Annotated in this window: 53 protein-coding genes and 4 pseudogenes; 23 read left to right on the forward strand and 34 right to left on the reverse strand. The window is 69.6% G+C overall.

Annotation, left to right across the window (positions count from 1 at the left end; genetic code table 11):
* Window positions 1-317 precede the first annotated feature (317 nt).
* Together ACFV9W_RS33995 and ACFV9W_RS34000 are read right to left on the reverse strand one after the other, a co-directional pair.
* Entirely contained in the window at window positions 318-1,277 is a 960-nt protein-coding gene (locus ACFV9W_RS33995) for a threonine/serine dehydratase (RefSeq protein WP_385769058.1), read from the reverse strand.
* 139 nt (window positions 1,278-1,416) lie between these two features.
* Entirely contained in the window at window positions 1,417-2,742 is a 1,326-nt protein-coding gene (locus tag ACFV9W_RS34000; RefSeq protein ID WP_385768965.1) for a deoxyguanosinetriphosphate triphosphohydrolase family protein, read from the reverse strand.
* 369 nt (window positions 2,743-3,111) lie between these two features.
* Between ACFV9W_RS34000 and ACFV9W_RS34005 the strand changes: the two genes are divergently transcribed.
* Both ACFV9W_RS34005 and ACFV9W_RS34010 read left to right on the forward strand, forming a co-directional pair.
* Window positions 3,112-4,257 carry a metallophosphoesterase gene (locus ACFV9W_RS34005; RefSeq protein ID WP_385768967.1) on the forward strand — a complete coding sequence of 382 codons (1,146 nt, stop codon included), beginning with the start codon at window positions 3,112-3,114 and terminating at the stop codon, window positions 4,255-4,257.
* A 326-nt stretch (window positions 4,258-4,583) separates the two neighbouring features.
* The gene (locus tag ACFV9W_RS34010) at window positions 4,584-6,227 is read left to right on the forward strand and encodes an AMP-binding protein (protein WP_385768969.1); all 1,644 of its coding nucleotides are present in this window, start codon (window positions 4,584-4,586) and stop codon (window positions 6,225-6,227) included.
* Window positions 6,228-6,334: 107 nt separating this feature from the next.
* Here the strand turns inward: ACFV9W_RS34010 and ACFV9W_RS34015 are convergent, their stop codons facing one another.
* The 11 genes from ACFV9W_RS34015 to ACFV9W_RS34065 all read right to left on the reverse strand — a co-directional run bounded on the left by ACFV9W_RS34015 (window position 6,335) and on the right by ACFV9W_RS34065 (window position 16,609).
* Window positions 6,335-6,787 carry a hypothetical protein gene (locus ACFV9W_RS34015; protein ID WP_385768971.1) on the reverse strand — a complete coding sequence of 151 codons (453 nt, stop codon included), beginning with the start codon at window positions 6,785-6,787 and terminating at the stop codon, window positions 6,335-6,337.
* A 75-nt stretch (window positions 6,788-6,862) separates the two neighbouring features.
* Window positions 6,863-7,789 (reverse strand): LLM class F420-dependent oxidoreductase, encoded by a 927-nt coding sequence (locus tag ACFV9W_RS34020; protein ID WP_385768973.1) that lies wholly within the window; start codon window positions 7,787-7,789, stop codon window positions 6,863-6,865.
* 444 nt (window positions 7,790-8,233) lie between these two features.
* Window positions 8,234-8,626: a carboxymuconolactone decarboxylase family protein gene (locus ACFV9W_RS34025; RefSeq protein ID WP_385768975.1), complete on the reverse strand. Its 393-nt coding sequence runs from the start codon at window positions 8,624-8,626 to the stop codon at window positions 8,234-8,236.
* Window positions 8,623-10,152 carry a long-chain fatty acid--CoA ligase gene (locus ACFV9W_RS34030; protein ID WP_385768977.1) on the reverse strand — a complete coding sequence of 510 codons (1,530 nt, stop codon included), beginning with the start codon at window positions 10,150-10,152 and terminating at the stop codon, window positions 8,623-8,625. Before ACFV9W_RS34030 ends, ACFV9W_RS34025 begins: the two co-directional genes overlap by 4 nt.
* On the reverse strand, window positions 10,152-10,844 hold the full coding sequence (locus ACFV9W_RS34035; protein WP_385768979.1) for a 3-oxoacid CoA-transferase subunit B: 693 nt from the start codon (window positions 10,842-10,844) through the stop codon (window positions 10,152-10,154). Before ACFV9W_RS34035 ends, ACFV9W_RS34030 begins: the two co-directional genes overlap by 1 nt.
* The gene (locus ACFV9W_RS34040) at window positions 10,841-11,605 is read right to left on the reverse strand and encodes a CoA transferase subunit A (protein ID WP_385768980.1); all 765 of its coding nucleotides are present in this window, start codon (window positions 11,603-11,605) and stop codon (window positions 10,841-10,843) included. The genes ACFV9W_RS34035 and ACFV9W_RS34040 overlap by 4 nt, the downstream gene beginning before the upstream one ends.
* Window positions 11,602-12,192, reverse strand: coding sequence for an RBBP9/YdeN family alpha/beta hydrolase (locus ACFV9W_RS34045; RefSeq protein ID WP_385768982.1), 591 nt, complete (start codon window positions 12,190-12,192; stop codon window positions 11,602-11,604). The genes ACFV9W_RS34040 and ACFV9W_RS34045 overlap by 4 nt, the downstream gene beginning before the upstream one ends.
* Before the next feature lie 51 nt (window positions 12,193-12,243).
* Window positions 12,244-13,551 carry an MFS transporter gene (locus ACFV9W_RS34050; RefSeq protein ID WP_385768984.1) on the reverse strand — a complete coding sequence of 436 codons (1,308 nt, stop codon included), beginning with the start codon at window positions 13,549-13,551 and terminating at the stop codon, window positions 12,244-12,246.
* A 46-nt stretch (window positions 13,552-13,597) separates the two neighbouring features.
* The gene (locus ACFV9W_RS34055) at window positions 13,598-14,650 is read right to left on the reverse strand and encodes a 3-keto-5-aminohexanoate cleavage protein (protein WP_385768986.1); all 1,053 of its coding nucleotides are present in this window, start codon (window positions 14,648-14,650) and stop codon (window positions 13,598-13,600) included.
* A gap of 65 nt (window positions 14,651-14,715) precedes the next feature.
* Window positions 14,716-15,594 carry a TauD/TfdA dioxygenase family protein gene (locus tag ACFV9W_RS34060; protein WP_385768988.1) on the reverse strand — a complete coding sequence of 293 codons (879 nt, stop codon included), beginning with the start codon at window positions 15,592-15,594 and terminating at the stop codon, window positions 14,716-14,718.
* 40 nt (window positions 15,595-15,634) lie between these two features.
* Window positions 15,635-16,609 carry a quinone oxidoreductase family protein gene (locus tag ACFV9W_RS34065; protein WP_385768990.1) on the reverse strand — a complete coding sequence of 325 codons (975 nt, stop codon included), beginning with the start codon at window positions 16,607-16,609 and terminating at the stop codon, window positions 15,635-15,637.
* A gap of 126 nt (window positions 16,610-16,735) precedes the next feature.
* On the opposite strand from ACFV9W_RS34065, the gene ACFV9W_RS34070 reads away from it, so the two are divergent.
* Window positions 16,736-17,728, forward strand: coding sequence for an AraC family transcriptional regulator (locus ACFV9W_RS34070; RefSeq protein ID WP_385768992.1), 993 nt, complete (start codon window positions 16,736-16,738; stop codon window positions 17,726-17,728).
* Window positions 17,729-17,762: 34 nt separating this feature from the next.
* Here ACFV9W_RS34070 and ACFV9W_RS34075 read toward each other — a convergent pair whose 3' ends face one another.
* Window positions 17,763-19,172 carry an aminopeptidase P family protein gene (locus ACFV9W_RS34075; RefSeq protein ID WP_385768994.1) on the reverse strand — a complete coding sequence of 470 codons (1,410 nt, stop codon included), beginning with the start codon at window positions 19,170-19,172 and terminating at the stop codon, window positions 17,763-17,765.
* 157 nt (window positions 19,173-19,329) lie between these two features.
* Here ACFV9W_RS34075 and ACFV9W_RS34080 point away from each other — a divergent pair, with 157 nt between their 5' ends.
* Both ACFV9W_RS34080 and ACFV9W_RS34085 read left to right on the forward strand, forming a co-directional pair.
* Window positions 19,330-20,316: a LuxR family transcriptional regulator gene (locus ACFV9W_RS34080; RefSeq protein ID WP_385768996.1), complete on the forward strand. Its 987-nt coding sequence runs from the start codon at window positions 19,330-19,332 to the stop codon at window positions 20,314-20,316.
* Window positions 20,317-20,539: 223 nt separating this feature from the next.
* Window positions 20,540-20,914: pseudogene (locus ACFV9W_RS34085) on the forward strand (mobilization protein); the annotation flags it as partial.
* 302 nt (window positions 20,915-21,216) lie between these two features.
* Here the strand turns inward: ACFV9W_RS34085 and ACFV9W_RS34090 are convergent.
* From ACFV9W_RS34090 to ACFV9W_RS34100, 3 genes and pseudogenes are all read right to left on the reverse strand, one after another.
* Window positions 21,217-21,825, reverse strand: coding sequence for a hypothetical protein (locus ACFV9W_RS34090; protein ID WP_385768998.1), 609 nt, complete (start codon window positions 21,823-21,825; stop codon window positions 21,217-21,219).
* 179 nt (window positions 21,826-22,004) lie between these two features.
* Window positions 22,005-22,661, reverse strand: coding sequence for a hypothetical protein (locus ACFV9W_RS34095; protein WP_385769000.1), 657 nt, complete (start codon window positions 22,659-22,661; stop codon window positions 22,005-22,007).
* Between the two features lie 174 nt (window positions 22,662-22,835).
* Window positions 22,836-23,066 (reverse strand): annotated as a pseudogene (locus tag ACFV9W_RS34100) (transposase); the annotation flags it as partial.
* 169 nt (window positions 23,067-23,235) lie between these two features.
* Here ACFV9W_RS34100 and ACFV9W_RS34105 point away from each other — a divergent pair.
* Window positions 23,236-23,646 (forward strand): LysE family translocator, encoded by a 411-nt coding sequence (locus ACFV9W_RS34105; protein WP_385769060.1) that lies wholly within the window; start codon window positions 23,236-23,238, stop codon window positions 23,644-23,646.
* Window positions 23,609-23,794, forward strand: a pseudogene (locus tag ACFV9W_RS34110) (DNA mismatch repair protein MutT); the annotation flags it as partial. The gene ACFV9W_RS34105 and the pseudogene ACFV9W_RS34110, both read left to right, overlap by 38 nt.
* Here ACFV9W_RS34110 and ACFV9W_RS34115 read toward each other — a convergent pair.
* Window positions 23,749-25,044, reverse strand: coding sequence for an MFS transporter (locus tag ACFV9W_RS34115; protein ID WP_385769002.1), 1,296 nt, complete (start codon window positions 25,042-25,044; stop codon window positions 23,749-23,751). The pseudogene ACFV9W_RS34110 and the gene ACFV9W_RS34115 sit on opposite strands and share 46 nt — an antisense overlap.
* Window positions 25,045-25,052: 8 nt before the next feature.
* On the reverse strand, window positions 25,053-26,441 hold the full coding sequence (locus tag ACFV9W_RS34120) for an FAD-dependent oxidoreductase (protein WP_385769004.1): 1,389 nt from the start codon (window positions 26,439-26,441) through the stop codon (window positions 25,053-25,055).
* 84 nt (window positions 26,442-26,525) lie between these two features.
* On the opposite strand from ACFV9W_RS34120, the gene ACFV9W_RS34125 reads away from it, so the two are divergent.
* A complete protein-coding gene (locus ACFV9W_RS34125; RefSeq protein ID WP_385769006.1) occupies window positions 26,526-26,972 on the forward strand; it encodes an ArsR/SmtB family transcription factor in 447 nt (148 codons plus the stop codon).
* Here the strand turns inward: ACFV9W_RS34125 and ACFV9W_RS34130 are convergent.
* On the reverse strand, window positions 26,931-27,254 hold the full coding sequence (locus ACFV9W_RS34130) for an ArsR/SmtB family transcription factor (protein WP_385769007.1): 324 nt from the start codon (window positions 27,252-27,254) through the stop codon (window positions 26,931-26,933). The genes ACFV9W_RS34125 and ACFV9W_RS34130 overlap by 42 nt on opposite strands.
* Before the next feature lie 70 nt (window positions 27,255-27,324).
* On the opposite strand from ACFV9W_RS34130, the gene ACFV9W_RS34135 reads away from it, so the two are divergent.
* On the forward strand, window positions 27,325-28,365 hold the full coding sequence (locus tag ACFV9W_RS34135; RefSeq protein ID WP_385769009.1) for a flavin-containing monooxygenase: 1,041 nt from the start codon (window positions 27,325-27,327) through the stop codon (window positions 28,363-28,365).
* A gap of 144 nt (window positions 28,366-28,509) precedes the next feature.
* Window positions 28,510-29,163 (forward strand): TIGR02391 family protein, encoded by a 654-nt coding sequence (locus tag ACFV9W_RS34140; protein ID WP_385769011.1) that lies wholly within the window; start codon window positions 28,510-28,512, stop codon window positions 29,161-29,163.
* Between the two features lie 13 nt (window positions 29,164-29,176).
* Here the strand turns inward: ACFV9W_RS34140 and ACFV9W_RS34145 are convergent, their stop codons facing one another.
* From ACFV9W_RS34145 to ACFV9W_RS34160, 4 genes are read right to left on the reverse strand one after another with little or no spacing between them, the layout of a single operon-like run.
* The gene (locus ACFV9W_RS34145; RefSeq protein WP_385769013.1) at window positions 29,177-30,235 is read right to left on the reverse strand and encodes an ArsO family NAD(P)H-dependent flavin-containing monooxygenase; all 1,059 of its coding nucleotides are present in this window, start codon (window positions 30,233-30,235) and stop codon (window positions 29,177-29,179) included.
* Window positions 30,232-30,435 (reverse strand): DUF2180 family protein, encoded by a 204-nt coding sequence (locus ACFV9W_RS34150; RefSeq protein ID WP_385769015.1) that lies wholly within the window; start codon window positions 30,433-30,435, stop codon window positions 30,232-30,234. Before ACFV9W_RS34150 ends, ACFV9W_RS34145 begins: the two co-directional genes overlap by 4 nt.
* A complete protein-coding gene (arsB, locus tag ACFV9W_RS34155) occupies window positions 30,435-31,556 on the reverse strand; it encodes an ACR3 family arsenite efflux transporter (RefSeq protein WP_385769017.1) in 1,122 nt (373 codons plus the stop codon). Before arsB ends, ACFV9W_RS34150 begins: the two co-directional genes overlap by 1 nt.
* Window positions 31,556-31,867 carry an ArsR/SmtB family transcription factor gene (locus ACFV9W_RS34160; RefSeq protein ID WP_385769019.1) on the reverse strand — a complete coding sequence of 104 codons (312 nt, stop codon included), beginning with the start codon at window positions 31,865-31,867 and terminating at the stop codon, window positions 31,556-31,558. Before ACFV9W_RS34160 ends, arsB begins: the two co-directional genes overlap by 1 nt.
* A 112-nt stretch (window positions 31,868-31,979) precedes the next feature.
* Here ACFV9W_RS34160 and ACFV9W_RS34165 point away from each other — a divergent pair, with 112 nt between their 5' ends.
* Window positions 31,980-32,393 carry an arsenate reductase ArsC gene (locus ACFV9W_RS34165; RefSeq protein ID WP_385769021.1) on the forward strand — a complete coding sequence of 138 codons (414 nt, stop codon included), beginning with the start codon at window positions 31,980-31,982 and terminating at the stop codon, window positions 32,391-32,393.
* 62 nt (window positions 32,394-32,455) lie between these two features.
* Window positions 32,456-33,241 (forward strand): TSUP family transporter, encoded by a 786-nt coding sequence (locus ACFV9W_RS34170; protein WP_385769023.1) that lies wholly within the window; start codon window positions 32,456-32,458, stop codon window positions 33,239-33,241.
* A gap of 18 nt (window positions 33,242-33,259) precedes the next feature.
* Here the strand turns inward: ACFV9W_RS34170 and ACFV9W_RS34175 are convergent, their stop codons facing one another.
* On the reverse strand, window positions 33,260-33,631 hold the full coding sequence (locus ACFV9W_RS34175; protein ID WP_385769025.1) for an ArsR/SmtB family transcription factor: 372 nt from the start codon (window positions 33,629-33,631) through the stop codon (window positions 33,260-33,262).
* Window positions 33,632-33,801: 170 nt separating this feature from the next.
* Here ACFV9W_RS34175 and ACFV9W_RS34180 point away from each other — a divergent pair, with 170 nt between their 5' ends.
* A complete protein-coding gene (locus tag ACFV9W_RS34180) occupies window positions 33,802-34,482 on the forward strand; it encodes a three-helix bundle dimerization domain-containing protein (protein WP_385769027.1) in 681 nt (226 codons plus the stop codon).
* A 1-nt stretch (window position 34,483) separates the two neighbouring features.
* Here ACFV9W_RS34180 and ACFV9W_RS34185 read toward each other — a convergent pair whose 3' ends face one another.
* The 5 genes from ACFV9W_RS34185 to ACFV9W_RS34205 are packed head-to-tail and all read right to left on the reverse strand — an operon-like array spanning window position 34,484 to window position 38,976.
* On the reverse strand, window positions 34,484-35,185 hold the full coding sequence (locus ACFV9W_RS34185) for a winged-helix domain-containing protein (protein ID WP_385769029.1): 702 nt from the start codon (window positions 35,183-35,185) through the stop codon (window positions 34,484-34,486).
* Window positions 35,186-35,229: 44 nt separating this feature from the next.
* On the reverse strand, window positions 35,230-36,093 hold the full coding sequence (gene pstB / locus ACFV9W_RS34190) for a phosphate ABC transporter ATP-binding protein PstB (protein ID WP_385769062.1): 864 nt from the start codon (window positions 36,091-36,093) through the stop codon (window positions 35,230-35,232).
* Window positions 36,094-36,137: 44 nt separating this feature from the next.
* Entirely contained in the window at window positions 36,138-37,049 is a 912-nt protein-coding gene (gene pstA / locus ACFV9W_RS34195; RefSeq protein WP_385769031.1) for a phosphate ABC transporter permease PstA, read from the reverse strand.
* Complete coding sequence (gene pstC / locus ACFV9W_RS34200; protein WP_385769033.1) at window positions 37,049-38,005, reverse strand: phosphate ABC transporter permease subunit PstC; 957 nt, start codon at window positions 38,003-38,005, stop codon at window positions 37,049-37,051. Before pstC ends, pstA begins: the two co-directional genes overlap by 1 nt.
* Entirely contained in the window at window positions 38,002-38,976 is a 975-nt protein-coding gene (locus tag ACFV9W_RS34205; protein ID WP_385769035.1) for a PstS family phosphate ABC transporter substrate-binding protein, read from the reverse strand. Before ACFV9W_RS34205 ends, pstC begins: the two co-directional genes overlap by 4 nt.
* Before the next feature lie 277 nt (window positions 38,977-39,253).
* Between ACFV9W_RS34205 and ACFV9W_RS34210 the strand changes: the two genes are divergently transcribed.
* Entirely contained in the window at window positions 39,254-39,940 is a 687-nt protein-coding gene (locus ACFV9W_RS34210) for a DUF488 family protein (RefSeq protein ID WP_385769037.1), read from the forward strand.
* A 120-nt stretch (window positions 39,941-40,060) separates the two neighbouring features.
* Window positions 40,061-40,846: a hypothetical protein gene (locus tag ACFV9W_RS34215; protein ID WP_385769039.1), complete on the forward strand. Its 786-nt coding sequence runs from the start codon at window positions 40,061-40,063 to the stop codon at window positions 40,844-40,846.
* 134 nt (window positions 40,847-40,980) lie between these two features.
* Here ACFV9W_RS34215 and ACFV9W_RS34220 read toward each other — a convergent pair whose 3' ends face one another.
* Both ACFV9W_RS34220 and ACFV9W_RS34225 read right to left on the reverse strand, forming a co-directional pair.
* A complete protein-coding gene (locus ACFV9W_RS34220) occupies window positions 40,981-41,520 on the reverse strand; it encodes a DinB family protein (protein ID WP_385769041.1) in 540 nt (179 codons plus the stop codon).
* A 653-nt stretch (window positions 41,521-42,173) separates the two neighbouring features.
* The gene (locus ACFV9W_RS34225) at window positions 42,174-42,599 is read right to left on the reverse strand and encodes a secondary thiamine-phosphate synthase enzyme YjbQ (protein ID WP_385769043.1); all 426 of its coding nucleotides are present in this window, start codon (window positions 42,597-42,599) and stop codon (window positions 42,174-42,176) included.
* 137 nt (window positions 42,600-42,736) lie between these two features.
* Here ACFV9W_RS34225 and ACFV9W_RS34230 point away from each other — a divergent pair, with 137 nt between their 5' ends.
* The 5 genes and pseudogenes from ACFV9W_RS34230 to ACFV9W_RS34250 all read left to right on the forward strand — a co-directional run bounded on the left by ACFV9W_RS34230 (window position 42,737) and on the right by ACFV9W_RS34250 (window position 46,968).
* Window positions 42,737-42,805, forward strand: a complete 69-nt coding sequence (locus ACFV9W_RS34230; protein WP_372341211.1) for a putative leader peptide — start codon at window positions 42,737-42,739, stop codon at window positions 42,803-42,805.
* 150 nt (window positions 42,806-42,955) lie between these two features.
* A pseudogene (locus tag ACFV9W_RS34235) lies at window positions 42,956-43,851 on the forward strand (ABC transporter permease).
* Window positions 43,824-44,582: an ABC transporter ATP-binding protein gene (locus ACFV9W_RS34240; RefSeq protein ID WP_385769045.1), complete on the forward strand. Its 759-nt coding sequence runs from the start codon at window positions 43,824-43,826 to the stop codon at window positions 44,580-44,582. The pseudogene ACFV9W_RS34235 and the gene ACFV9W_RS34240 overlap by 28 nt, the downstream one beginning before the upstream one ends.
* Before the next feature lie 96 nt (window positions 44,583-44,678).
* Entirely contained in the window at window positions 44,679-45,737 is a 1,059-nt protein-coding gene (locus ACFV9W_RS34245; RefSeq protein WP_385769047.1) for an ABC transporter substrate-binding protein, read from the forward strand.
* A gap of 178 nt (window positions 45,738-45,915) precedes the next feature.
* Window positions 45,916-46,968 carry an NAD(P)-binding domain-containing protein gene (locus ACFV9W_RS34250; RefSeq protein WP_385769064.1) on the forward strand — a complete coding sequence of 351 codons (1,053 nt, stop codon included), beginning with the start codon at window positions 45,916-45,918 and terminating at the stop codon, window positions 46,966-46,968.
* A 95-nt stretch (window positions 46,969-47,063) separates the two neighbouring features.
* Here the strand turns inward: ACFV9W_RS34250 and mltG are convergent, their stop codons facing one another.
* Together mltG and ACFV9W_RS34260 are read right to left on the reverse strand one after the other, a co-directional pair.
* Entirely contained in the window at window positions 47,064-47,897 is an 834-nt protein-coding gene (mltG, locus tag ACFV9W_RS34255) for an endolytic transglycosylase MltG (RefSeq protein WP_385769048.1), read from the reverse strand.
* 192 nt (window positions 47,898-48,089) lie between these two features.
* A complete protein-coding gene (locus ACFV9W_RS34260) occupies window positions 48,090-49,913 on the reverse strand; it encodes an ABC transporter ATP-binding protein (RefSeq protein ID WP_385769050.1) in 1,824 nt (607 codons plus the stop codon).
* A gap of 94 nt (window positions 49,914-50,007) precedes the next feature.
* Here ACFV9W_RS34260 and ACFV9W_RS34265 point away from each other — a divergent pair, with 94 nt between their 5' ends.
* From ACFV9W_RS34265 to ACFV9W_RS34275, 3 genes are all read left to right on the forward strand, one after another.
* Window positions 50,008-50,451 (forward strand): MarR family winged helix-turn-helix transcriptional regulator, encoded by a 444-nt coding sequence (locus tag ACFV9W_RS34265; RefSeq protein ID WP_385769052.1) that lies wholly within the window; start codon window positions 50,008-50,010, stop codon window positions 50,449-50,451.
* Window positions 50,452-50,464: 13 nt separating this feature from the next.
* Window positions 50,465-53,401, forward strand: a complete 2,937-nt coding sequence (locus ACFV9W_RS34270) for an FAD-binding and (Fe-S)-binding domain-containing protein (RefSeq protein WP_385769054.1) — start codon at window positions 50,465-50,467, stop codon at window positions 53,399-53,401.
* 151 nt (window positions 53,402-53,552) lie between these two features.
* Window positions 53,553-55,007 carry a Gfo/Idh/MocA family protein gene (locus tag ACFV9W_RS34275; protein ID WP_385769056.1) on the forward strand — a complete coding sequence of 485 codons (1,455 nt, stop codon included), beginning with the start codon at window positions 53,553-53,555 and terminating at the stop codon, window positions 55,005-55,007.
* Window positions 55,008-55,044: the final 37 nt, after the last annotated feature.

Consider the following 55,044-nt stretch of genomic DNA (forward strand, 5'->3'; position numbering starts at 1 on the left):
GGGCGACGACTCTGTCGCCGGGCCGCCGTCCCGCGTTTCGGGGGCGGGGGCGAGCCGATGTCGGGGGGAGAACCGGCCCGCCCCCGCAGGTCGGCGTCCGCACCTCCGACCTGAGGGCCGACGCCAGGACCCGCTCGGGGGTCACTCCTGTCTGCGCGGCGCGCGCCGGAACTGTCACGGGGGAACGGGCATGGTCACGAACTCGACACCACCGTGAAGACACGTCCTCAGCAGGCCCTCAACCGGTCCTCAGATCGTGCCCCCAGCGCGGCCCGCCGGCGGCGCACACCTCCGCCGCCGGCCCTTTCGTTCCGCTGTCAGGACAGCCCGAAGCGCCGGGCCCAGCCCGCCACGTCCGAGGTCGTCGTGTTGCCTCCGCAGATCACCAGGCCGAGCCGGGCGCCCTCGCCGCCCCGTTCCAGCACCTGGCGGGCGGCGGGCAGCAAACAGCCGGCGGCCGGTTCGGCCCAGACCTTCGCGCGGTTGGCCAGGTCGAGAGTGCCCTGGACGGCCTCGGCGTCGGTCACCGTGAGGACGCCGGCCAGCAGCTGTGAGGCGTGCTCGTAGGTGAGTCGAGAGGCGCTGGGCGCGCTGAGCGTCGAGACGATCGAGGAGAGCTCGACCGGCGTCGGCCGTCCGGCTTCCAGGGCCGCCGACATGGCCTGGGCGCCTTCGGTCTCGACGCCCCAGACCCGGATCCCGGGCCGACGTGCGCGAAGCGCGGTGGCGACGCCGGAGATCAGCCCGCCACCGCCGATGCTGACGAGTACGTCGGTGAGCTCCCCGGCGTCCTGCGCGAACTCCAGGCCGACCGTGCCCTGGGCGGCGATGACGGTGGGGTCGTCGAAGGGGTGGACCAGCGTGAGCCCCGCGGCCTTGAATTCGTCGACCGAGGCGAACGCGGCGTCCATGGTGTCGGCGATGTGGACACGCGCCCCGGCCGCCTCCGCGATGCCCCTGGCACTGGCGGGCGCGCTACGGGGCATCACGATGGTCGCCTTGACGTCCAGCATCCCGGCCATGACCGCCAGGGCGATGCCGTGGTTGCCCCCGCTGACGGTGACGACTCCCGCGGCGCGCTCGGCCGCGCTGAGCGTGAGCAGCCGCGCGGTGGCGCCCCGGGCCTTGAACGACCCGGTGCGCTGCAGCAGTTCCAGCTTCGCGGTGGTCGGCACGCCCAGCAGTTCGGAAAGACCCGGGCTCGGCACCGTCGGCGTCCTGACGACATACCCGGCGATCCGCTCGGCTTCGGCTTCCACGTCTGCGACGGTGATCAGCACGTACCTCTCCCACACGATTCCCGCGGCGCGCCCCTCGCGGCCGCACCGCACAACATTGCTCGGTCCACGCAAGGGCGTCCAGCGCACGACACCCCGGCGCCGCGCCCGTGCCGACGCGCGGCCACGGGCGGCCCCGTCAGAGCCAATCCCCGTCCGTCACCGACCCGAGGCCGACACCGGACAGGCGGCGGTGGAGGGCGACGGCCTGCCCCTCGGTGAGCGAGGCGACATGATCGGCGGCGGCACGCAGTACATCGCCATGCAGGTCGAGTTCCTCGGCCCGGTCGGTGGGCAGCAGGTGCGGCGATTCGTAGGTCCAGCGCAGCAGTTGGGAGACGATGCGGCGCTTGCCGTGCTGCTGGGTGGCCAGGGCGGGGCGGTCGATGACGTAGCACCAGACCAGTTCCTTCAACAGCTCGCAGGCCGCGCGGCGTTCGGCGGGCACGACGAGTCGGGCGCCGTAGCGAATCGCGGCCGTGCCACCGATGTCGAGGTCGATGTCGCGGGTGAAGTGGTCGATCAGCTTGGCGGTACGGGCGTTGAGGGCGACGTCGTCCGCGTGGCGGCCCCCGTACGGCTTGGCGATCGACAGCGCCTTCGCGATGTCGGCCAGGATGTGCACCGCCTCGTCGCGGTCGAAGCCCGCGCCCGCGCGGCGGCGCTTGGCCGCGACGTAGTCGAGGAAGCGCTGCGTCTCGCGCTCGGTGTCACCACCGGCGGTCCCGGGCTGCGGAAACAGCGCGGCCAGCGGGATCAGCCCGGCGCGGTAGAAGTCCTCCACGTCATGGCAGGCGTACGTGACGTCGTCCGCCCAGTCCATCACCTGCTCCTCGACCGGCACCGCGTCGTCGGCGCGCCCGGCTCGCACCCACCTGAACGCCTCCCGGTCGACCGCGTAGACACCCCACTTCGCGTGCCGCCCGGGGTCGGCGTCGCGCGGGGCGCGTTCCCACGGGTACTTCGTGGCCGCGTCCAGACAGGCCCGGGACAGGTGCAGGCCGCGGTGGCCCGGGTACTTGTGGGCGGCCAGGAAGGTGAGGATGTGCAGGGTCTGGGCGTTGCCCTCGAAGCTGTCGAGGACGCCGTGCCCGGCGTGCAGCTCGTCCATCGTCGCGCGCAGCGCCATCTCTCCGGCGTGGCCGAACGGCGGGTGCCCGATGTCGTGCGCCATGCAGGCCGCCTCGACGAGGGCCGGGTTCGGACCGCCGTAGCGCCGCTCCAGACGCTCGGCCATGCGCCGGCCGAGCTGCGCGACCTTCATCGAGTGGGTGAGCCGCGTGTGGTACGCGCCGAGTTCGCTGCTCGCGACGACCTGGCTCTTGCCCGCGAGGGCCCGCCACTGCGTCGAGTACAGAATCCGGTCCACATCGTGCTCGAACCCGGACCGCTGCCCGTCGTCCGCTACTCGTCGGCGCAGCGAGTGCTGCTCCAGGTCCTCATCGGTGTAGTGAGCAGGCCGCATGGCGCGATGCTACTGGAGCCGCCCGCGGCGGGGCGCCCGGGGCGGTCACGGACACCTTCGCGACGCGGGGCCGGGCCCCGGGCGCCGCCCCCTCCCCCGGCGGCGCACAATGAGCTCTCCGAGAAGCTCCGGAGCAGGAGGGGAAGCGTGACCGATACCAGCGACACCCGATCCGCCGCCAGTGAGGCGCGATCCGGCGCCAGTGAAGCGCGGTCCATCGCCGACGACACCCGACCCGGCGCCGGTGAAGCGCGATCCGCCACCGACGAGACCCGACCCGCCGCCGGTGAAGCGCGATCCGCCACCGACGACACCCGGTCCGGCGCTGGTGAAGCGCGTCAGGCGCCACAGAGCCGGCTTCAGCGCGTGATGCGCTTCGTCCCCCTGATCGCGCCCGTCCTGCTGTGGGCCGTGCCGTGCTGGGTCCTTCTGTACGGCGGTCAGCACTGGCCGCTTCCCACCACCCTGACCTGCACCGCCCTCTTCGGCCTCGGCCTGGTCGGCATGCCGTTCGCGATGGTGCGCGGGCACGGGCGGCGTCAGCGGGACCGGGCGGCGATCGTCGGTGACGCGCTGCTGGGCGGTGTCTGGGTCCTGTTCACGTGGTCCGTCCTGCTCGGCGTCGCGCTGCGGCTCGCGCTGGTCGCGGCCGGCGTCGGCGACGGGGAGGACCGGGCGCGCATCGTGACCTGGGCCGTCCTCGGTGTCTCCGCCGTGCTGCTCGTCTGGGGGTACGCGGAGGCCCGGCGCGTGCCCCGGGTGCGCCGCCTCGACGTACAACTCCCGCGCCTGGGCGCCGGGTTGGACGGCACCCGGGTCGCCCTCATCACGGACACCCACTACGGCCCCCTCGACCGCGTCCGCTGGTCGGAACGGCTCTGCGAGACGGTGAACACCCTGGACGCCGACCTGGTGTGCCACACCGGCGACATCGCGGACGGCACGGCCGAACGCCGTCGGGCCCAGGCCACCCCCTTGGGTACGGTCCGGGCGACGCGGGCGCGTGTCTACGTCACCGGCAACCACGAGTACTACAGCGAGGCCCAGGGCTGGGTCGACCTGATGGGCGAGCTGGGCTGGGAGCCGCTGCGCAACCGCCATCTGCTGCTCGAACGCGGCGGTGACACCCTGGTGGTCGCTGGCGTCGACGATGTCACCGCCGAGTCCTCCGGCCTCGCGGGCCACCGCGCACACCTCGACGGCGCCCTGAACGGCGCCGACCCCGAACTCCCGGTGCTTCTCCTCGCCCATCAGCCCAAGTTCGTCGACCGCGCGGCGGCCCAGGGCGTCGACCTCCAGCTCTCCGGTCACACCCACGGCGGCCAGATCTGGCCCTTCCACCACTTGGTCCGCATCGACCAGCCGGCCCTCGCAGGCCTGACCCACCACGGCGCCCGCACACTCCTCTACACCAGCCGCGGCGCCGGCTTCTGGGGCCCGCCCTTCCGGGTCTTCGCCCCGAGCGAGATCACCCTGCTGGTACTGCGCTCGCCGCAGGGACCGACGTCCTCGTAACTAACACCGGGGTGTCGCCACACCGAGGCTTACAGAGGCGTACCGAGCCATACAGAGGCATACAGAGGTCAAATCCAGGAAGAACAAAGGAAAAGAAGGAGTCAAGGGTTCCGGTGCGGGCCAACCCGAGGCGCGTGCGGACGACGCCGGGGGTTAGCCTTGATCTTGGTTGTCTGGGGCAACCAAAGTACCCGGGGCGGGCGCCACTTGTGCCGGGCGCGGCGTCCTGCGCCGACGGCTCCGGGCGGCCACCCCCACACCCGTACAAAGCACTACCACCGGCGCGCCCGAACACCGGCGGGCCGGTGGCCCCAGGAGGACCACCCATGCCTGCAGAGGCATCCGCAGCCACCCCCACCCCCGCAACACCCCAGGCGCCCGAAGGCACTTCGCACGACGCGGCGATATCTGACGCGGCGTCCGACACACCGGGCCCCTTCCGCACCTTCGTCGAGGACAACCTCGACGCACTGACCGCCCACCCGGACCGCGAGCTCCTGGTGTACGAGGACCGCCGCCTGACGGCCGGTCAATTCCGTTCCCTGGTGCACCGCATGGCCCACGCCATCGCCGCCCAGGGCGTGCCGCGCGGCGCGACCGTCACCCTGCTCAGTGGCAATCTGCCCGAGACCGTCGCGGTCCGTTACGCCGCCAACCTCGCGGGCTGCAAGGTCAATCACCTCTACAACAAGCTGTCGGCCGACGTGCAGGCGGCGATCGTCCAGGACGTCGAGACCCAGGTCCTCGTCGTCGACCCGCACTACGCGGACCGTGCCGCTGAGCTGGTCGAGAGCGCGCCCGTACGCCACGTCCTCGTCCTGGGCGAGTCCAAGCGCGAGCTCGGCCAGGACCTGCTGGCGCTCGCCGCCGAACAGCCCGACGAGCCGTTCGTGTCCCGCGCGCACCCCGACGACATCTGCACCATCCGGCACACCGGCGGCACGACGGGCCACCCCAAGGGCATCGTCACGACCTTCGAGCAGGTCAACCGGATGCGCCGGATGGTGGCTCAAGCACGTCCCGCGGAAGCGGAGTTGCCCCGGCAGCTCGCGTGCACCACCCTCGCGCACGCCGCGGGCATGCTGGCGGACAACGTCATCCAGACCGGTGGCTGTGTCGTGCTGCACGAGGACTTCGACGCGGGCGAGGTGCTCGCCACCATCGAGCGCGAGCGCATCACGCACCTCTTCCTGCTGCCGCCGCTGGTGTACCAGCTCCTCGACCACCCGGACTCCGAGGGCCGCGACCTGAGCAGCCTGCGCGGCCTGACGTACGGCGGCTGCCAGGCGTCCCCCGCGCGGATCGCGGACGCGGTACGCCGCTTCGGTCCCGTACTCCTGCAGTTCTACGGGCAGAACGAGGCCGGCGGCATCAGCGTGCTCACCCCCGAGGACCACGACCTGGACCGGCCCGAGCGGATGCGCTCCGCGGGCAAGGTGCTGCCGGGCGTGGAGGTCGCCATCCGCGACACCGACGGCAAGGACCTGCCGGTCGGCGAGCTGGGCGAGATCTGCGTGCGGTCCGAGGGCACGATGACGGGCTACTGGAAGCAGCCGGAGCTGACCGCGGACGTGCTGCGGGACGGCTGGCTGCACACCGGTGACATCGGCTTCCTCGACGAGGACAACTACATCACCGTCGTCGACCGGCTCAAGGACATGATCGTGGTCGTCGGCGGCCATGTGTACACCACCGAGCTGGAGGACCTGCTCAACTCGCACCCGAAGGTGCTGCAGAGCGCGGTCTTCGGCGTCCGGGACGCCGACCGCATGGAGCAGGTGCACGCCGCGATCGTCGCAGCACCGGACGTCGCGGTGGAGGCCGAGGAACTGCGGGCCGCGGTACGCGCACAGCGCGGCCCGATGTACGAGCCGGCCCACATCACCTTCGTGGACGCGCTGCCCCTGACGGACGCGGGCAAGCCGGACAAGAAGCTGCTGCGCAAGCACGCGGAGGAGCGGACCGCGTAGGCCACACCCCACTACCGAACGCGACCTGCCCTCCGAGGGCGGGTCGCGCTCTTCTGCGCGATGGTCCCAGCCCCCGCCGCACCCGCCACTCAGGCCGGTCTGACCGGTCAGACCGGCGGGTCCTTCCGCCAGGTCCACCGCGCGTCGGGCGGCGCCTCACCCAGTACGCGGAGCGCGTCGGTGGAGATCTGAGCCAGCCGGTCGACCTCGTCGAGCCCGAACCACATCTCGTGATTCTCCGAGCGCCCGCCGCGCCGCGGGTGGGTGTCCGGGTCGGACCAGCCGAGCACCAGGAGCCGCTGCTTCTGCGCGTCGGTCATCTTCCGGTACGCCGACGAAACGCATTCGGCGCCGATACCGTCGTCCCACCGGATGAACTGCACGTAACGCCCGGTCTCCTGCCGGGGTTTGGGCCGCCGCTGCCACCAACGCCGCCCCGGGGCATCGGGCACCGGCGCCGGCTCCGGGTCGGGCTCGGAGACCACCAGGGTGTCCCTCTCCCGCATCCCGGCCACTTCCGCCCGCAGCCGCTCACGGAACTCACTCCACGCCTCGTCCATCGGGCCAACGTACCGGCAGGGGACGGGGAGACACGCCATCAAGGCCCGCCCGCCCCGCCCCTGCCCGGCGGCCAGTCAGCGCAAGGTCTCGCCCTTGAGGTCGAGGAGCTCCGCCGCCGCGATCTCCAGCTGGGCCGGGTCGTGGCGGGGCACCTCGTCCGCGGAGACGGCGCCGAGGTAGAAGGTGAGGAAGGTGTCGAGGACGATCCAGTCGGGCTCGAGCTCGGCCAGCTCCTCCAGGTCGCGCCGGATCTGGGCGACCGTGCCGTGACCGGCGAGGCGCCCCTCCTCCGGAACCGGCTTCTCGGTGATGTGCAGCGGGATGCGCGGCGCGAGAGCGGGCGTGGGACGCCCGGCCTCCTCGGCGGCGGCCTTCAGCTTGGGCAACCGCTCCCGCAGCTCGGCCGGGCCGAGACCGAACGGGTGCCAGGCGTCGCCGAAGCGCGCGGCCCGCCGCATGGCGGGGCCGTTGAGCCCGCCGACCCACACCGGCGGGTGCGGGTCACGGACCGGGGCCGGGCCGGTGGTGATGTCGGTGTAGTCCAGGTGCTCACCGTGGAACGAGATCAGCGGCTTGGTCCAGTGGTCCTTGATGGACGTCAGGTACTCGTCGGTGATCCTGCCGCGGGCGGCGAAGTCGACGCCCAGCGCCTTGAACTCCTGCTCCGACCAGCCGACGCCCACGCCGAACACGAACCGGCCGTTGCTCATCTGGTCGATGTTGGCCGCGACCCGGGCCGTCTGCAGCGGGTGCCGGTACGGGAGGACGATGACCGTGGTGCCCAGCTCGATGGTCGTGGTGCGGCCGGCGAGGTACGCGAGCGTGGTGAACGGGTCGTAGAACGGCGGCGGGAAGACCGGCAGGGCCTCCTGCGGGAGCGTCACGTGGTCCGAGATCATCGCCAGGTGGAACCCGAGCCCCTCGGCGCGAAGGACCCAGTCCTCCATGGATGCGGGGGTGGTGCCAGGCCCGTAATTGAGCACATTGATCCCGAACTTCACTGACGGGTCTCCTCTCGACAGGCGCACGGCACCACCGAGGTGGCGAGCCCACGCCGTATTTGCTGGTCGGAGACGCCAGGCTAACGAGAAGAGCTGACGCGCCACGAAGCGGGGGCGGAGACCGGGAAACCACGGCCCCGCCTCCGGCAGACACGGCGCGGCCCCAACAACTCACCCACCAAAGAAGCTCAACCGAACCTTCCGGTGAGGGTTGTCCTTGTTGGTGTCCGCGAAACTCCGTTAGGACAACCGTCAGCGTAGCCGCGAACCACACGCAGCCGCTCTCAACTCCCTTCGGGAGCACGCAGTCTCACGGACCTGCAGGAGGACCACTGGCCTCCAGGCCCGAGAAGTACCGTCGGAGACGCTGATGAGAGGTCCGGCTGTCGTCCGGTCGAGCGCCATGCGGGACGGTTTGCGGACTGCGGGTCTGCATAACCTCGTTCACGTGGAAGCAGCCCCCCCCCTTTCCCTCGCATCGAGCTCTTCCATCAGGATCGGAGCGCCGACGTTGCAGGAGTGAATGCCCACCACGGAAGCAAGCTTGAGGACTTCGAGGATCTCCTCGGCGGTGACGCCGAGATCGAGGGCGGCTCGGATGTGACGGCGCACCCCGGGCCCGTACATGTGGGTGCAGGCCGCGTCCACGGCGATACAGAGCAGCTCGATCACCTTCGGTGAAAGGACCCCACTGCGCCACGGTTGAGTGACCGTCCGCAGATAGTCGTCGGTCCATTGCGGGTCCAACTGGGCCAGTCCGTCCCACAGCGGGTTCCACTCGCCACGCTCGCGCATGCGGTCGATGAACGGGGTGCCGGCATCGGCGGCTTCGGTCATGCTCCGGCTCCGGCGCTGCCGGACAGTTCCCGTTTGAGGATCTTTCCCGTGGCGGTCATCGGCAGCGAGGTGCTGAAGACGACGGTCCTCGGGTACTTGTAACCCGCCATCTGCTCCTTGCACCAGGCGATCAGCTCCGTCTCGGTGATCCGAGCCGTCGGTTCAGGGATGACGAAGGCTTTGATCTCCTCGCCGTTACGCGCGTCCGGGACGCCGATGACCGATGCCAGGGACACGTCGGGATGGCTCATCAGGACCTCCTCGATCTCGCGTGGGTACACGTTGTACCCGCCTCGGATGATCAGGTCCTTCGCGCGGTCGACGACGTAGTAGTGGCCGTCCTCGTCGACGCGTGCGAGATCACCGGTGCGAAGCCACCCGCCGCTCAGGGCGCGGGCGGTCTCCTCGGGGCGGTTGTGGTAACCCCTCATGACGTTGTGTCCACGCAGTACGAGCTCGCCGACCTGCCCGTCGCCGGTGACCGTCTCGCCGTGCTGGTCGACGAGCCGAGCCTCGATGCCCCAGACGGGCACTCCGATCGAACCGGGTCGCGGTTCGCCCTCCGGGTCCGTGAACAGGGCCAGTGGAGAGGTTTCCGAGAGGCCGTAGCCCTCGCGGATCCGGATGCCGAACCGCTCGGCGAACCGTGTGTGGATCTCCACGGGCAGCGCGGAACCCCCGGAGATGGCCAGGCGGAGGGTGCGGGCGAGGTCGTCGACGCCGTCGGTGTCGCGGTCGAGCGCGCCGAGCAGCCCCCAGTACATGGTGGGCACACCGGCGAACGCGGTGACGCACTCCTCGCGCATCAGCCGTAGCGCCGCCTGTGGTTCGAAGCGCGGCATCAGGACCAGCGTGGCGCCGACGGACAGGCCCGCGTTCATGCTCACGGTCTGTCCGAAGGAGTGGAACAGCGGAAGGGCGAGGAGATGGGTGTCGGGCCGGGCCGGAGTACTGCCGAAGAGCCGGGTGGCCGTCAGGGCGTTGAGCACCATATTGGCGTGCGACAGCTCGGCGCCCTTGGGCTGTCCGGTGGTGCCGCTGGTGTACAGGATCACTGCCGTGTCGGTGGGCTCGCGGGTCACGGACTCGAAGGTCTCGGGCCCGTCGTGAAGCATGCCTTCGGTGATCGGCAGCAGCTGCCGGCAACCGGCGGTCCTCTCGAAGCCCTCCCGCCCGTACTCCCCCATCGGCAGGTCCGGCGTGTCCTCGTGGCAGAGGTACAGCACGGCTCCGGAGTCCGCCAAGTGGTAGGCGATCTCTCGGGGTTTGAGCAGGATGTTCAGCGGTACGACCACCGCGCCGGCCTTGAGGATGCCGTAGTAGACGATCGGGAACTCGGGCAGGTTCGGGCAGGAGAGGGCCACCCGGTCCCCCGGCCTGACGCCGCGCGCCACCAGGAGGTGAGCGACCTGGGAGGCCCGGGCCTCGACCTCGGCGTAGTCGAGCCGACGGTCACCGGCCACAAGCGCCACGCGGCGGGGGTAACGCCGGGCGGAGTCCTCCAGGAGGACGGACAGGTTCAGCATCAGGAACTCGCCTTCGGTCGTGCCAGCGGAGCGTCGGTGGCCGCGCGTACGGTGTCCTCGCTCACCCCGGGCGCGCAGTCACGCAGCACGAGCCCCTGTCGGGTGACGTCGATGACGGCGAGGTCGGTGATGATCCGATGGACCACGCCCTGCCCGGTCAGCGGCAGGGTGCACCGGCGCACGAGCTTCGGCGCCCCGGACCTGCTGGTGTGTTCCATGAGCACGATCACCCGGCGGGCGCCGTGGACGAGGTCCATGGCTCCGCCCATCCCCTTGACCATCGCACCGGGCACCATCCAGTTCGCCAGGTCCCCGGACGCGGAGACCTGCATGCCGCCGAGGACCGCGGTGTCGATGTGGCCGCCGCGGATCATCGCGAACGACAGCGCGGAGTCGAAGAAGGCGGCGCCCGGATTGACGGTCACCGTCTCCTTGCCCGCATTGATCAGGTCCGCGTCCACGGAGTCCTCGTCGGGGTAGGCGCCCGTGCCCAGGATCCCGTTCTCGCTGTGCAGGACGATGCCGAGGCCCGGCGGCAGATGGTCGGGGATGAGCGTCGGCAGGCCGATGCCGAGGTTGGCGTACTCGCCGGGTACGAGTTCGGAGGCAGCCCTGGCCGCCATCTCGTCCCGGGTCCAGCCCTGCGTCCTGCCGGGTGCCACGTTTTCCGGCGCAGCCGTTGTCGCGCTCATGCGCCGTTCTCCTTCGCCGCGGTCACCGTGCGCTTCTCGATCTGCTTGTCCTGGAGACCCGTGTGGACGATCCGGTCGACGAAGATCCCGGGCAGATGTACCTGCCCGGGATCCAACTCGCCGGGCCGCACCAGCTGTTCGACCTGGGCGACGCACACCCGCCCGGCCATCGCCGCGAGCGGGTTGAAGTTCCGGGCGGCCTTGTCGAACAGCAGGTTCCCCTCGGTGTCCCCGATCAGAGCGTGCACGAGGGCGAATTCGGCGGTGATCGACTCCTCCAGGACGTGGCGCCGTCCCCCGTACTCGCGTGTCTCCTTGGGCGGGGAGGCCACCGTCACCGAGCCGTCCGCGTCGTAGCGCCACGGCAGCCCTCCGTCGGAGACCGGGGTGCCGACCCCTGCCGGGGTGAAGAAGGCGGGGATACCCGCTCCGCCGGCGCGGAGCTTCTCCGCCAGCGTGCCCTGGGGAGTCAGCTCGACCTCCAACTCTCCCGCCAGGTACTGCCGGGCGAACTCGGCGTTCTCGCCGACGTACGAGGCTGTCACCCGCCGGACTCGCCTTCTCCGCAGCAGTTGCCCGAGCCCGTGGCCGTCCGTACCGCAGTTGTTGGAGATGACGTGGAGCCCCGTGGCCGACCCGGCGGCGACGGCCGCGATCAGGGCGTCAGGGACGCCGCAGAGGCCGAAGCCACCGACGCTGAGTGAGGCTCCGTCCGGGATGTCGGCGACAGCCTCGGCCGCCGTTGCGCAGACCTGGGTCACGAGACCGCCCTCTCCGTCTGACGGCTGCCGAGCAGTTGTCGCACCAGCTCCTCCGCACGCGGCCAATACCCGTGCCCGGAAGCCGGGTTGAGGTGACCGACCGGCCCGAGGTCGACCGGACGACTGCCCCACACCTCCGCCAGGCCGGCGACGTGGCGGCGGTCGGCGAGCGGGTCGTTGCTGCTGATGCCGAGGATGCTCGGGAAGGGCAGTCGGCGGCGCGGTATCGGCAGCCACCCTCCACGCTCCAGTTCCCGCACGGAGGGATACCCCTCGGGCAGCGGTCGTTCCAGGTCCGCGGGGGTGGCAAGAAGAGCACCGTGGATCTGCCGCGTCGGATTTCGGGCCCAGTGCACGGTGGTGAGGACCCCTGCGCTGTGCGCGACGAGTACGACGGGGCCCGCGACCGGGGCGAGCACCTCGTCGAGCGCGGCTACGCGGGCGGCCCGGCTGAGCCCGTCGTGTTCGAGCGGGGGCACGGTGCGCACGGCGTCGAACTGTTCGGCGAGGTGGGTCTGCCAGTGGTCTGCGACGTGGTCCCGTAGTCCGGGCACGATCACCACGGTCGGTGTCGGGGTGGCTGTCATGTTCGTCCCTGAGGGTTCGGCTGGATCAGGTGAATCGGCTGGTTCGGGGGCTCAGCGGGCAGTGGACAGGGCGAGCCGGTCGAGCCGGAGCTTCCCGGCCGGGTGGTACCGCCTGCCGAGCAACAGGGCGGCGATGGCGGCGACATACATCAGCGGGGCGAGGCGCAGGGCCCCGAGCAGCCCGAGGTGATCGGCGACCATCCCGACGACGAAGGGGCCGAGTGCGAGGCCCAGCACGTTGTTGGCGACCGTGAGCGCCCCGAGCCCGGTCGCCCGTACGGAGCTGTGGGACAGGTCGGTGACGACGGCCGCGGTGGGCCCCGAGGAGCCGGCCGCGAAGAACGCCCCGCAGCCGATGAGGATCAGCGACGCCGTCCCGGAGGCCAGGCCGAAGCCTGCCGACAGGCAGACCAGTGAAACGGCGCAGAAGGCCACCCCCGCGGTCCACTGGCCACGGGAGTCGGAGCGGGCGAACCGGTCGGAGATGATCCCGCAGATCACCATGCCGCTGCCGATGAGCAGGACGAAGACCGCGGCGAGCGCGGCTGCCTCGTCCGCCTGGAGGTGGTAGTAGCGGTTGAAGTAGCTCGGTGTCCAGGACAGCAGTACGGCCGGGGTGAACATCTGCAGCCCGCCGCCGATGTAGGCGCACAGCAGCGCCGGGTTGGTGAACAGGCTCGTGAACGGTGCCCGCCCGCCGGTCACCGCCGCGGGCGATCTCGGTTCGACGGCGTACTCGTCCAGCTTCCGCTCGCTGACCACCGCCCGGAACACGGCGACCAGCAGCAGTCCGAAGACCGCCATGGCCGCGAAGGACCAGCGCCAGCCCACGTGCACGGCGAGGCTGCCGCCGACGGCGACGCCGACCACCGAGCCGAACGACCCGCCTGCCATGAACGCGCCGCCGAGCGCCGCGTGGACCCGTGGGGCGAAGATGCTGAGCACCACCGCGATGCCCACGCTGCCGTAGGCCGCCTCGCCGACCCCGACCAGGAACCGCGCGGCGAGCATCTCCTGATAGTTCCCCGCGACCGCGCACAGCAGCGTGGCCAGGCTCCACACCACCGCCATCACGACCAGGCTCCTGACCCGGCCCCAGCGGTCGGCCACGAGCGAGAGCGGCAGGGTGAGCAGCCCGACCATCAGCGCCACCACGCTGCTCAGCGAGGCCAGATGGGCGTCGGACAGGGACCACTCGTCCTTCAGGACCGGGAAGACGGCGCTGAGCACCTGCCGGGACATGTAGTCCGAGAGCAGCAGCCCGAAGGCCAGGGCGAAGACGAGCCAGGGGTACGTACGTCGCGTCCCGGTTCCGCTGAGTGGGGCCGGCGCCCGCCCCACGGTTTCGCGCAATGCCACGATGACTCCTCAGAGCTGGGGGCGGGTGCCGGTGGCTGTCGACCGGTCAGGCGTGGTGGGTGAACCCGACCTGGCCGGGCCTGCGGTTCGGCGCGTAGCCGAGCTTGGCCAGCGTCTCGTCCGCATCCGCGTACGTGGTACCGATCTTGTAGATCTCATGGGCGTCCTTGGCGGTGGCGACCTCGCGGCCGAGCTCCCCGGCGATCCGGACCAACTGCTTGATCTGCTCGACGGAGGTGGCCTTGGTGCCCTTGCGGCCCCACAGGGTGTCCTCGTTGCCGCACCGGGTGTGCAGTCCCATGGCTATCGCCATCGCGTTGACCGGCAGGACGCTGCGCATGAGGGTCTCCAGGGTGAGGATCGCCCCGTCCGGCACCCGGTTGATGAACTGCATGATGTTGTACGGGTTGGGGCCGTCGAATCCACCGCCGATGCCCACCCAGGTGACGTTCAGCGGGCCGGTGTAGACACCCCGGCGGATCAGCCGCTCGACGGTCTCCAGCTGCGGAATGCTCGACAGCTGGAAGTGCGGCTGGATGCCCGCCGCCTGCAGCCTGCGCAGGTGCTCCTCGACCCAGGCGGGTCCGGCCGGCACCGTCATCTCCCGGTAGGCCTCGGCGAGTTCGGGGCGTGTCATGGAGGTACCCGCGATGTCGTCGGGGGTCATCAGCTCCATGATGTTCATCTGGCTGGTGTTGATCGCGATGGTCACCTGGTCGGGCTTGGGATCGAGCTCGGCCAGCATGTGGCGGGTGTCGTCGGACAGCCACTTCGCGTCGGCGCCCGAACCCTCGGGCGCGAACGAGATCGACCCGCCGACCTGCAGGATCATCTCCGGCACCGCCTCGCGCAGCCGCCCGAGCAGTTCGTTGAACTTCGACAGCCGCTTCGAGCCCTTGCCGTCCAGTTCCCGTACGTGGATGTGCAGGACGGCGGCGCCGGCCTCGAAGCAGTCCACCGCCTGCTGGACGTGCTCGTCCATGGTCAGCGGCAGGTCCTCACGGAAGTCGTCCGGCTCCCATTCCGGACCGTACGGGGCGCTGGTGATGACCAGCTTGTCCTGGTTCTCGGGGAAGAGCGCATCGTCGTGGAAGTGCATGGGTGTACTCCGTTCGCGGGTGCTCGTGCGGGTGGGCAGAAGGAGGAGGTTCGAGCCGCTCGGGCTCAGAAGGAGCGGTCGCCGATGATCCCGGCGCGCTCCATCTTGCGGACGGCCGGCCAGTAGTCCTGGACGGCGTAGTGCTGCGTGGAGCGGTTGTCCCAGATGGCGACGCTGTTCGGGGTCCACCGCCACCTCACCTGGTACTCCGGGATGGTGGCCTGACTGATCAGATACCTGAGCAGGTCGGCGGCACCGGGCGCGTAGTCGATGCCGCACCGGATGTTCTGCGGGGTGTGGTAGTTGACGAAGTGCGTGGTGAAGGCGTTGACGAAGAGGATCCGCTCCCCGGTCTCCGGGTGGGTGCGCACCACGGGGTGCTCGGCGTCGGGGAACCGTTCCTTGAGTGCGTGGCGTTCTTCCTGCGGCAGTGCGGCGCCGAAGGACGCCTCGATGCTGTGCCGGGCACGCAGTCCGTCGATCCGCGCCTTGACCTCGGCCGGCAGCTTCTCGTACGCCGCGGCCATGTCGACCCAGATGGTGTCGCCGCCGACAGGAGGTGCCTCCACGTTCCGCAGCACGCAGCCCATGGGCGGGTTCTCCCGCCATGTGGCGTCGCAGTGGTACGCGTTCTCGTAGTGCTCCGGCGGGCTGTCCAGGTCCTTGTAGATCCGAACGAGTCCGGGGTGGTCCGGATCGCTGCCGGCCACCGGGTGGTCCTCGAGCGGACCGAACCGCTCTGCCAGTGCCACGTGTTCGGCGCGGGTGAAGTGCTGATCGCGCAGGAACAGCACCTTGTGCTTCAGCAGCAGCGCCTTCAGTTCCGCGAACAGGGCGTCGTCGCGGGCGACTTCACCGAGGTCCACATCGAACAGCTCGGCTCCGATGTGGCAGGTGAGGGGCTGTGCCGTGATCGTTGCAGCGGCAGGGGCAGGTGTGCTCATCACTCTCTCCTCTCGTCGGGTGCTCTCAAGTCAGGTGCTGTCAGAGCGAGAAGACCGAGGAGCCGGTGGTCCGGCCGGCCTCCAGGTCGTGGTGCGCCTGGACGGCGTCGTCAAGGGCGTACCGCTGGTTGATCTCGATACGGATGCGCCCCGACCCGACGTGGTCGAACAGCTCACCGGACAGCCGGGCGCGCTCCTCGGGGTCGGCGATGTAGTCGGCCAGGGCCGGCCTGGTCACGAACAGCGAGCCCTTGACGGCGAGTTGCATGGCGTCGATCGGCGGGACGGGGCCGGAGGAGGTGCCGAAGCAGACAAGGAGTCCGCGCGGGGCCAGCGAGTCCAGCGATGTCGCGTGCGTGTCGGCGCCGACGCTGTCGAACACCACGGGGACGCCCGCGCCGTCCGTCAGCTCGCGCACACGGTCCGCCACCTTCTCCCGCCGGTACAGGACGACCTCGTCGCAGCCGTGCGCCCGGGCGGTCTCGGCCTTCTCCTCGGTGGAGACGGTGCCGATGACACGGATGCCGAGCAGCTTCGCCCACTGGCAGAAGATCAGCCCCACACCGCCCGCCGCGGCGTGCAGCAGCACGGTGTCCCCGGCCTTCAGCGGATGGATGCGACGCAGCAGGTAGGCGGCCGTCAGTCCGCGCATCGTCATCGCCGCCGCGGTGTCGAAGGCGATGGCCTCCGGCAGTCTGATCAGCGACGCGGTCGGCATCACCCGCTCCGTGCTGTACGCGCCGAGGGGACTGCCGGTGTACGTGACGCGGTCTCCCGCGGCGAAGTCCGTGACTCCCGGGCCCACGGCCTCGATGACGCCGGCACCCTCCACGCCGAGTCCGGCGGGCAGGGCGGCCGGGTACAGACCGGTGCGGAAGTAGGTGTCGGCGAAGTTGAGCCCGACCGCGGAGTGCCGCACCCGGACCTCTCCCGGGCCGGGCTCACCGACCTCGGTGGACTCCCACCGCAGCACTTCTGGGGCGCCGGGTTCGTAGAAGCGGATGGCGTGCGCCACGGTGTTCTCCTTGCGCTGTGTTCTGGTCGAACCGGGGTTTGACGCAGAAAACGCTAGGCGTGGCAGCCGAAACGCGCTTATCTTCAACGGACATCAGATTTATCTTCTGGGGACATCGGAGGCCCGTTGAAACCGCAGTCCCGATACGCGTCCCTCAGTGGCTACCTCGATCTGAGCCGCTCGTTCGGCATCGATCCGGGGCGGCTCATGCGGGCGAACGGGCTCGACCCCGCGAGCCTGAGCATTCAGGACCGCTGGCTGCCCTCGGCCGCGGTGATCCAGCTCCTGGAGCAGTCGGCGTCGGAGTCGGGGCGACAGGACTTCGGGCTGCGGCTCGGGGAGTTGCGCCGCTTCTCCAACCTCGGACCGCTGAGCCTGGTGATCCGGGAGGAGCCCGACGTACGCAGCGCCGTGCAACTCCTCATCCGCTACGAGCACGTCTACAACGAGGCGTTGCGCCTGCACCTGTCCGAGGTGAACGGGTCTGCCGTCGTCCGGGTCCGCCTGGAGCCGGGCGAACCGATGGAGACGAGGCAGTCGGTGGAGCTCGTGGTGAGCGTGCTGCACCGACTGCTGCGCGGGTTCCTCGGGCCCGACTGGCAGCCACTCGCCGTGTGCTTCGCCCATCGCCCGCCCGACGATCCGTCCACCCACCAACGGATCTTCGGCCCGACCGTCTCGTTCGACCACGACTTCACGGGCATCGCGTTGGACGCGGCGGACCTGAGCGCGCCGAACCGGATGTCGGACCCGCAACTCCTCGCCTACGCACTGCAGTTCCTGGACGGCATCGAGCCCGCGAAGGACACGACCGTGCTCGAGCGCGTCCGCGAGCTGATCGAACTTCTGCTGCCCACCGGGCGCTGCTCGATGGAGCAGGTCGCCCGCAGCCTCGGCGTCGACCGCAGAACCGTCCACCGCCAACTGGCCGAGCACGGGGAGACGTTCACGACCGTACTCAACGACACCAGAGCCGAGCTCGCGGTCCGGCTGCTGGAGAGCCGGCGATACTCGCAGACCGAGATCGCCGAGCTCCTCTCCTTCTCGGCACCGAGCAACTTCTCCCGCTGGTTCCGCACCCGTTTCGGCTGCGCCCCCAGCCACTGGCCGACGCCGTAGGACCGGTGCCTCCCGGTCGGCGCCTGCCGCCGGGTCAGCCCGCGTGCCGGTCCAGCCACGCCTCGACCTCGTCCGCCGAGCGCGGCAGGCCCGCCGACAGGTTCTCGTGTCCTTCGGCGGTGACCAGCAGATCGTCCTCGATCCGCACGCCGATGCCGCGCCACTCCTCGGGCACACTCAGGTCGTCGGCCTGGAAGTACAGGCCGGGCTCCACGGTGAGCACCATGCCCGGTTCGAGGACTCCGTCGACGTACCCCTCCGTGTGGGCCTGCGCGCAGTCGTGGACGTCGAGGCCCAGCATGTGTCCGGTGCCCGCCATGGTGAAGCGCCGCTGCAGACCGAGTTCGTAGGCACGCTCGGCCGGGCCCTCGATGAAGCCCCACTCGACGAGCCGGGCCGCAAGACTGCGCTGCGCCGCCTCGTGGAAGTCCCGGTACTTGGCGCCGGGCTTCACGGCCGCGAAGCCTGCCTCCTGGGCCTCGTACACCGCGTCGTACACCTGGCGCTGGACGGGCGTGAAGCGGCCGCTGATCGGCAGCGTGCGGGTGACGTCGGCGGTGTAGAGGGTCCGTGACTCCACCCCGGCGTCGAGGAGCAGCAGGTCGCCGGGGCGCACCGGGCCGTCGTTGTCGGTCCAGTGCATGATCGTGGCGTGTTCGCCGGCCGCGCAGATGCTGCCGTAGCCGACGGCGTTGCCCTCGAGTCGGGCGCGGCGGAAGAAGGTTCCCTCGATCCACCGCTCGGACGTCTCGACCGCCTTCGACAACTCCCCGACCACATCGGTGAATCCACGCACGGTCGAGTCGACCGCGCCACGGATCTCGGCGATCTCCCACGCGTCCTTGACGATGCGCAGGTCGTCGAGTGCCGTCACCAGTTCGGCGTCACGGGTGGCGTCCGTGGTGACGGCGGCCTCCAACGCCGGATCCACTCCGCGGACGATGCGGGTGGGTGCGCCGCCGGCAGCCAGGTCGGCCGCGGCCGTGCGCACGTCCCGGCACTCGATGCCGAGTAGGCTCCGGGCCTCCGCGAGGGAACGGCGGCGGCCCATCCAGAGCTCCGCGGTGGCGCCCGTCCAGAACCCGTCGTCGTCGCGGCTGTCGCGCGGAAGCTGGTAGCAGTACGCGTCGTGGCCGCCGTCCGCGCGCGGTTCGAGCACCAGCGCGCCGTCACGGGCCTGGTCCCCGGTCAGATGTACGTATGCCGAGTACGGGCGAAACGGGTAGGTGTCGTCGTTCGACCGCACCTTGAGGTTCCCCGCGGGGATGACGAGGCGTTCTCCGGGGAAGCGCGCGGAGAGCGAGGCGCGCCGGGCGGCCGCGTACGGGGCCTGCTCGTCGAGGGGCAGGTCGCGCCGCTCGGTGTCCGCCCAGCTCGCACGCATCAGGGTGGACAGTTCCTTCGAGATCCCGGAGTAGAGCCCGTTCCTGCGGCCTTCCGCCATGACGTACGCCTTCCAATCCTGTAGGTGCTCGGAGTCTTCCGCTGTCGGCAGCGGTCGTGGCGCACCGTAGTCCGCTCGGCATCCCTGTGGTGCCCAGCAGTGCCACTGGCACGGATCGGCCACACGCGAGCTCCGAAAGGCGCCGATAATGCGCTTCATGACGAACGTGAAACTCGGTGCGGCCCTCCGGCTGCTCGGCCTCGACGACGCGGCGGCCCGGCTCTATCCGGCGCTGCTCGACCTGGCTCCCGCTCCGCTGGGCGAGATCGCCGCGGCGGCGGGCCTGGACCGGGCCGACGACGCGGACGCGGCGTACGGCGCGCTCGTCGATCTGGGTCTTGCCGTGGCCGCCGGGCCGGACGGGGATCCGGTGGCGCCGGTGCCGCCGGCCGCCGCTCTGGAGGTGCTCGCACGGCACCGGACGGCGGAACTCGAGGAGTCACGGGTCGCCGTCGGCGGTGCCTTCGAGTCGTTCAGGCGCCGACGGCTCGCCACTCACCGGGACACGCTCGTCGAGGTCGTCACCGGCGATGCCGTCGGCCCCCGGACGCGACAGGCCTGGGCGAGTGCCCGCGAGCAGATCCGCCAACTGGAGTCCCCGCCGTACACTCCCATGCCCGAGTCCACGGGCGACGCGCTGGCCACGCTCGCCCGCGGCGTCACCCAACGAGTCGTCTATTCACGTGAGTCGCTGGAGCATCCAGGCCGCCTGAGGGAATCCATCGAACCGTGCATCAACGCCGGCGAGCAGGCCCGAGTGCTCCCCTCGGTACCGGTGAAGCTCGTGATCATCGACGACGCGTACGCCCTGGTGTCGTTGGCCATCGAAGAGGCCGACGTGAACCACACGACGCTGGTCGTACAGCCGTGCGGGCTGCTGTCCGCACTGGTGGCCCTGTTCGAACAGTGCTGGCGCCAGGCCCTGCCGTTCCATGGCCGCACCACGACCCCGGGCGGCCCGCCGCCCGCCGACCGCCGTCTGCTGTGGCTCCTCGCGGGCGGCGCGAGCGACGAAACCATCGCCCGCGAACTGGGCATCAGCCGACGCACCCTCTTCCGCCGCCTGCAGATCCTCATGGCCCGGCTCGGCGCCGCGAACCGCTTTCAGCTGGCGTTGCACGCGCAGCGCAACGGATGGCTGTGAAAGCTCCGCCTCGCCCGACACTGTCCACATGAGTGGTGCGAGCTGCTTCCCACCCGCCCCTCAGGGCAAGCCAGTTCAGATGCCACCCGATCGTGCGGCAGACCCAACCGAGGAACGACAGCCGCACCTGGCGGTTGCGATTCGAGACGTTCGTATCCGCGAAACTCTCCTCAGACAACCGTCACCCTAGACCTTGAACTGGGCTCTACTGGACGCCCCTTCATTGATCGCGAAGATCAGCAGCGGCAAGAGCACCACGGGCCTGATCCGCTACCTCTTCGACACCAAAAGGGCCAAGGACCACACCGCCCCGCACATGGTCGCCTCCTGGGACGGCTTCGCCCCCGACCCCGGCCGCACCACTGAGAACCCCGACGCCGCGCGCAAGCAGCTCGTGGCGGACCTCGACTGGGCCGACATCGCACGCCGCGTCGTCGCCGCCACCGGCATCGCCCCGCAGGGCGATCCGGATGGTTGCCACTGGGTCGCTGTCCGCCACGCCCCCGACCACATCCACATCGCCACCACCACCGCCCGCGCCGACCTGCGACCCGCCCGACACTGGAACGACTACCTCACCGCCGACCGCGAATCGGCCGACGCCCGCTGGCCGACGCCGAGCATCCGGCCCGGGTCCTCACCTGGCGCATCCAACGACTCGCCGCGCGACAAGCCCCCAATGCACGGGCCCTCGCCGCACAAGCCCGCAGTGACCACCAGAGCCGCACGTCAACACGCCCGCAGCCCACGGTACGAGCACCATCAGCGGAAACCTCATCGATGTCGCGCCCGCGTCGCTGACTCTAAGAGGTCGTTGTCATCGGGAGCGCCCAATACCTCATGGTTTGAGGGGTGATACAACGTGGCGCTGGAGCGTTGTGCGGTAAGGCTGTGCCGCGACTACCTATTCAGCTCGGCATCGTCCAGGATTTCCTTAACCGCAGCAGCGTCCTTGCCGTTGGCTTCTTTAGCCAGACCTTGAAGTTCGTCCGTACTGCGGGCGGAGAAGACGCTACCGGAGATCTCCCCGTTCCCAACCTTGCCGTTGTCGTACGGCATCGCATGCGTGGTGGCACCCCACTCGCCATCCCCCTTAACCAGCAACACGATGTACTTGTGCCCCTCTTCGAATCGAGGCTCGCCTTGCCAGGCGAACTCCCTCTGGTCCTCTCCCTCCCACCACCAGCCGGGAAGCTCCTCGTTGAAAGTCGTCGGAGCTGGTTCAGCACCGGGCTTGGACCACAGCACCTCGTCGACCTTCATCGTGGCGGTGCGCGGGATGTGACCTTCTCCGTTGTCCCTCTCATCTTCAGGCGCGGAGCCTTTGTGCTCACTGCCAGGAACCACGCTGAGGACAACGGCGTGTTCCCCGTTTTCAACCCAGTCGACTGCTGTGAGGGTCGGGTATGCCTCAGCCGAGCTCGCCTCGACAACCCGTGGCCCCTTGGCGCCGTCGTCGCTGGTGGCGGCGACACCAGCGACGGTTCCTCCGGCCACCACGGCAACCATGACGGCGAGGACGACCAGGCGACCACGGCGGGACGCGGGTATCCAACGGCGACCGTCAATGCCGCCCTGCTCAGTGTTCGTACGGAACATATCTGATGTCCCTTCAGAGGAGTTTCGACGTGGTCTTCTTCTTTGACGAGCCCTCGTCAGATCAGCTCCCCGAGGCAGCGGGAGAACCGTCACGGTTTTGTGTACATACCGTTGATCTGGCCGACGTTGTGCGACCCAAGATCGCGATAACTGCTGTCGAGCGGCGTACGTACACAGCCCAAGGCGCTGTTTCTGTTGCCCTGCGAAGGAGATGCGTACTCGCCGTGGGTGAGTCCGACCGCATGCCCGCCTTCATGACAGACGGTTGCCTTCCACGGGTTGCTGCTGCTGTTGTCGAAACTGATGTAGTGCTGGTCGCATTCGAATTCGCTGGTCGCATCGTTGCACCAAGTCCTGCCCAGCACGTTGGAAGGCAGCGGGGGATCGTTGTAGTCGAAGATGATGTCCGTCTCGCTCGACCCGCTGTAGGAGATTTCCCCACCACTGTGCTCATGCACCTCAAGGTCCGTCGGACCGTACTCGTCGTGCATGGCCTCCCGCACATCGCTATCGCCGGCAGATGTCATGCCGGCCTCGATGCCGAAGGTCAGAGTCCCATTGTCGGTTCGGCAGTGGAAGCTCTCGCCTGGCTCACCGTCATGGCAGCTCCAGTCTGTGTTGGCAGTCTTAAACATGTTGTCGAAGCTGGCCGCTTGGACGCTCAAACTGGCGCCAAAGAAAAAGGTCACCATCACCGCTGCGATAGCAAAATATCTACTGGCGCCCTGCCGAAGACGTACCTGCACGCGTGCCCCTCCCACGATTCCGGCCACCCCCTGGCCAGGTACAGGCGTTCGACTTTATCCACGGCGTAGGCGATTTCACTGCAGGAGTTCGCACTCCAGTTGTGAATGTTGACCAGAAGCACTCTTGCCGCGGTCGGTCGGATTCGGTCCCGTCAGCTGCCCCTTTGAGGGCGGCTTGGCCCACACCCGGGCCTCCGTCCACTCCGTGAACCGCCGGAAGGCCGTCACGCCCGACAGACCGACGCCCGGCGGAGGTTGGTTCCAGGTGCACCTCGAGGCGGCCACGAAGATGATCCCGGCCAGCACTTTGCAGTCTCCTCGTCGGCGATGCCCTCCACCCTGCGGGCGAACCGGCGCTGGCGGCATTACCCGCTGGAACAACGTCCACGGGTCTTCCGGCGCCATCCGCTCGACAAGCGCCGTAGCCGCCACCCCAGAGGGCCGCAAAATTAAGTCACCTGAAATGGCGTGGAATTTTGGCGGGCCGCTGTGGGGTACCCCAGTCGTCCTGAACCGTCCGCGACGAAGGAGTTCGCCCACGATGACGAACCTGCTCGGCTTCCTCGGTGTGATGATGCTGGCCTACCTCATACCGGGGCCGGACTTCCTGGTGATCGTCCGAGCGGGAGCCTGGGACACGGCCCTCGGCCGCGCGGCGGCCTGGGGCGCGCAGAGCGGGCTCTGCGTCCACATGTGCGCCGCGGCGCTCGGCCTGTCGGTGATCGCCGCCCGGTCGGCGTACGCGTTCACCGTCATCAAACTGGCAGGCGCCGCCTACCTGGTGTTCCTCGGGATCCGCGCGCTGCTCGCCGCCCGCTCCGGCGCGGCCCCGGCCCGGCCGCACCGTGCCCCCACCGCCGACCGCAAGCGCCCGGGGACCTTCCGCTCCAGCTTCACGGAGGGTTTCCTCACCAATGTGCTCAACCCGAAGGCCGCGCTCTTCCTCAGTGTCCTGCGTCTTCGCCACCCACGAGTGGTCCGGTGAGCCTGAGAACCGTGAGCCTCGCAAGCACGCGCAGGTGCGGTGGGTCGACGTCGATGCCCTCCCTGAGGAGTTCGTCGATACCACCGACAGCGCGCTGCATCGCTACCTGGAGGGCGGGCCGGAAGTGTCCCTCGACGGTTGGAAGTGACTGGTCGGCCTCTGGACGTCCGCCGCCTTGTCGGGCTTGTCGATGGCGGAGCCCAGGGCGAGGACGGCCGCGGCCAGGGAGGCCACCGACAGTGCGGTGAACAGGTGCGGGTAGCCGCCCAATGCCCCGGCGAGGCTGGCCCCGGCCCAGGGGGCGATCGCTGCGGCGACGGTCGCGGGGGCGGCCAGGAGGCCGGAGAGGGTGCCGTAGTGGGTGGAGCCCCAGCGGTCGGTGACGGCGGTGGCCTGGAGGAGGGTGAGGTTCCCTCGGACCATCCCGGCCGCGATGGCGAGGACCACGAGGAGCGGGATGGGGCCGGGAACCAGGCCCAGGGCGAGGGTGGTGGCGCCGCCCGCGGCGATGAGGAGCACGGTGCGGGTGGTGGCGGTGGTGCGTCGGGCGAGGCTCGCGTACAGGGTGCGGCCCAGGGTCTGGCCTGCGCCACCAAGTCCCAGCGCCCAGGCTGCTGTTGTCGAGCCTGCGCCACGCTCGGTCAGGAGCGGGACGAGGCCGATGACGACCGCGTACACAGCGAAACCGGAGAGCGTGAAGGCAGCCGCCAGGAGCAGGAAGGGGCGCGTCCGGGCGGCCGCGTCACTCCTGCTGGCGCCCTCGGTATGGCCGGGCGGTTCCGGTATCGCAGGCCATGGGGCGCGTAGAGCGAGGGCGTGCGCGGGGATCGTGATCAGGGCGAGTGCCGCGGCCAGGATCGCGTACGTGGTGCGCCAGCTGAAGTGGTCGGCGAGGGCGGCGGTGATGGGCGCGAAGACGGTGGAGGCCAGACCGCCGGCCAAGGTGACGACGGTGAGTGCGCGGACGCGGTGCGGGCCCCACCAGCGGGTCACTGCGGCGAAGGCGGGCTGGTAGAAGGTGGCGGCCATGGCGGTGCCGGCCAGGAACCAAGCGGCGTAGAAGAGGGGGAGGTTGGGCGCGGCGGCGATCGCCAGCACAGCCGCCACGGCGAGTACCGAGCCGAACGTCATGACCCTGTGCGGGCCGCGCCGGTCGAGGACGCGGCCGACCGGGATGCCGACGGCGGCGGAGACCAGCAGGGCCAGGGAGAAGGCGCCGGTCGTGGCCGCCGTCGACCAGCCGGTGTCGGCTGTGATGCGGGAGTTCAGTACGGGGAACGCGTAGTAGACGATGCCCCAGCTGGTGATCTGGGTGGCGCACAGGGCGGGCAGGACGGCGCGGGGCCGCGACGACCGGTGATCCGGTGCGGCGGCCCCACCGGTGTGAGGGTTCGTCACGGTGCGGGTCAGCAGCCGCCGGAGGCAGGAGCCTGGGCAGCGCCGAGCTGGATCAGGGCCGGAGCTGGGGCGCAGCAGCCGCCTCCGTCGGTCTGGTCGGCGTCCGGGGTGTCGAAGAGGCCCGCGCCGCCGCACACGCCGGTCTCGGGGAGGGTGAGTTCGACGCGGTCGGCGGAGTCGATGTCTCCGGCGAGCGCGGCGGCGACCGAGCGGACCTGCTCGTAGCCGGTCATGGCGAGGAAGGTCGGCGCGCGGCCGTAGGACTTCATGCCGACCAGGTAGACGGCCTGTTCGGGGTGGGACAGTTCGCGGTGGCCGTGCGGGTAGACGGTGCCGCAGGAGTGCTGGTTGGGGTCGATCAGCGGGGCCAGTTCGACGGGGGCTTCGAGGCGCGCGTCGAGGTGGAGGCGGATCTCGGAGAGGAAGGACAGGTCGGGGCGGAAGCCGGTGAGCACGATGACCTCGTCGACCGGGTCGAGGCGGCGGCCGTCCTCGGCGACCAGGACCGGGCGGCCGTTCGCGTCCCGTTCGATGGCCTCGGTGCGGAAGCCGGTGACCGCGTCCGCGTGGCCGTCGTCGACGGCGGCCTTGGCGGCCAGGCCGAGGGCGCCGCGGGCGGGCAGTTCGTCGGCCTCGCCGCCGCCGAAGGTGGAGCCGGAGATGCCGCGTCGCAGGATCCATACGCCCTTGGTGTCCGCGCCGTCATCGGCCTTGGCCAGGTCGGCGAGGTGGGCGAGGGCGGTGAAGGCGGAGGCGCCGGAGCCGATGATCGCGGTGCGCCTGCCCGCATAACGGGCGCGGACGGCCGGGTCGTCGAGGTCGGGCACGCGGTACGTGATGCGGTCGGCGGCCGCCTTCTCGCCGAGCGCGGGCAGGCCGCTGCCGCCCGCCGGGGACGGGGTGGCCCAGGTGCCGGAGGCGTCGATCACGGCGCGGGCGAAGAGGGGCTCCTCGCGGCCGTCGGCGTACGTGATGTGGACGACGAAGGGCTGGGCCTCGCGGTCGGCGTCGACGACGCGGTCGCGGCCGGAGCGGGAGACGCCGGTGACGGTGGCGCCGGTGCGAACCCGGTCGCCGAGAGCGTCGGCGAGCGGCTGGAGGTAGTCGTTCGCCCAGTCGCCGCCGGAGGGGTAGGTGTCCGGGTCGGGGCGGGTCCAGCCGGTCGGCGCGAGGAGCTTCTCGGCGGCCGGGTCGACGACCTCGCCCCAGGTGGAGAAGAGGCGGACGTGCGCCCACTCGCGCACGGCGGCGCCTGCCTGCGGGCCCGCCTCCAGGACGAGCGGTTCGAGGCCCTGCTCGACGAGGTGGGCGGCAGCGGCGAGACCGACGGGGCCGGCCCCGATGACGACGACGGGCAGGTCCTCGATATTGGTGGTGGCGGGTGCGGGTGCGGTCATGGCGGCGACTCTCCTCAGCTTGCTTCGATCGGTGTCGATACAGGGGAGCTTGCCTCCTGTATCGACGAGTGTCAACATAGACGTATGTCGAAGTCTCAAGTGGTGGAGCTTCCGCTCGTGGAGCCGGACGGTTCGGGCTCGGAAGCGGAGTCGGCGGTGCCGTGCTGCCCGCCGATCACGGCGGGCGAGCTGTCGGTGGCCGACGCCGAGAAGATGGCCGCGATGTTCAAGGCGCTGTCGGACCCGGTGCGGCTGAGGCTGTTCTCCAAGGTGGCCTCGTACGCGGGCGGTGAGGCGTGCGTGTGCGACATCTCCGACGTCGGTGTCTCGCAGCCGACGGTCTCCCACCACCTGAAGAAGCTGAAGGACGCCGGGCTGCTCACCTCCGAGCGGCGCGGGACCTGGGTGTACTACAGCGTCGCCCCCTCGGTGGTGGCGGCGATGTCGGCCATGCTCGATCTGCGCAACCAGCCTCCCGCCGAGGGCAGTTCAGTCGCCGCAGCCGGGCGGGCAGCAGCGCGCCAGGTATGACTGGAGGTCGGCGAGGCGCCGACTCATGGTGGCGCCGTCGGCCCGGTAGAAGACCTGTTTGCCCTCGCGCCGCGAGGTGACCAGGCCGCCGCGCCGCAGCAGGCTCAGGTGTTCTGAGGCGGTCGACGGCTTGAGACCGCAGCGCTCCGCGATCTCCCCGACGGTGAATTCGACGTTCCCGGCGAACTGCAGCATCACGCGCTGACGTGTCTCGCTCGCCAGCGCCTTGAGGAAGTCCGCGGTCGCGGTGTCGACCGCCTGCCCTTCATGCCCCTCGGACACGCGCGATCACTACACCCTTCATTTCGTCATTTCCCGAATCGACGACACATCGCAGGAAGGCCACTGTCTCATGGAGCACTCCGATCTGATCATCATCGGTGCGGGCCAAGCGGGCCTGGCGACCGCTGCCCTCGCTCGCCGATACGGCTTCGGCCGACCTCTGCTTCTGGAGGCCGCCGACGAGCCCGCGGGGTCCTGGCCGTACTACTACGACAGCCTCACGCTCTTCTCGCCGGCCAGGTACTCGACGTTGCCCGGCCTGCCCTTCCCCGGTGATCCCGACCGGTACCCCACCCGCGACGAAGTCATCGACTACCTGCGCCAGTACGCCGCCCGTCTCGACGCCGACGTACGCACCCGAACCCGCGTCACCTCCGTCCGCCGCGAGGGCGGTGCCTGGACCGTCACCGCCGAGGACGGCACGGCCTGGTCGGCGCGTGCCGTGATCGCCGCGACCGGAAACTACGCCACCCCCAACGTGCCGCTCCTGCCTGGCCAGGACGAATTCACCGGCCGCATGCTGCACGCCGCCGAGTACCGCAGCCCCGAGACCTTCACCGGGCAGCGGGTCGTGGTGGTGGGCGGCGGGAACTCCGCGGTACAGATCGCCGCTGAACTCGGCGCCGTCGCCGACACGTCTCTGGCCACGCGGCGCCCTCTGGGCTGGATGCCGCAGACCATGCTCGGCCGGGACCTGCACTGGTGGCTCAAGTACACGCGCCTCGACGTCGCGCCCATCCGGCGATGGCTGGAGAAGGTCCCTGTCTCCGTGCTCGACGACGGGCACTACCGGACGGCTCTCGACCGGCACGGAGTGGACCAGCGGTCGATGTTCGTGCGATTCGAGCCCGATGGCGTGGTCTGGGGCGACGGCACGAAGGAGCGGGTGGACGCGGTGCTGCTGGCCACCGGGTGCCAACTCGCCTTCCCCTACCTGGAAGGCACCGGAGCCCTGGACCGCGACGGGCAGCCGCTGCACCGGGGCGGAGTCGCCTCCGGTGTGCCGGGGATCGGGTTCGTCGGCATCGAATTCCAGCGCAGCTTCTCGTCGAAGACGCTGCGTGGGGTGGGAAGGGATGCGGGGCACATGCTGGCACGCCTGCGCCGATGACGGTCTGCCGGTTCGCCGCGGCCGGGGATTGTCAGTGGGGCGCGGCACTATGGATGTGTGAGCATCGATATTCCTTGGGCGCGTGCGGAGTTGGCGGAGTTCCTAAGGCTGACTGAGCTGTACCGTCCTCCGGACCCTCCGGGGATGACAATCTTCTCCACCAGTCTGAGCAATCGCGGCAAGCAGTCCGACATCATCGCCAGCGCGTACGTGGTCGAGCAGGTCCTCGATCGTGTGCTGCCTCGGTGGCGGACCGAAGTGCCCACCGATCGGGCCGAGAACGTGAATCGCTGGTGCCAACGCCGCGAGGCCGCGCAGCGGGCCGACACAGCTCTCCAGCGGGACGCAGAAGTTCGCGAGCGCCTCGGTGACGACTCCCCTCAGCTCAGCGCCGCGACCATGCACCCGTGGGTCTGGAGCGGCGCCCGCTCGCTGTGGCAGAGCGGCCACTTCCGCGACGCGGTCACGGCGGCAGCCAGGAAGGTCAACGCGGAGACACAGAACAAGGTCGGTCGCCGGGACGTGAGTGAAGCGGCCTTGTTCCAGAACGTGTTCTCCAAGGATGACCCCAAACCGGGACAGCCGCGCCTGCGGCTCAGGCCGGACGACGGCAGCGACACCTTCCGCAGTGTTCACCGCGGAGCCGCCACCTTCGCCGAGGGGTGCTTCGCAGGCATACGCAATCCCAACAGTCACGAGGACGGGCTGCCGGAACTGCCGGAGAACGAGGCGTTGGAGCAGCTCGCAGCCTTCAGCGTGCTCGCACGCTGGGTGGACGCCGCCACCTTGGAGACGTGAACGCGGCGGCCGGTCAGCGCACCAGGGCCGCGACCTCCCGAGCGGCCTCCCGCGCCGGCCGTCCCACCCCGATCAGGGTGGCGGAGGCGGGGCCGGTCCAGTCGCCGTAGCCGAGCAGGTGCAGGCGGGGCTCGTCGGCCGCGCGGGTGCCGACGGTGGCGATGTGGCCGCGCGTGCCCCGGAGTTGGAGCGGGGCGAGGTGGGAGAGGGCGGGGCGGAAGCCGGTGCACCAGATGATCGCGTCGGCCGCGGTGTGGGTGCCGTCCGCCCACACCACACCGTCGCGCTCGATGCGGGTGAACATCGGTGACGCCTTGAGGAGTCCCGCGTCCCGCGCCTCGCGCACCGGAGGCACCGCCACAATGTCGCCGAGGGAGGCGACGCCGCCGGTGTCGGTGCGGCCCGCGTCCAGCGCGCGGCGCCGGGCGGTGGCCGCGTCGAACAGGGCCCGGCCGTCGATGTCGTCGGGCAGGAAGCGGGGCGGGCGCTGGGTGACCCAGGTCAGTTCGGTGTCGTATGCGAGGTCGGCGGCGATCTGAGCGCCGGAGTTGCCACCGCCGACGACCACCACGCGCTGCCCGGCGAAATCGGCCGGAGAGCGGTACTCCACGGTGTGCAACTGACGGCCGGCGAACGCCGTCCGCCCCGCGACCGCCGGCAGGAACGGCCGCCACCACGTCCCCGTCGCCGAGATCACGGCCCGCGCCCGCCACACACCGCCGTCGGACTCGACGCGCAGGAAGGCCCCGTCGCGGTGCACGCCGCGCACCCGCACCGGCCGCACGATCGGCATGGCGTACCGCTGCTCGTACTCGGTGACGTACTCGACCACGTGCCGTGCGTCCGGGTAGATCTCGCCCACCTGGACCGGCATCGGCCGCCCCGGCAGCGAGGAGAACGCCGCCGGGGAGAAGAGGTGCAGCGAGTCCCAGGTGTGCTGCCAGGCGCCGCCGGGCGTGGACTGGGCATCCAGGACGACGAAGTCCAGGCCCTGGCGACGCAGGTGGAAACTGGCTGCGAGCCCGGCCTGGCCGCCGCCGATCACCACCACATCGACGTGCCGCTCGGTCATGCGGCCGTCGATGCCGTAGCGCACTTGGGGCAGCGCACCGTACGGGCGACCGCCTCTTGGGGAGCCCCGACCACAGGGCCGCGCCGGACGCTGCGGTCCGTCACCCGGGCATGTCCTTCGCACACGGCGGCGCCACAGTCGTGGCACACGCCGATGGCGGTCGCCGCGGTTCCTTGCGCATGACAGTCGAGGCAGTGCATCAGCTCTCCTTGGCGGTTGTCGTGAGCTGGGCCGGGGCGAACTTCTTGCGCCAGGCCAGCGCCACGTAGACGAGTCCGATCAGGACCGGGACCTCGATCAGTGGGCCGACCACTCCCGCCAGCGCCTGCCCGGACGTGACGCCGAAGGTGGCGATGGCGACGGCGATGGCCAGCTCGAAGTTGTTGCCCGCCGCGGTGAACGCGAGCGTGGTGGTGCGCTCGTAGGACAGGCCGATGGCCTTGCCCAGCAGGAAGCTGCCGAAGAACATCACCGCGAAGTAGACAAGGAGCGGCAGCGCGATGCGGACGACGTCCAGCGGCTGCGAGGTGATGGCGTCGCCCTGGAGCGCGAAGAGGATGACGATCGTGAAGAGCAGGCCGTAGAGGGCCCACGGGCCGATCTTCGGGAGGAAGTTGGACTCGTACTTCTCGCGGCCCAGCTTCCTCTCGCCGAGGCGGCGGGTGAGGAAGCCGGCGACCAGCGGGATACCGAGGAAGACGATCACGTTCAGAGCGACGTGCCAGACGGGGACGTCGAGGCCCTGGCCGTTGCCGAGGCCGAGCCACTGAGGGAGCAGGTCGAGGTAGAACCAGCCGAGCAGGCTGAACGCGATGACCTGGAAGACGGAGTTGAGGGCGACCAGGACGGCGGCGGCCTCGCGGTCGCCGCAGGCCAGGTCGTTCCAGATGATGACCATGGCGATGCAGCGGGCCAGGCCGACGATGATGAGACCGGTGCGGTACTCGGGCAGGTCCGGCAGGAAGATCCAGGCGAGTGCGAACATCACCGCCGGGCCGACGAGCCAGTTGATGACCAGTGAGGACACCATGAGCTTCTTGTCGCCGGTGACCGTGTCCAGCCGGTCGTAGCGGACCTTGGCGAGCACGGGATACATCATCACGAGCAGGCCGATCGCGATGGGCAGCGAGATGCCGCCGATCTCGACCTTCGACAACGCGTCACCGAGACCGGGGATCAGGCGCCCCAGACCCAGGCCGACGCCCATCGCAAGCAGGATCCACACCGCGAGATAGCGGTCGAGGGTGGAGAGCTTGGCGACGATCGAGGCGTCCTCGCCACCCTGGGGCGGCGTCTTGGTGCCAGGGTCGGTCGCGGTCATCAGCAGGCTCGCTTTCGGTCGGTCTCGATGGTGGTGCGCGCGGTCTCGGCGAGTTCACCGAAGGTGGCGGCCAGGTCTTCGAGGACCTCGGGCTTCAGTTTGTAGTAGGTGAAGCGGCCGCACGGCTCGGTCTCCACGACGCCCGCTTCGCGCAGCACGCGCAGGTGGTTGGAGAGGTTCGTCTGCCGGGCGCCCGTCTCCTCCACGAGGTGAGTGGTGCACAGGGTCTCGTGGGCGAGCAGGGACACGATCTGAAGCCGGATCGGATCGGCGACGACCCGGATCAGGTCAGTATTGGCTGACGTCATCATGGACTGATACTTTCACATCAGTGGCTGGTGATACCACTGGGCACTGATATCAACCGAGACCGGCCCCGTCGCGAAGACCGCTTCGCGAGGCACGAGACAAGTGAGACCACAGATGTCCGAGAAGCCCTCCGTCCTGTTCGTGTGTGTCCACAACGCCGGCCGGTCCCAGATGGCCGCCGCCTGGCTGACCCACCTGGCGGGCGACCGCGTCGAGGTCCGCTCGGCCGGCTCGAACCCCGGCAAAGAAGTGAACCCGGCCGCCGTCGAGGCGATGCGCGAGGTCGGCATCGACATCTCCGCCGAGACCCCGAGGATCCTGACCGTGGACGCGGTCAAGGAGTCGGACGTCTGTATCACCATGGGCTGCGGCGACACCTGCCCCGTCTTCCCGGGCAAGCGCTACCTCGACTGGGAGCTGGAGGACCCGGCGGGCCAGGGCGTCGAGGCCGTCCGCCCCATCCGGGACGAGGTCAAGACCCGCATCGAGGCACTGATCGCCGAAATCGCGCCGGAGAAGACCGCCTGAGCCCCGAGCCGGCCCACGCCCATGGCGATACTGGAGCGGCGTAGGCGACAAGGGGGACTCCAGTGGACTGGCCCACAGGGCTGCTCGGGTTCGCCGCCGGTCTGCTGATCTCCCTCGTGACCGCGCCGGTCGGCGTCTCGGGCGCCGTGTTCCTGTTGCCGGTCCAGGTCAGCATCCTGGGCGTACCGAGCCCGGCGGTGACGCCGACGAACCTTCTGTTCAACGTGGTCGCCGGTCCGGGTGCGCTGCTGCGGTACCGCAAGACCGGGAGCCTCGGTGGCTCGCTCACTCGGCTGCTGATTGCGGGCACCGTGCCGGGCGTGATCATCGGAGCCGTCGTCCGCGTCTTCGCCGTTCCGGGGCCGCAGGTCTTCCGATTTCTCGTCGCCCTCCTGCTGCTTCCACTCGGGCTGTGGCTGTGCGCCCGCTCCCTGCGCGCTCCGGCCGCCGACCGACCGGGCACGCCACCGCCGACCAGGACCACCACCGCCCTGGCCATGACGGTCGGAGTGGTGGGTGGGATCTACGGCATCGGCGGGGGCTCGCTGCTCGGCCCGATCCTGGTCGGTCGCGGGATGCCGGTGGCCAGGGTCGCTCCTGCGGCGCTGGCCGCGACGTTCCTCACATCGGTGATCGGGGCTGCCACGTATGCGCTGCTGTCGGTGGCCGTCACCGGTGACATCGCCCCCGACTGGCTGCTCGGACTCTGCTGCGGCTTGGGTGGGCTCGTCGGCGGCTACATCGGGGCTCGGCTGCAACCCCGTTTTCCCGAAAGGGTGCTCAGGATGACTCTCGGAGCGCTCGCGCTCGGCGTCGGGACTCTGTATGCGGTCCAAGTTGCGCAGTGAACGCCCCTGCGGCCGAGCTCAGCCGACAGCAGGATCCAGAATCGCGCGAACCTGCTTCAGTCCGTCCTCGTTGATCGAGTACCAGGCCCAGGTCCCGCGACGCTCCCGGTTCAGGAGACCCGCCTCGGTCATGATCTTCAGGTGGTGGCTGACGGTGGGCTGCCGGAAGCCCAGGCAGTCCGCGAGATCGCAGACGCACGCCTCGCCCGCAGGGGTGCGTTCGATGATGCGGAAGATCTGCAGACGGGTGGGATCGGCGATGGCCTTGAGCATCGCCGCGAGGCGTTCGGCCTCGTCGCGCTCGATGAGCAGGCACGCGAGCCCCGGCGTGCAGGTCTCCGCTTTCGCCTCGTCCGCCACCTCCGAGGCACTCACTTCAGTGACAGCCATCTATCCAAGGTAAGCGCCGGTCAACTGCCGTTTCCTTGCTCGAAGGCCCTTCACGCGGCTTGTTCACCCAGCGTTCACCTTGGTTTCGAGCCGGGCAAAGCATAGGCAATCATCTGTTCTCCCAGGTGAAGGCCGGTAGCGGCAGCCATCCGCGTGCAGAGGAGTCGCTGATGGATTCCAACGACGAGCGACTCTCCTACCGCCGGGCCGCGCCCGCGCTGCTGGACCTTGAGGCGGTGCTCGATCGCATCATCTCCCGCCTGGCCGCCCGGTACAGCCGTTCCTTCTCCCGGGAGACGGTGGAGAGTTACGTCGAGGAGTGCTCCTGGCAGTTGGCGGCTCGGGCCCGGCTCGGGCTTCATCTTCCGGTTCTCATCGAGCGGTTCGCCGATCAGCGGCTCGGGGCGCTAGCCCGAGGGCTGGGCCTTTCGCCGAAGCCGGTGCCCGAGGTGCTGTTCGTGTGCACGGAGAACGCCGGACGTTCGCAGCTGGCCGCCGCCCTCCTGCGGCACCGGGCAGGGGCCGGCGTGCGGGTGCTGACCGCGGGGTCGGAGCCGGGCGAGGGGATCGCTCCGGTGGTGCTGCGGCTGCTGGGCGAGCAGGGGCTCGACGTGGGCGAGGAGTTCCCCAAGCCGCTGACCGCCGAGGTGGTCACGGCCGCCGATGTGGTGGTGACGCTGGGGTGCGGGGACGCCTGTCCGGTGCGGCCCGGACGGCGCTATCTGGACTGGGAGTTGCCCGACCTGATCGGGCTCGACATCGAGAGCGCGCGATCCGTGCGTGACGCACTGGCCGTACGCGTCGACACCCTCGTAGGCGAGTTGCTACCGGACAGCGCACCGACCACCTGAGTCACGTACGGGCCGGCGCGGGGCCGCAGTCCATGCGGTAGCCCATGCCGCGGATCGCCTCGATGGTGCAGCAACTGCCGCCCTCGTCGCGCAGTTTGACGCGGATCCGGCGCACGTGCACGGTCAGCGTGTTGCTGTCGAGGGTCTCGGTCCCCCACAAGGCGCGGACGAGTTCCTGGCGGGTGACGACCCGGTTGGCGTGCTCCATCAGATAGCGCAGGACCCTGAACTCTTGGACGGGCAAATAGATTTGGCGCCCTTGTATGTAGACGTGGAAGCCGGCCGGGTCGAGTTCGATGTCGCCGACCACCAGCGGGCTCTCGGGCTCCTCGCGTGTGCCGGAGATGACGAACGGCAGGATCTCCTCGACGCGGTAGGGGCGGGCCACGAAGGCGACCGCGCCGGCGGTCACCGCGGCGGTGGCCTCGTCCGCGCCCTTCGGGCCAGCTGCCACCAGGACCGGTACGGGGTGCAGGCGGGCGATCAGTTCGGTCACGCGGGCCACGTCGACCACCGGCAGCGGGGCGGCCAGAAGTACGGCGCGGGGGTGGTGGGCGCCGACCTGGAGCAGGGTCTCGGCGCCGTCGCGGCAGACGATCGTGCGGACGCCCGCGTGCTCGAAGCGGGCCATCGCCTTGGCCGCCGACTCCTCGTCGGGGTCGGCGAGGAGCAGGTCGGGCGGCCGGTGCACTTCGGGTGTCACCGGTTCTCCCTCTCGTGTCTCGTACGAGGCGCAGTCGTGACGTCTCAGCCGAAGCGGCCCGAGATGTAGTCCTCGGTGCGCTGGTCGGAGGGGTTGGAGAAGATGCGGGCCGTCTCGTCGTACTCGACCAGGCGGCCGTGGCGTTCGCCCTTGCCGTCGACATCGGCGGTGAAGAAGGCGGTGCGGTGCGAGACACGGGCCGCCTGCTGCATGTTGTGCGTGACGACGATGATCGTGAACTCCTGGGAGAGGTGCTCCATCAGGTCCTCGATCTTGGCAGTGGCGATCGGGTCGAGCGAGGAACAGGGCTCGTCCATCAAGATCACCTCCGGCTTGACCGCGATGGTGCGGGCGATGCACAGCCGCTGCTGCTGACCGCCGGACAGGGCGAGGGCGGACGTCTTCAGTTTGTCCTTGACCTCGTCCCAGAGCGCCGCGTGCGTGAGGGTCTCCTCGACCAGGTCGTCCAGGCTGCCCTTGAAGCCGGAGACCCGGGGCCCGTAGGCGATGTTGTCGTAGATGGACTTGGGAAACGGGTTCGGCTTCTGGAAGACCATGCCGATACGCCTGCGCACCTCAATGGGGTCGACCTCGCGGCTGTACAGGTCCTCGTTGTGGTACCGCATCTTGCCCACCACGCGGGCGGTGGGGATGAGGTCGTTCATGCGGTTGAAGCAGCGCAGGACGGTGGACTTGCCGCAGCCGGACGGGCCGATCATCGCCGTGATCTGCTGGTGCGCGATGTGCATGTTGACGTCGCGGACGGCCTCATGGTCGCCGTACCAGACGGACAGGCTGCCGATCTCGAACACCGGGCTGGCCAGCGGGCGGGCCTGGCGGTAGGCGACGCGGGGGGTGCGGGTACCGCCGTCGGACTGGGCGTCGGACGGTCCGGGGGCTGCGGGCATCTCGGTCTCCTGCGAGGCGGACTTACGGAGAGAGGTCATGGCGCTCACCAAGTGCGGGAGTAGCGGTTGCGGAGCCAGATGGCCAGGGAGTTCATCGCCAGCAGGATCACCAGGAGGATGACGATCGCGGCGGAGGCGAGCGCGGTGAACTCGGCCCGCGACTGGCTGATCCAGTTGAAGATCTGGATCGGCAGCACGGTGAACGAGCTCTCCACACCGGTCGGGTTGAAGGTGATGAACGTCAGCCCGCCGAGCAGCAGCAGCGGCGCCGCCTCACCGATCGCCCGCGACAGCGCGAGGATCGAGCCGGTGGCCATGCCGGGCACGGCCGCCGGGAGCACCTGCCGCCAGATCGTCTGCCACTGTGTCGCGCCGAGCGCGAGCGACGCCTGCCGGATGGACTGCGGCACGGCGCGGATCGCCTCCCGCGAGGAGATGATCACGACCGGCAGGACGAGCAGCGAGAGGGTCAGCGAGGCGGTGAGCACGGTCTGGCCGAAGCCGAGGCCGCGGGAGATGATGCCGAGCCCGAGGATGCCGTAGACGATTGAGGGGACGGCCGCCAGGTTCTGGATGTTGATCTCGATCGCGCGGTTCCACCAGCGGTCCGGGTCGGCGTACTCCTCCAGGTAGATCGCGGTGAGCACGCCGGTCGGCAGGCAGTACAGGGCTGTGAAGGCGATCACCCAGATCGTGCCCATGATGGCTGACTGGGCGCCGCTGTTGGACGGGTTGATCAGGTCTGGGAAGTTGGTCCACAGCCGGGAGTCCAGGCGCGACCAGCCCTCCACAACGACGTAGGTGAGCAGGCCGGCGAGGAAGACGACGCCGACGGCGAGCGAGGCCCACAGGCTCAGGTGGAAGAACCGCTCGCGCCACGGGGTGCCGCTGCCCTTGAGGCGGGGCGCGTCGGGGACGTCGGCGAGGGCCGGTTCATGGTCGATGACATGGCTCATCACTCGTACACCTCCCGGTACTTGCGCACCAGACGGATGCTGACCAGGTTCATCACGAGGGTCATGACGAACAGCAGCGAGCCGACCGCGAAGATGGTCTGGTAGCCGGTGGAGCCGGTCGGCAGATCCCCGATCCCGGCGGCGGCGATGAACGCGGTCATCGTCTGCATCCCCTCAAGGGGGTTGAAGGACAGGTTCGGACGGCCGCCCGCCGCGATGGCGACGATCATCGTCTCGCCGATCGCCCGGGAGATGCCGAGCACGACGGCCGCGACGATGCCCGACAGCGCGGCCGGGAACACGACCCGTGTGGACACCTGCATCCGCGAGGAGCCGAGCGCGAAGGCGCCGTCGCGCAGGGCGCGCGGCACCGCGCTCATCGAGTCCTCGGCGAGCGAGGCGATCGTCGGGATGATCATGATGCCCATGACGAAGCCCGCTGCCAGGGCGTTGAAGACCTGCGGCCCGCCCTCGTCCGCCGGCCAGATGTCCTTCAGAAGCGGAGTGATGGCTTTGAGGGCGAAGAAGCCGTAGACGACGGTGGGGATGCCCGCGAGCACCTCGAGCATCGGCTTGAAGATCTTCCGTACCCGCGGACTGGCGTACTCGCTCAGGTACACGGCCGCGCCGAGACCGAGTGGCACGGCGACAAGGAGTGCGATCAGCGTGACCATCAGCGTCGCCGTCACCAGCGGGATGACGCCGAAGTGCGGCGGCTTGAACAGCGGTGACCACTCGGTGCCGGTGATGAAGTCCCCGAAGTCGACCTTCCCGAAGAACTCCACGGCCGGAGGGATCAGGGCGATGACGATGCCGATGGTGGTCAGCACCGAGACCAGCGAGGCGGCCACCAGCAGGACCTTGATGACCTTCTCGCCGTAGCGAGGCTGCGAGCGCCGCAGGAAGCCGGGGGTTCCCGTGACGGCTCGCAGCCCACCTGGCCGGCCCTTCCTCATGACTTGTGCTGTTCCTTCAGCGTCTGCAGGTCCTTCTTCAGCTCGGCCTCCTGCTCGCTGTTCAGGGGCACGAACTGGGCCTTGGAGGCGATGTCGGCGTTGTTCTCGACGTAGAACTCGACGAAGGCCGTGACCTCCTTCTTGTCGAGCGAGGACGCCTTCGGGTAGATGAACAGCGGCCGGGACAGCGGCTTGTAACTGCCGTCCTGCACCGTCTTCTTGTCCGGTGCGACGCAGCCGTCACCGCCGTCGACCTTCAGGACCTTCAGCTTGTCCTTGTTCTCCTCGTAGTACGACAGGCCGAAGTAGCCCATGCCACCCTTGGAGCCGGAGACGCCCTGCACGGTGACGTTGTCGTCCTCGCTCGGGCTGTAGTCCGTACGGGACTTGCCCTCCTCGCCGTTGATGGCCTCGGTGAAGTAGTCGAAGGTGCCCGAGTCGGTTCCCGCGCCGAAGAGTTCGAGCTTCTGGCTGGGGAACTTCGGGTCGATCTGGTTCCAGTTGTTCACCTTCGAACCCGGCTCCCAGATCTTCTTCAACTGCGCCACGGTCAGGCACTCGGCCCAGTCGTTGTCCTTGCTGACCACGACCGACAGGCCGTCGTTGGCGACCTGGAACTCCTCGAACTTGATGCCCTTCTTGTCGCAGGCCGCCTTCTCGTCGTCCTCGATGGCACGCGACGCGTCGGAGATGTCGGTCTCGCCGGCGCAGAACTTCTCGAAGCCGCCACCTGTGCCGGACGTGCCCACGGTGACCTTCACCCCGGAGTTCTGCTGCTGGAACAGCTGGGCCGCCGCCGTGGACAGCGGGGCCACCGTGCTGGAGCCGTCCACCTTGATGGTCCCGGACAGCTCGTCACCGTCCCCGCCCGAGCCCGCGTCGGAACCGCCGCAGGCACTCGCAGTCAGCAACACGGCCGCCGTCAGGGCCAACGGAGCTGTGGCCCGGCGCATGGAAGTGGAAATGTTCACGACTCTCGACCCTCGTGTCAGCCGGGCTGCGCCGGCGAGCGGATCGGCGCGCTAGGCGCTCCGTTCGGACACCTTGGATCGAAGTCTGGCTATATGAACCCACGGTGTACGGAGGGCTCATCGCGGATGAATTATAGCCAGGCATCTATATAGATGGATCTTGTTGAAGTTGGCCATCAGGTGACAGCAGGGAACCAACTAGCTCGCGCGAGCGACTGGCGGAAGCGCATGCGGGTAACTAGCTGTGTGATTCCGGCGGAAGTTAGGATCCCGGTCCATGGCCGATCGCCCCTTAATTCCCTCCGCCTGCTCCCCGGCACGGACGCTGGCCGCCCGCGTACGCGCCCTGCGCGAGGAACGCGGATGGACGCCAGAGCGCCTGGCAAAGGAAGCCGGCATCCAGCCCGCGACGCTGGCGCGCCTTGAGGGCGGGGGAGCAATTCAGCCAGGTTTCTTCACCGTTGGCGCATTGGCCGAGGTGCTCGGGGTCTCACTCGATGAACTGTTCCGGCAGGCGCAAGGGCCAGAGGCCGGGCTGTGGTCCGCCGGATACGAGGGACGGGACATCGATTCGTTCGTCGCCTCCCTGCTGGAAGCCCAGATCAGCATGGTCGCCGACGTCCGCCTGACCCCCATCAGCCGCAAACCCGGCTTCAGCAAGACCCGCCTCGGCAACGCCCTCGACGAAGCCGGCATCGCCTACATCCACCTACGCGCCCTCGGGAACCCGAAGGACAACAGGGCCCCCTTCTGGGAAGGGCGCATCAGCGAGGGCCGAGCCCGCTTTCGCAGCCTCCTGCGCACCGAAGCGGCCCAGGCCGACCTCGACGAACTCGCGGAACACGCAGCTCAGGCCCGAGTCGCGGTGCTGTGCTTCGAGAAGGACCAACAGCGCTGCCACCGCCACGTCGTCCTGGAGACCCTGCGCAAGCGCACATCACTACCCGTCAGCCCGTTGGCCTGACTTCAACTACCGCGCACGACCGCACTCTTGCGTGTGCGAACCCGCTCATTTCCAATCTGGTCCAGGCGATACGGACCGGGGGGGCGGGGCATGGCCGGAGCGTGGCAGCGGGCGCGCATCATGATCACAGTCAAGACGTATCCGGAGCTGTCCGCGAAGTACCGCGAGACCAGTTGCGTCGCCGGGATACGGCTCGATTGCGACAGCCCCGAGCATGTCCGCCTCTTCCCCGTCCCCTTCCGACTCCTCGAAGAACAGAGCCAGTTCGCCAAGTACGCGATCGTCGAGGTCGACGTCCGCCGTCACCAACAGGACCGGCGGCCCGAGAGCCTGCGCCCGAACCTGGACACCCTCAAGGTCATCGACAGGATCGGCACGAGCGACGGCTGGCGCGAGCGCCACGCGATCGTCCGCCCACTGATCGCCCCGTCCCTGTGCGCCATCAAGCGCGACCAGGAGGAGCACGGTACGTCCCTCGGCATCTTCCGCCCGGGGGACAACATCCGCTTCCGGTTCGAGCCCGCCGAGCCCTGGCCCGTATCCAAAGCAGCTCTGGCCGACCAGATGGACCTTCTCGACCAGGACCTGCGCCAGTTGGAATGGGTTCCGCTGGAGTTCCGCTACCGCTTCAGCTGCAACGACTCCCGCTGCACCGGGCACGACCTGGCGCTCAGAGACTGGGAGGCCGGCGAGTCGTACCGCAAGTTCCTGCGTCAGTACGGGCCGGAGGACGTGGAGGAGAAACTGCGCGAACGCTGGTTCACCCGGATGTTCACCCCGGACCGCGCCGTCCACTGCTTCGTCGGCAACCTCGCCAAGCGACCCAAGACGTTCATGCTCCTCGGGCTGTTCTACCCGCGACGGGACGTCGTCGAGATCCACCAGGAAGAGCTGTTCTCTCTGTGATCACCCGACGTCGACGTGATGGGGAGGAGGGTTCAGCTACGGCCGGTGACGTTGGCGTCGCGCGCCGGCCGTCGTCGCTCACTCTGCTTACGCCTCCTGCTCGGCGTCGCTACGGGGTGGGAGCCTTCCCTCGGTCAGTGGTCATCGTTGGCCAGGGTGAGCTGCTGGCGATGGAACTCGAAGTGCTGGAGCGGGTAGTGGTAGAGGTCCGCGAGGGTCATGACGTCGCGGAAAAACGGATCCCAGCGAGTGGGGTAGGGCATGGCCAGCGCGAAGTCGCCCTCCCGTTCGGTGTCGAGCCGATGGTGCAGGAACGCGATCACACGGTCGAACACGGTTCCCATGCGGCGTCGCCCCAGGACTCTCGCGCCGCCCACAGGGCCCAGGTAGTTCACGACGTCGAAGGGTTTGACCCCGGAGTTGAGGAGTCGGGCGAAGCCCCGGCCGACGCCCCGCGGCAGCCGCCCGAAGATCCGCAGTAGGACCATCAGCGGCCGGACGAGGATATAGCCGAACAGCATGTGGAAAAGCAGCTGCTCGTTGGTCCACCGGGTGCCCTCGGTGGCCCGGCGCAAGTCGGCATCGCCCGCGTCGTCGAGGAGCCGGTGAAACGTCATACGAGCCCGCTCCAGCTCCTCGTGAATCGCCTGACGGTCCAGCGACGACATACTCATGGGACTCACCAGCCTTTCCGGGCGGCCTGTCCGGACGGCTCAGCCCCAGGTGTCCAGCATCTGCCCCATCGCGCTACGCGAACCGATGGCTCGACACGGTAGCGGGCCCAGGTGCCACGACGCCCGGAGGCGAGCAACCCGGCCTCTCCAGCTCCTTCAGATGGGGACCGTCGACGAGTAGACGACGCCAGAGATGAGGGCGGTACCAAACAGCGGGCTCTCCCTCTAGCAGGCTGCGGGACTGCGACCACGTCAAGGGCAGGAGCAGGCGTGTCTCCTGCGCTGGCTTGATCAGGACAGGCGGCGGGGCACAGAGGTAGTCCCAGTGCAGCTGCTCCGTCTCGACCTGCAGTTGGTGTGCTGTCGTGAAGGGATAACGCTGGCGTCGGCTGGGAGCCATCTGGGAGCCAACCCGCTCCCCAAACCCCTGCGAGACTCACCGGGCCAATCCCAGGCCAACGCTCTGATCAGGCAAAACAGCAGATCCGCTGGCCCCGTCCCCTCCCGAACCTCATTCGGGACGAAGGGGCGTGGGTTCAAATCCCGCCTCAGACAGAGAAATGCCCGGGCAGGGCTGGTGCAGGTGAGGGCACGCGGCTCGCGTATCCGGTTGGTGCGGCCGGACTTCCCGTCTACCGTGAAGTCAGATCGGCTCACCCACCGAAGAAGCTCAGCCGAACCTTCCGGTTCGCGTTGTCCTTGTTGGTGTCCACCAAGCACACCGACTGCCACGTCCCCAGTTCCAGCCCTCCGTCCACCACCGGCAACGTCGCATGCGGCGGGACGATTGCCGGGAGGACGTGGTCGCGGCCGTGGCCCGGGGAGCCGTGGCTGTGCTGCCAGCGGTCGTCCGCGGGGAGGAGGGTGTGGAGGGCGGCGAGGAGGTCGTCGTCGCTGCCGGCGCCCGTTTCGATGATGGCGATGCCGGCCGTGGCGTGCGGGACGAAGAGGTTGAGGAGGCCGTCGCGGCCGTGGGCGGCCTCGCGGAGGAAGGACTCGCAGTCGCGGGTGAGGTCGACGATGCGCTCGGCGGAGCCGGTGGTGAGGTCCAGGACTCGGGTCGTGAAGACGTCTGACATGGGGCCATTGTCCCTCCGTCGACACGCTTCCGCCCGCGGCGGGCCGGGCCGGGTTCCGGGAACGCGGTCCACGCGCTGAGACGATGTTGACCGTGGGTCGACAAGTGGATAAGTTCTGCCGCATGTTGCGTTCAGCCATGCTCACCACGCGCGGTCACATCGACCTGCTGCGGGTGGCCTCTGCCGCGTGTCGTTTCGGCTGCTGACGCCCTTCTTCTCTCGCTTCGCCTCGCCCCTCGTCTCTGGGGTTTTCCTCACCCTCTTCTTTCGTTGCCACCTCGGTGTCGGCCGTGACGGTGCGCCGCTGACGCGCGCCCGCTGACGCCGAGGTGTGCCCTCACCTGCCATGGAGTGCCATGAGCATCAGCCATGCTCCGCCCGTTTCCCCTGCCGGAAAACAGGGCGCGCCCGCCGATTCCGGCGGCTCGCCCGGATCCCCGGCGTCGCCGCCCGAGCTCGTTCCCCTCATCCCCTCCTCCACCCGGCGCACCCGTGTGCCGCGCTGGCTGCGCCGCACCAGTGGGCCGCTACTGCTTCTCGTAGCGTGGCAAGTCCTCACATCCGTAGGGGTGTTGACGCCCGAGGTACTTGCGTCGCCGGGCACCATCGCGCGTGTCGGGGCCGATCTCGTCTCCGACGGGTCGCTGCCCGCGGCCATGGGTGTCTCGCTGCAGCGCGTCGCCGTCGGGCTGTTGTGCGGTGTCGTCGTGGGGGTGGGGCTCGCGCTGGTGTCCGGGCTGTTCCGGGTCGGCGAGGATCTCGTCGACGCGAGTGTGCAGATGCTGCGGACCGTGCCGTTCGTCGGGCTGATCCCGCTGTTCATCATCTGGTTCGGCATCGGTGAGGCGCCGAAGGTCGCCATCATCACCCTCGGGGTCTCCTTCCCGCTGTATCTGAATGTGTACGCCGGGATTCGCGGCGTCGACGCCCAACTCATCGAGGCCGGGGAGTCGTTGGGGCTCAGCCGGTGGGGGCTCGTACGGCATGTCGTGCTGCCGGGCGCGCTGCCCGGAGCCATGACCGGGCTGCGGTACTCGCTCGGTATCGGTGGCTCGCGCTCGTCTTCGCCGAGCAGATCAACGCCGACGCCGGCATCGGGTTCCTCATGGTGCAGGCCCGGGACTTCCTGCGCACCGACGTCATCGTCGTCTGCCTGATCGTCTACGCGTTCCTCGGCCTGCTCGCCGACTTCGTCGTCCGTTCTCTCGAAAGGGTGCTGCTGCAATGGCGACCGACGTTCACCGGCCGGTGACCCACTCCCCCGAAACCGCCCTCGGCACCGGTTCCGCCGTGCACGTCGAAGGCCTCAGCCGGTCCTTCGACGGGCGCGCCGTCATCGAGGACCTTCAACTCGACATTCAGCCAGGGGAGTTCGTGGCGCTCCTCGGGCGCAGCGGGTGCGGCAAGTCCACGCTGCTGCGCATCCTCGCCGGGCTCGACCGCGACATCGGCGGCACCGTACTGGTGCCACGGCGCAAGGCCGTCGCGTTCCAGGCGCCGCGGCTCATGCCGTGGAAGCGCGTGTGGCGCAACGTACTGCTCGGCCTGCCCGGAAAACCCGAACGCGCCGCTGCCGAGCGGGCGTTGGACGAGGTGGGGCTCGGGCATCGTACGGACGCCTGGCCCAAGACACTCTCCGGCGGCGAGGCCCAGCGCGCCTCGCTCGCCCGCGCCCTCGTGCGCGAACCCGACCTGCTACTGCTCGACGAACCGTTCGGCGCACTCGACGCACTGACGCGGATCAAGGCCCAGCGGCTGGTCGGCGAGCTGTGGCAACGGCGGGGCTGTGCCGTTCTGTTGGTGACACATGATGTCGAGGAGGCGGTACTGCTCGCCGACCGGGTCCTCGTCATGGACGACGGTGTCATCGCCCACGAGGCCCGTATCGATCTGGAGCGGCCGCGCGAGCTCACCGATCCGCGCTTCGCCGAGCTGCGTGCGGAGCTGCTGCACCGACTGGGTGTGGACGAGTCCTCCCACTGACACACCTCGACCCACTGACACACCTCCACCGCCCCCCTCCCTTCTTTCGTCCGCTTCCGCAAGACATCAAACGCCCTCATTCTGAACGGACTTGGCATGCGACGCCCCCTCATAGCCGGCGCCCTCCTCACCCCGATCGCCCTCCTGCTCGCCGCCTGCTCCGGCGCCTCCACCGCAAGCACGTCCACCGGCGCCGGCGGGGCCGGCGGGTCCAGTGGTGGCACCGACGGGAAGGGTTCGCTCACCCTCAACGTCGGTGACCAGAAGGGCGGTTCGGAGGCCGTGCTGCGGGCCGCCGGTGAGCTCGACGACCTGGACTACAAGATCCGCTGGTCCACCTTCACCTCGGGGCCGCCGCTCCTCGAAGCCATCAACGCCAAGGCCGTGGACATCGGCGGCGTAGGCAACACACCACCCGTCTTCGCCGCCGGTGCCGACTCGAAGATCAAGGTCGTGTCCGCCAGTCACGGGACCGCCAAGGGCGACACGATCCTCGTTCCGAAGGACTCGAAGCTGAAGAGTCCGGCAGAACTCAAGGGCAGGTCGATCGCCGTGGCCCAGGGGTCGTCCGCGCACTACCAGCTCGTCGCCTCGCTCAAGAAGGTCGGGCTCGGGCTGCGGGACGTGAAGCTCAAGTATCTGCAACCGGCTGACGCGCTGGCCGCGTTCACGGCGGGCAAGGTCGACGCGTGGGCCGTCTGGGACCCGTACACCTCGCAGGCGTTGCGCGCGAAGCTCGGCCGCGTGCTCACCGACGGCGACGGTGTCACCAACGGGCTCGCCTTCCAGGTCGCCGCCCCCGGCGCCCTCGCCGACAAGAAGAAGTCGGCCGCCATCAAGGACTATCTCGACCGGCTGCGGCGCGCCCAGAACTGGGTCTTCAAGCATCCGCAAGCGTGGGCGAAGGTGTGGTCCAAGGACACCGGACTGCCCTACGGGGCGGCGTACGACGCCGTGCGGCGTACGAACGGCACACGTGTCACGGTCGCCGTCGACAAGAACGTGATCGCCTCCGAGCAGCAGATCGCCGACGCGTTCACGGCGCTGAAGCTGATTCCGCGCAAGGTCGACTTCTCGAAGTACGTCGACACACGCTTCAACGGTGAGCTGCCGCCCTCCACCACCGCCCCGCGCACGTACGGGAAGGGGTCCTGAAAGCGTGAGGTTCGGGGCCAGGACGTGACCCGCGGCTTGTGCGGGCGGGAAGATCTCGCACCCCGATGGAGTTAGTAGAAACGTGAACGACATTGGGGTACGAGACGACACCTTCACCGCTCAGGCGCGCCCGGTCGAGCCCGACGTCGAGGGCGCGGGCGAGGTAGCGGTCGACGTCGTGGTCGTCGGCGCCGGTCAGGCCGGCCTCTCCGCCGCCTATCACCTGCGCCGTGTCGGCTTCGAGCCGGAGCGGGACTTCGTCGTCCTCGACCACGCGCCCCGGCCGGGCGGCGCCTGGCAGTTCCGGTGGCCCTCGCTCACGTACGGCAAGGTGCACGGCATGCACGCGCTGCCCGGCATGGAGCTGACGGGCGCCGACCCCGCGCGCCCGTCGTCGGAGGTCGTGTCCGATTACTTCACCTCGTACGAGGAGGCCTTCGACCTGCGCGTTCGGCGCCCGGTCGATGTGCGGGCGGTGCGCGAGGGCGAGGGTGGGCGGCTTCTCGTCGAGACCTCGGACGGGGTGTGGTCGACGCGCGCTCTGATCAACGCGACGGGCACCTGGGACCGGCCGTTCTGGCCGCGCTACCGGGGGCAGGAGACCTTCCGCGGGCGGCAACTGCACACCGCGCAGTACCAGGGGCCCGAGGAGTTCGCCGGTCAGCGGGTCGTGGTCGTGGGCGGCGGGGCCTCCGGGACGCAGCACCTGATGGAGATCGCGCCGTACGCCGCCTCGACGACCTGGGTGACGCGCCGGCCGCCCGTCTTCCGCGAGGGCCCCTTCGGCGAGGAGCAGGGGCGGGCCGCCGTGGCGATGGTCGAGGAGCGGGTACGCCAGGGGCTCGCGCCGTTGAGCGTGGTGTCGGTGACCGGGCTGCCGGTGAACGATGCGGTGCGGGAGGCCCGCGCGAACGGTGTCCTCGACCGGCACCCCATGTTCGACCGGATCACACCGACCGGCGTGGCCTGGGACGACGGGCAGGAGGTGGCGGCCGACGTGATCCTCTGGGCCACCGGCTTCCGGGCGTCCATCGAGCATCTGGCACCGCTGAAGCTCCGGGAGGCCGGCGGCGGGATCCGGATGGAGGGCACGCACGCGGCCCTCGACCCCCGCGTCCACCTGGTCGGTTACGGCCCTTCGGCGAGCACCATCGGCGCGAACCGTGCGGGGCGCGCCGCGGTCCGCGACATCGAGCGACTGCTGGGGCGCAGGACACCGGTCGCGGTGTGAGCCGGTGCGGCCCACCGGTTGCGGCGAGAGGCGGTGCGGCCCATCGGTTACGGCGAGAGGCGGTGCGGTGACGGGGCGACGAGGCGCGGGTCCCCTCAGCCGTCCTTCCTGGCCTTCGCCTGGTTCTCGTTGAACTCCGCCACGTTCTTCTCCTGCACGGACAGGTCCGCCGTGAAGCGTGTGTCCCCCGGCTTGACCGTAACGAAGTACAGCCAGTCGCCCGACGCCGGCCTGGTCGCCGCCTGCATCGCCTGTTCCCCCGGGTTACCGATCGGAGTGGGCGGCAGCCCCTTGCGCGCGTAGGTGTTGTACGGATTGTTGATCTTGGTGTCGTCGTGGGTGGTGTCCAGCGTGGAGCGGCCCAGCGCGTAGTTGATGGTGGAGTCCATCTGCAGCGGCATGTCGTGGTCGAGCCGGTTGTATATGACGCGGGCGACCCTCCTCATGTCCTCCTTGTTGTCCGCCTCGGCCTGCACGATGCTCGCGATGATCACGCGCTGGTAGGGATTCACGGCGTTGCGCTCGGCCCCCGCGGTGGTGCCGCTGCCGCCGAACCGCTTGTTGGCCGTGTCGACCATGTACGAAAGGACCGACTGCGGGGTCGACGTGTCGTCCAAGGGATACGTCGCCGGGAAGAGGTACCCCTCGGCGTTGCCACCCGCGTCGCCCGGCAGCTTGAGGTGCGCCTTGGGTGCCGCCTTCTTCGTCGTGCCGGCCGGTACGTCGAGCGCCTTGTCCACGGCCTCGTACACCTGGCCGGAACGCCAGCCCTCCGGAATGGCCAGAACGCGGCTCGGCTCGTCCTCACCCGCCAGTGCCAGCGGTACGGCGACGGCGGTTGCCGCCACGACGGCCCCGGTCACCGTCATGGCCATGCGTCCTCGGCGCGTGAGTCGCGTCGTGCTCCGTCGGGGAGTCTCGGTCTGCATGGCGGAACGGTAACCCGGGCGTCAGAACATCCCTGACATATCTCCGACCTCCTCGACTCCCTCACGGTCTCTCTCCCCGCCGTTCGCTCCGATGCCGTGTCGGACCGGACATCGGGCCAGGCATCGGGGCGGGCAGCGGGGGTCGGTCAGCGGTCCCGACACACCCCTTGTCCGGACCGGCCACGACCCTTGTCACGCCGCCGCTTCCACGCGCGCGTCCTGCCGGACCAGCGCCGCGTATCGGCCCTGCCGGTCGAGCAGTTCCTCGTGCGTACCCCGCTCGGCTATGCGACCGGAGTCCAGAACCACGATCTGCTCGGCGCCGCGGACCGTGGAGAGGCGGTGCGCGATCGTGAGCGTCGTGCGGTTGGCCGAGAGCGCGTCGATGGCTTCCTGCACGGCGTGCTCGGTGCGGGTGTCGAGCGCACTGGTCGCCTCGTCGAGAATGAGCACCGGCGGGTCCCGCAGAATGGTGCGGGCGATGGCCAGGCGCTGCTTCTCGCCACCGGAGAAGCGGTGACCGCGCTCGCCGACCACGGTGTCGTAGCCGTCCGGCAGGGAGGCTATGTGCTCGTGGATCTGGGCCGCGCGGGCCGCCGCGAACAGCTCCTCGTCGGTGGCGTCGGGCTTCGCGAACCGCAGGTTCTCGGCGACGGACGCGTGGAAGAGATAGGTCTCCTGTGAGACCACGCCGATCGCGCGCGCGAGGGTGTCGAAGTCCAGGTCGCGTACGTCCACCCCGTCGAGGGTGACGCGGCCGCCCGTCACGTCGTAGAGCCGCGGCACGAGATAGCTGAGCGTGGACTTGCCGGAGCCGGTGGGGCCGACGACGGCGAGGCTGCCGCCCGCGGGGACGGTGAGGTCGATGCCGTCGAGGATCGCGTCCTGGCGCTCGCCGGCGGCATCGTCCGTGTCATAGCGGAACTCGACGTTCTCGAAGCGGACCTCGCCCTTGACGGTGTCGAGGCGCACCGGGTCCTCGCGCTCGGTGATGTCGACCGGCAGGTCGAGGTACTCGAAGATGCGCTGGAACAGGGCGAGCGAGGTCTGGATCTGGACGCCGGTCTGCAGCAGGCTCACGGTCGGCCGGAACAGGCCCTGCTGGAGCGAGACGAACGCGACGAGCGTGCCGATCGAGACGGTGGGGCCACCGAAGTGCAGGGCGATGCCGGCAGCCCAGTAGATGACCGCGGGCATGGCGGCCATGACGATGCTGATGACGGCCATCCGCCAGCGCCCCGCCATGTTCGACCTGACCTCCAGACCGACCAGCTCGTCCGACTCGTCGGCGAAGGACTTGGTCAGGGAGTCGGCGCGGCCCATGGTGCGGCCGAGCAGGATGCCGCTGACGGAGAGCGACTCGGTGACCGTGGCCGCCATCGCGGCCATCTGCTTCTGGCGCTGCGTGGCGATCTTCTTGCGCTCGCGGCCGACCCGGCGGCTGATCCACACGAAGACCGGCAGCAGAAGCAGCGAGACGATCGTCAGACGCCAGTCGAGGGCGATCATCGCGACGACCGTGGCGACGACGCTCGTCAGGTTCGAGACGAGGGACGTCGCGGTGGAGGTCACGGTCGCCTGCATACCGCCGATGTCGTTGGCGATGCGGGACTGGACCTCGCCCGTGCGGGTCTTGGTGAAGAAGGCGAGGGACATGCTCTGCAGCCGGCCGTAGACCGCCGTGCGCAGGTCGTGCATGACGCGCTGGCCGACGGTCGTCGAGATCAGCGTTTGCAGAACGCCGAAGACGCTCGTGACGACGGCGCTGACGATCATTCCGAGGGCGAGCAGGCTGAGCAGCCCGGTGCGGCCCTGCGGGATGGCGACGTCGAGGATCTCCTTGAGCAGGAACGGCGTCGCGACCGTGACAAGGGACGCGGCCGCGACCAGCAGGCCGACGAGGGCGAGCCGGGCGCGATAGGGGCGGAACAGGGACAGGATGCGGCGGATCTGCCGCGGCTGGCCCGATGCCTGGGCATCGGGAGGCGGCGTCCACTTGATTTCGTCGCGGGGCATGGGCCTCCTAGGCACCTCTGGGATTCGACTTCGAGGAGCATAATGCATTGTTACCTCTATTCACAATGCACAAGGTCCTGCTAATGTTCCCGGCATGAAGACACCGGACGCCGACGGTTTCCTCGCCGAGCAGCTGCTGCGGCTGACCCGCCGCCTGCAGCGGATACAGCGGCGCCAGCTGGAGCCGGTCGGGATCACCCCCGCGCAGTCCCGGCTGCTGCGCACGCTCGTGCACTACGAGACGCCGCCGCGCATGGCCGATCTGGCCGAGCGCCTGGAGGTGGTCCCGCGCGCCGTGACGACGACGGTGGACGGTCTGGAGGCAGCCGATCTGGTGCGCCGCGCGCCGGATCCCACGAACCGGCGGGTCATCCGGATCGAGCTCACCGACAAGGGCCGGGCCGCCCTGCGGGAGCTGCGCAGCGCGCGCCGCGCGGCGGCAGAGGAGATCCTGGCCCCATTGGACAAGGAGCAGCGAGCGCAGCTGACGGTATTGCTGAACACGCTGTTCGGGTCCCCGCACGACCGCGACTGCTGAGCGAGGAGAGGCCATGCCGCTGCTGGAGCCGAAGCCGGAAGCCCTGCGTCCCGGGCCCCGTCCGTCGGGGCCGGCGCCCGACCGGGTCGCGGACCGGCAGGCCGGTGGCACTCCCGAGCCACTGCGCTCGGAGCTGACGGAGCTGCTCGGCGCGGACAAGGTGCTCACCAAGATCTCGGACCTGGTGCGCTACGCGTCGGACGCCAGCCCGTACCGCTTCGTGCCGCAGGTCGTGGTGGTCGCCGAGGACATCGACGACGTGTCGGCGGTGCTCTCCTACGCGCACGGCAAGGGCCGCGAGGTCGTCTTCCGCGCGGCGGGCACGTCGCTGAACGGGCAGGCGCAGGGCGAGGACATCCTCGTCGACGTCCGTAAGTTCTGGGCGGGCATCGAGGTGCTGGGCGACGGCTCGCGCGCCCGGATCGGCCCGGGCACCACGATCGTGCGGGCGAACGCCACGCTCGCGCGGCACGGGCGCGTGCTCGGCCCCGACCCCGCGAGCGCGATCGCCTGCACGGTCGGCGGGGTGGTGGCGAACAACGCGTCGGGGATGACGGCGGGCACGACCCGGAACTCGTACAGGACGGTCTCCTCGCTGACCTTCGTGCTGCCGTCCGGCACGGTCGTGGACACGGGTGACCCTCGCGCGGACGACGATCTCGCGCATGCCGAACCGGCGCTGTGCGAGGGCCTGTTGGCGACCAAGCGGGAGATCGAGCAGGACGCGGAGCTCACCGGCAGGATCCGCGCCAAGTACGAGATCAAGAACACGAACGGGTACCGGCTCGACGCCTTCCTCGACGGCGGGACGCCGGTGCAGATCCTGCGCGGCCTGATGGTGGGTTCGGAGGGCACCTTCGGGTTCATCTCCGAAGTCGTCTTCGACACCCTGCCGTTGGACCGGAAGGTGTCGACGGCGCTGCTGTTCTTCCCGTCCCTGCCCGCGGCCGCGGCGGCGGTGCCGGTCTTCAACGAGGCGGGGGCGATCGCCGTCGAGCTGATGGACGGCAATACGCTGCGCGCCTCGGTCAGCGTGCAGGGCGTGCCCCAGGACTGGGCGGAGTTGCCCAAGGAGACGACGGCCCTCCTCGTGGAGTTCCGCGCCCCGGACGAGACCGCACAGGCCGCGTACGAGAACGCGGCGGCGAAGGCCCTCGAAGGGCTCGAACTCGTGGCGCCCGTCGCCTCGGTGACCAACGCGTTCACGCGGGACGCGAAAGCCATCGCGGGCTACTGGAAGGCGCGCAAGGCGTTCGTGACGGCGGTCGGCGGCTCACGCCCCTCGGGTACGACGCTGATCACGGAGGACTTCGCGGTGCCTCCCGCGCGGCTCGCCGAGGCCTGCGAGGAACTGCTCGAACTCCAGACGCGGCACGGCTTCGACGCCGCCGTCGCCGGCCATGCGGCGCACGGCAATCTGCACTTCCTGCTGGCGTTCGACGCGGGCAGGCCCGAGGACGTGGGCCGGTACGCGGCGTTCATGGACGAGTTCTGCCGCCTCACGGTCGACCAGTTCGACGGCTCCCTGAAGGCGGAGCACGCGACGGGCCGCAACATCGCCCCCTTCCTGGAGCTCGAATGGGGCGCCAGGGCCACGGAGTTGATGTGGCGCACGAAGCAGGTCATCGACCCGGACGGGGTGCTCGCGCCGCGCATCGTGCTCGACCGCGACCCGAAGGCCCATCTGCGGGGCCTCAAGACGATCCCGAAGGTGGAACTGATCGCCGACCCGTGCATCGAGTGCGGCTTCTGCGAACCCACGTGCCCCAGCGAGGACCTGACGACCACACCCCGCCAGCGGATCGTGCTGCGCCGCGAGATGATGCGCCAGGCGTCGGGTTCACCGGTCGAGGAAGAGCTGATCGACGCCTACGGGTACGACGCCGTGGACACCTGCGCCGGCGACTCCACGTGCAAGCTGGCCTGCCCGGTCGGCATCGACACGGGCGCGTTCATGAAGACCTTCCGGCACGCCCGGCACTCGCCGCGCGAGGAGCGCACCGCCGCGCTCGCCGCGAAGAACTTCAAGGCGGTGGAGGCCTCGGCCAGGCTCGCCGTGGCGGCGGCCGACAAGATCGGTGACCGCCTCCTGACGGCCCTGACGGGCGCCGCGCGCAAGGCGATCCGGCCAGACCTGGTGCCCGAATGGCTGCCCGAGGTACCTGCCGCGGCGGCCCGGAAGCTACCGCGTACCGCGCGCGTGGGCGCCTCGGCCGTCTACTACCCGGCGTGCGTGAACCGCATCTTCGGCACCCCCGGCGACGTATCGCTGCCTCAGGCCGTTGTCGCGGTCTCCGCGCGCGCGGGCAAGCCGGTGTGGATCCCGGACAATGTGGCCGGGACGTGCTGCGCCACCATCTGGCACTCCAAGGGCTACGACGAGGGCAACACGGTGATGGCGAACCGGATCGTCGAGTCGGCCTGGGCCTGGACCGGCGGCGGCCGGCTGCCCCTCGTGGTGGACGCCTCCTCGTGCACGCTCGGCATCGCGCACGAGGTGGTGCCGTATCTCACCGACGACAACCGGGAGTTGCACGCGGAGCTGACCATCGTCGACTCCCTCGTCTGGGCCGCGGAGGAGCTGCTGCCGCGGCTCACCGTCGAGCGCACGATCGGCTCGGCCGTGCTGCACCCGACGTGCTCGATGGAACACCTGGGCGACGTGGCTCAGTTGAGAGCCGTCGCCGAGGCCTGCGCCGACGAGGTGGTGCTGCCGGACGACGCGGGCTGCTGCGGCTTCGCGGGCGACCGGGGCATGCTCCACAAGGAGCTGACCGAGTCCGCCACAGCGAAGGAGGCCGCGGAGGTGACATCGCGCGCGTACGACGCCCATCTGTCGGCGAACCGGATGTGCGAGGTCGGCATGGACCATGCGACAGGCCGCTCGTACTACTCGGTGCTGGTCGAGCTGGAGCGGGCGACGCGCCGCAGCGACGCGGCCCGCGCGTGAGGGCGCGTCACTTGGTCCTCACATGAGTCCAAAGACCCGATGCCAGAAGTCCAACTACCCGTCCGATTAGACCTCTTGCGCCCCTGCTCTCACTCCCAGCAGGGTGGCTTGCGCTTGCTCCCGGCACCGCATCCACCCTGTTGGAGGTCCGATGCACGACAACGAGCGCAGCCCTCTCGACTCTCCCGAACCCGATGGCCGGTCCCGCCGCGACGTGCTGCGCACCGCGGGTGCCGCAGGCGCCGGACTCGGGCTCGTCGGGCTGGGTTCGACCTCACCCGCGCAGGCCGCGGAGGCTTCCGGCGCCGGTGCGTCCGGGGCGGCCGAGGCCACCACCGCGGCGGCGCCGGCCCGGCAGGGCGACACGATGATCGGCGTACCGTTCCAGCGGCGGTCCACGGTCCGGGTCGGCATCGTCGGCCTCGGCAACCGCGGCGGCAGCATGATCGACCTCTTCCTGGCGATCCCGGGCGTCCAGGTCGTCGCCCTGTGCGACCCGGTCAAGGAGAAGACCGCCAAGGCGGCGGCGAAGGTGACGGCGGCGGGCCAGCCCGCGCCCGCCAGCTATGTGAAGGGCGATCACGACTTCGAGAACCTGTGCAAGCGCGGTGACATCGACTTCGTGTACGTGGCGACGCCGTGGGACTGGCACTTCGAGATGGCGAAGACGGCGATGCTGAACGGCAAGCACGTCGGCGTCGAGTGCCCCATCGCGCTCCAGCTGGACCAGCTGTGGGAGCTGGTGGACCTGTCCGAGCGCACCCGAAGACACTGCATGCAGCTGGAGAACTGCTGCTACGGGCGCAATGAGATGCGCGTCCTGCGGATGGCCCACGCGGGCAAGTTCGGTGACCTGCTGCACGGCGCCGGTGCCTACAACCACGACTTGCGCGGCCTGATGTTCGATCCGGACTACTACGAGGGCCCGTGGCGCCGCCTGTGGCACACGCGGCTGCGCGGCGACCTGTACCCGAACCACGGCTTCGGCCCGGTCGCGAACTACATGAACGTCAACCGCGGCGACCGCGTCACCCACATCTCCAGCTTCGGCACTCCCGCCCTCGGCCTCGCCGAGTACCGCGAGGAGCACATGCCCAAGAGCGACCCGAGCTGGAAGGAGACGTACATCGAGTCGGACCGCACGATCAGCCTGGTCCAGACGGCGAAGGGCCGGGTTATCCGTCTGGAGCACGATGTCAGCACCCCGCACCCGTACTCGCGGATCAACCAACTCGGCGGCACCAAGGGCGTGTTCGAGGACTACCCGGCGCGGATCTACATCGAGCCCGACCACACGAACGACGCCTGGGGCGACTTCGCGAAGTACGCCGACTGGGACCACTGGCTGTGGAAGGAGCACGCGAACCCGCCCGGCGGGCACGGCGGCATGGACTACATCATGGTGTTCCGCCTGATGCAGACGATGCGCCTCGGGCTCGTCCCGGACTTCGACGTGTACGACGCCGCCACCTGGACCTCGCCGGTGCCGCTGAGCCACCTCTCGATCAAGGCGAAGGGCGCGCCGCAGCAGATCCCCGACTTCACGCGCGGCGGATGGCGCAAGGAACGCGGCGGTGTCGACTCGGAGAAGCCGAGCGAGGCCTGAGCGCGGGCACGCGGGCGGCGGTGCCCCGTGCGGGGGC

This window comes from Streptomyces sp. NPDC059897 (assembly GCF_042730865.1).
Lineage (GTDB): Bacteria > Actinomycetota > Actinomycetes > Streptomycetales > Streptomycetaceae > Streptomyces.

Coding starts and splice junctions, on each gene's coding strand:
- ACFV9W_RS34160 (WP_385769019.1), bottom strand. CDS start 31,867: ATGATGACGTCAGCCAATACTGACCTGATCCGGGTCGTCGCCGATCCG.
- ACFV9W_RS34260 (WP_385769050.1), bottom strand. CDS start 49,913: ATGCCCCGCGACGAAATCAAGTGGACGCCGCCTCCCGATGCCCAGGCA.
- ACFV9W_RS34135 (WP_385769009.1), top strand. CDS start 27,325: ATGGAGCACTCCGATCTGATCATCATCGGTGCGGGCCAAGCGGGCCTG.
- ACFV9W_RS34245 (WP_385769047.1), top strand. CDS start 44,679: ATGCGACGCCCCCTCATAGCCGGCGCCCTCCTCACCCCGATCGCCCTC.
- ACFV9W_RS34240 (WP_385769045.1), top strand. CDS start 43,824: ATGGCGACCGACGTTCACCGGCCGGTGACCCACTCCCCCGAAACCGCC.
- ACFV9W_RS34220 (WP_385769041.1), bottom strand. CDS start 41,520: ATGAGTATGTCGTCGCTGGACCGTCAGGCGATTCACGAGGAGCTGGAG.
- ACFV9W_RS34270 (WP_385769054.1), top strand. CDS start 50,465: ATGCCGCTGCTGGAGCCGAAGCCGGAAGCCCTGCGTCCCGGGCCCCGT.
- ACFV9W_RS34165 (WP_385769021.1), top strand. CDS start 31,980: ATGTCCGAGAAGCCCTCCGTCCTGTTCGTGTGTGTCCACAACGCCGGC.
- ACFV9W_RS34075 (WP_385768994.1), bottom strand. CDS start 19,172: ATGGCGGAAGGCCGCAGGAACGGGCTCTACTCCGGGATCTCGAAGGAA.
- ACFV9W_RS34005 (WP_385768967.1), top strand. CDS start 3,112: ATGCGCTTCGTCCCCCTGATCGCGCCCGTCCTGCTGTGGGCCGTGCCG.
- ACFV9W_RS34000 (WP_385768965.1), bottom strand. CDS start 2,742: ATGCGGCCTGCTCACTACACCGATGAGGACCTGGAGCAGCACTCGCTG.
- ACFV9W_RS34125 (WP_385769006.1), top strand. CDS start 26,526: ATGTCGAAGTCTCAAGTGGTGGAGCTTCCGCTCGTGGAGCCGGACGGT.
- ACFV9W_RS34055 (WP_385768986.1), bottom strand. CDS start 14,650: ATGCACTTCCACGACGATGCGCTCTTCCCCGAGAACCAGGACAAGCTG.
- ACFV9W_RS34035 (WP_385768979.1), bottom strand. CDS start 10,844: ATGAGCGCGACAACGGCTGCGCCGGAAAACGTGGCACCCGGCAGGACG.
- ACFV9W_RS34150 (WP_385769015.1), bottom strand. CDS start 30,435: ATGCACTGCCTCGACTGTCATGCGCAAGGAACCGCGGCGACCGCCATC.
- ACFV9W_RS34030 (WP_385768977.1), bottom strand. CDS start 10,152: ATGCTGAACCTGTCCGTCCTCCTGGAGGACTCCGCCCGGCGTTACCCC.
- arsB (WP_385769017.1), bottom strand. CDS start 31,556: ATGACCGCGACCGACCCTGGCACCAAGACGCCGCCCCAGGGTGGCGAG.
- mltG (WP_385769048.1), bottom strand. CDS start 47,897: ATGCAGACCGAGACTCCCCGACGGAGCACGACGCGACTCACGCGCCGA.
- ACFV9W_RS34180 (WP_385769027.1), top strand. CDS start 33,802: ATGGATTCCAACGACGAGCGACTCTCCTACCGCCGGGCCGCGCCCGCG.
- ACFV9W_RS34090 (WP_385768998.1), bottom strand. CDS start 21,825: ATGGTTGCCGTGGTGGCCGGAGGAACCGTCGCTGGTGTCGCCGCCACC.
- ACFV9W_RS34140 (WP_385769011.1), top strand. CDS start 28,510: ATGACAATCTTCTCCACCAGTCTGAGCAATCGCGGCAAGCAGTCCGAC.
- ACFV9W_RS34265 (WP_385769052.1), top strand. CDS start 50,008: ATGAAGACACCGGACGCCGACGGTTTCCTCGCCGAGCAGCTGCTGCGG.
- ACFV9W_RS34275 (WP_385769056.1), top strand. CDS start 53,553: ATGCACGACAACGAGCGCAGCCCTCTCGACTCTCCCGAACCCGATGGC.
- ACFV9W_RS34215 (WP_385769039.1), top strand. CDS start 40,061: ATGATCACAGTCAAGACGTATCCGGAGCTGTCCGCGAAGTACCGCGAG.
- pstB (WP_385769062.1), bottom strand. CDS start 36,093: ATGCCCGCAGCCCCCGGACCGTCCGACGCCCAGTCCGACGGCGGTACC.
- ACFV9W_RS34105 (WP_385769060.1), top strand. CDS start 23,236: ATGCTGGCCTACCTCATACCGGGGCCGGACTTCCTGGTGATCGTCCGA.
- ACFV9W_RS34045 (WP_385768982.1), bottom strand. CDS start 12,192: ATGACAGCCACCCCGACACCGACCGTGGTGATCGTGCCCGGACTACGG.
- ACFV9W_RS34145 (WP_385769013.1), bottom strand. CDS start 30,235: ATGACCGAGCGGCACGTCGATGTGGTGGTGATCGGCGGCGGCCAGGCC.
- ACFV9W_RS34015 (WP_385768971.1), bottom strand. CDS start 6,787: ATGGACGAGGCGTGGAGTGAGTTCCGTGAGCGGCTGCGGGCGGAAGTG.
- ACFV9W_RS34060 (WP_385768988.1), bottom strand. CDS start 15,594: ATGAGCACACCTGCCCCTGCCGCTGCAACGATCACGGCACAGCCCCTC.
- ACFV9W_RS34025 (WP_385768975.1), bottom strand. CDS start 8,626: ATGACCGAAGCCGCCGATGCCGGCACCCCGTTCATCGACCGCATGCGC.
- ACFV9W_RS34010 (WP_385768969.1), top strand. CDS start 4,584: ATGCCTGCAGAGGCATCCGCAGCCACCCCCACCCCCGCAACACCCCAG.
- pstA (WP_385769031.1), bottom strand. CDS start 37,049: ATGAGCCATGTCATCGACCATGAACCGGCCCTCGCCGACGTCCCCGAC.
- ACFV9W_RS34080 (WP_385768996.1), top strand. CDS start 19,330: ATGACGAACGTGAAACTCGGTGCGGCCCTCCGGCTGCTCGGCCTCGAC.
- ACFV9W_RS34120 (WP_385769004.1), bottom strand. CDS start 26,441: ATGACCGCACCCGCACCCGCCACCACCAATATCGAGGACCTGCCCGTC.
- ACFV9W_RS34175 (WP_385769025.1), bottom strand. CDS start 33,631: ATGGCTGTCACTGAAGTGAGTGCCTCGGAGGTGGCGGACGAGGCGAAA.
- ACFV9W_RS34225 (WP_385769043.1), bottom strand. CDS start 42,599: ATGTCAGACGTCTTCACGACCCGAGTCCTGGACCTCACCACCGGCTCC.
- ACFV9W_RS34210 (WP_385769037.1), top strand. CDS start 39,254: ATGGCCGATCGCCCCTTAATTCCCTCCGCCTGCTCCCCGGCACGGACG.
- pstC (WP_385769033.1), bottom strand. CDS start 38,005: ATGAGGAAGGGCCGGCCAGGTGGGCTGCGAGCCGTCACGGGAACCCCC.